The 47821-nt window shown below is 63.9% G+C and carries 35 protein-coding genes and 1 pseudogene (1 of these 36 only partly in view); 22 read left to right on the forward strand and 14 right to left on the reverse strand.

Features of this window, described 5'->3' with window-relative positions; translation table 11 throughout:
• From shc to AC5IJH_RS06325, 4 genes are all read right to left on the reverse strand, one after another.
• Positions 1–1832: the 5' portion of a squalene--hopene cyclase gene (shc, locus tag AC5IJH_RS06310; protein ID WP_491901960.1), read on the reverse strand. 313 nt of this gene lie to the left of the window's left edge; the window shows 1832 of its 2145 coding nt (coding positions 1–1832); the start codon lies at positions 1830–1832; its stop codon lies off the left edge, out of view.
• Positions 1833–1847: 15 nt separating this feature from the next.
• Complete coding sequence (locus AC5IJH_RS06315; RefSeq protein ID WP_491901961.1) at positions 1848–2864, reverse strand: 4-hydroxy-3-methylbut-2-enyl diphosphate reductase; 1017 nt, start codon at positions 2862–2864, stop codon at positions 1848–1850.
• A gap of 164 nt (positions 2865–3028) precedes the next feature.
• Positions 3029–5512 carry a lytic transglycosylase domain-containing protein gene (locus tag AC5IJH_RS06320; RefSeq protein ID WP_491901962.1) on the reverse strand — a complete coding sequence of 828 codons (2484 nt, stop codon included), beginning with the start codon at positions 5510–5512 and terminating at the stop codon, positions 3029–3031.
• 161 nt (positions 5513–5673) lie between these two features.
• On the reverse strand, positions 5674–6687 hold the full coding sequence (locus AC5IJH_RS06325; RefSeq protein WP_491901963.1) for a hypothetical protein: 1014 nt from the start codon (positions 6685–6687) through the stop codon (positions 5674–5676).
• A 534-nt stretch (positions 6688–7221) separates the two neighbouring features.
• Between AC5IJH_RS06325 and AC5IJH_RS06330 the strand changes: the two genes are divergently transcribed.
• From AC5IJH_RS06330 to AC5IJH_RS06340, 3 genes are read left to right on the forward strand one after another with little or no spacing between them, the layout of a single operon-like run.
• On the forward strand, positions 7222–7833 hold the full coding sequence (locus AC5IJH_RS06330; protein WP_491901964.1) for a sigma-70 family RNA polymerase sigma factor: 612 nt from the start codon (positions 7222–7224) through the stop codon (positions 7831–7833).
• Positions 7830–8066 carry an anti-sigma factor family protein gene (locus AC5IJH_RS06335; protein WP_491901965.1) on the forward strand — a complete coding sequence of 79 codons (237 nt, stop codon included), beginning with the start codon at positions 7830–7832 and terminating at the stop codon, positions 8064–8066. Before AC5IJH_RS06330 ends, AC5IJH_RS06335 begins: the two co-directional genes overlap by 4 nt.
• Positions 8067–8099: 33 nt before the next feature.
• Entirely contained in the window at positions 8100–9368 is a 1269-nt protein-coding gene (locus AC5IJH_RS06340; protein WP_491901966.1) for a glycosyltransferase family 4 protein, read from the forward strand.
• On the opposite strand, the gene AC5IJH_RS06345 is transcribed toward AC5IJH_RS06340, so the two are convergent.
• On the reverse strand, positions 9314–9868 hold the full coding sequence (locus AC5IJH_RS06345) for a dihydrofolate reductase family protein (RefSeq protein ID WP_491901967.1): 555 nt from the start codon (positions 9866–9868) through the stop codon (positions 9314–9316). The genes AC5IJH_RS06340 and AC5IJH_RS06345 overlap by 55 nt on opposite strands.
• 184 nt (positions 9869–10052) lie before the next feature.
• Here AC5IJH_RS06345 and AC5IJH_RS06350 point away from each other — a divergent pair, with 184 nt between their 5' ends.
• Positions 10053–10907, forward strand: coding sequence for an SDR family oxidoreductase (locus tag AC5IJH_RS06350; RefSeq protein WP_491901968.1), 855 nt, complete (start codon positions 10053–10055; stop codon positions 10905–10907).
• Positions 10908–10990: 83 nt separating this feature from the next.
• Here the strand turns inward: AC5IJH_RS06350 and AC5IJH_RS06355 are convergent, their stop codons facing one another.
• Positions 10991–12025, reverse strand: coding sequence for a 6-phosphofructokinase (locus AC5IJH_RS06355; RefSeq protein ID WP_491901969.1), 1035 nt, complete (start codon positions 12023–12025; stop codon positions 10991–10993).
• Positions 12026–12096: 71 nt separating this feature from the next.
• Positions 12097–12417, reverse strand: a complete 321-nt coding sequence (locus tag AC5IJH_RS06360; RefSeq protein WP_491901970.1) for a hypothetical protein — start codon at positions 12415–12417, stop codon at positions 12097–12099.
• 315 nt (positions 12418–12732) lie between these two features.
• On the opposite strand from AC5IJH_RS06360, the gene AC5IJH_RS06365 reads away from it, so the two are divergent.
• The 11 genes from AC5IJH_RS06365 to AC5IJH_RS06415 all read left to right on the forward strand — a co-directional run bounded on the left by AC5IJH_RS06365 (position 12733) and on the right by AC5IJH_RS06415 (position 24542).
• Positions 12733–13185: an arginine repressor gene (locus AC5IJH_RS06365; RefSeq protein WP_491901971.1), complete on the forward strand. Its 453-nt coding sequence runs from the start codon at positions 12733–12735 to the stop codon at positions 13183–13185.
• A complete protein-coding gene (gene argC / locus AC5IJH_RS06370; RefSeq protein ID WP_491901972.1) occupies positions 13185–14246 on the forward strand; it encodes an N-acetyl-gamma-glutamyl-phosphate reductase in 1062 nt (353 codons plus the stop codon). The genes AC5IJH_RS06365 and argC overlap by 1 nt, the downstream gene beginning before the upstream one ends.
• The gene (gene argB, locus AC5IJH_RS06375; RefSeq protein WP_491901973.1) at positions 14243–15025 is read left to right on the forward strand and encodes an acetylglutamate kinase; all 783 of its coding nucleotides are present in this window, start codon (positions 14243–14245) and stop codon (positions 15023–15025) included. The genes argC and argB overlap by 4 nt, the downstream gene beginning before the upstream one ends.
• Positions 15022–16311 carry an aspartate aminotransferase family protein gene (locus AC5IJH_RS06380; RefSeq protein WP_491901974.1) on the forward strand — a complete coding sequence of 430 codons (1290 nt, stop codon included), beginning with the start codon at positions 15022–15024 and terminating at the stop codon, positions 16309–16311. The genes argB and AC5IJH_RS06380 overlap by 4 nt, the downstream gene beginning before the upstream one ends.
• Positions 16301–17368, forward strand: coding sequence for an ornithine carbamoyltransferase (argF, locus tag AC5IJH_RS06385; protein WP_491901975.1), 1068 nt, complete (start codon positions 16301–16303; stop codon positions 17366–17368). Before AC5IJH_RS06380 ends, argF begins: the two co-directional genes overlap by 11 nt.
• Positions 17369–17421: 53 nt before the next feature.
• Positions 17422–18636 (forward strand): argininosuccinate synthase, encoded by a 1215-nt coding sequence (locus AC5IJH_RS06390; protein ID WP_491901976.1) that lies wholly within the window; start codon positions 17422–17424, stop codon positions 18634–18636.
• Positions 18633–20057: an argininosuccinate lyase gene (argH, locus tag AC5IJH_RS06395; RefSeq protein ID WP_491901977.1), complete on the forward strand. Its 1425-nt coding sequence runs from the start codon at positions 18633–18635 to the stop codon at positions 20055–20057. Before AC5IJH_RS06390 ends, argH begins: the two co-directional genes overlap by 4 nt.
• Entirely contained in the window at positions 20044–20574 is a 531-nt protein-coding gene (locus tag AC5IJH_RS06400) for a GNAT family N-acetyltransferase (RefSeq protein ID WP_491901978.1), read from the forward strand. Before argH ends, AC5IJH_RS06400 begins: the two co-directional genes overlap by 14 nt.
• Before the next feature lie 74 nt (positions 20575–20648).
• A complete protein-coding gene (locus AC5IJH_RS06405) occupies positions 20649–20927 on the forward strand; it encodes a FeoA family protein (protein WP_491901979.1) in 279 nt (92 codons plus the stop codon).
• The gene (gene feoB, locus AC5IJH_RS06410) at positions 20924–22852 is read left to right on the forward strand and encodes a ferrous iron transport protein B (RefSeq protein ID WP_491901980.1); all 1929 of its coding nucleotides are present in this window, start codon (positions 20924–20926) and stop codon (positions 22850–22852) included. Before AC5IJH_RS06405 ends, feoB begins: the two co-directional genes overlap by 4 nt.
• A 79-nt stretch (positions 22853–22931) precedes the next feature.
• A complete protein-coding gene (locus AC5IJH_RS06415; protein ID WP_491901981.1) occupies positions 22932–24542 on the forward strand; it encodes an ABC-F family ATP-binding cassette domain-containing protein in 1611 nt (536 codons plus the stop codon).
• Between the two features lie 49 nt (positions 24543–24591).
• Here the strand turns inward: AC5IJH_RS06415 and AC5IJH_RS06420 are convergent, their stop codons facing one another.
• A complete protein-coding gene (locus AC5IJH_RS06420) occupies positions 24592–25707 on the reverse strand; it encodes a carboxypeptidase-like regulatory domain-containing protein (protein WP_491901982.1) in 1116 nt (371 codons plus the stop codon).
• A gap of 214 nt (positions 25708–25921) precedes the next feature.
• Here AC5IJH_RS06420 and AC5IJH_RS06425 point away from each other — a divergent pair, with 214 nt between their 5' ends.
• Entirely contained in the window at positions 25922–27733 is a 1812-nt protein-coding gene (locus AC5IJH_RS06425; protein WP_491901983.1) for an ABC-F family ATP-binding cassette domain-containing protein, read from the forward strand.
• A gap of 6 nt (positions 27734–27739) precedes the next feature.
• Here the strand turns inward: AC5IJH_RS06425 and AC5IJH_RS06430 are convergent, their stop codons facing one another.
• Positions 27740–28975, reverse strand: coding sequence for a c-type cytochrome (locus AC5IJH_RS06430; protein WP_491901984.1), 1236 nt, complete (start codon positions 28973–28975; stop codon positions 27740–27742).
• 171 nt (positions 28976–29146) lie between these two features.
• Between AC5IJH_RS06430 and AC5IJH_RS06435 the strand changes: the two genes are divergently transcribed.
• On the forward strand, positions 29147–30007 hold the full coding sequence (locus AC5IJH_RS06435; protein WP_491901985.1) for a GGDEF domain-containing protein: 861 nt from the start codon (positions 29147–29149) through the stop codon (positions 30005–30007).
• 64 nt (positions 30008–30071) lie between these two features.
• Complete coding sequence (locus tag AC5IJH_RS06440) at positions 30072–30737, forward strand: class I SAM-dependent methyltransferase (protein ID WP_491901986.1); 666 nt, start codon at positions 30072–30074, stop codon at positions 30735–30737.
• Positions 30738–30746: 9 nt separating this feature from the next.
• On the opposite strand, the gene AC5IJH_RS06445 is transcribed toward AC5IJH_RS06440, so the two are convergent.
• Entirely contained in the window at positions 30747–33539 is a 2793-nt protein-coding gene (locus AC5IJH_RS06445; protein ID WP_491901987.1) for a phosphoenolpyruvate carboxylase, read from the reverse strand.
• A gap of 134 nt (positions 33540–33673) precedes the next feature.
• On the opposite strand from AC5IJH_RS06445, the gene gltB reads away from it, so the two are divergent.
• On the forward strand, positions 33674–38086 hold the full coding sequence (gltB, locus tag AC5IJH_RS06450; RefSeq protein ID WP_491901988.1) for a glutamate synthase large subunit: 4413 nt from the start codon (positions 33674–33676) through the stop codon (positions 38084–38086).
• 23 nt (positions 38087–38109) lie between these two features.
• On the opposite strand, the gene glnD is transcribed toward gltB, so the two are convergent.
• Genes glnD through AC5IJH_RS06465 form a run of 3 tightly spaced genes read right to left on the reverse strand, consistent with a single transcriptional unit; the run spans position 38110 to position 42499 of the window.
• Positions 38110–40707 carry a [protein-PII] uridylyltransferase gene (gene glnD, locus AC5IJH_RS06455; RefSeq protein WP_491901989.1) on the reverse strand — a complete coding sequence of 866 codons (2598 nt, stop codon included), beginning with the start codon at positions 40705–40707 and terminating at the stop codon, positions 38110–38112.
• A gap of 36 nt (positions 40708–40743) precedes the next feature.
• Complete coding sequence (locus AC5IJH_RS06460) at positions 40744–41082, reverse strand: P-II family nitrogen regulator (protein WP_491901990.1); 339 nt, start codon at positions 41080–41082, stop codon at positions 40744–40746.
• Positions 41083–41107: 25 nt separating this feature from the next.
• Positions 41108–42499 (reverse strand): ammonium transporter, encoded by a 1392-nt coding sequence (locus AC5IJH_RS06465; protein ID WP_491901991.1) that lies wholly within the window; start codon positions 42497–42499, stop codon positions 41108–41110.
• Positions 42500–42739: 240 nt separating this feature from the next.
• Between AC5IJH_RS06465 and AC5IJH_RS06470 the strand changes: the two are divergent.
• The 3 genes and pseudogenes from AC5IJH_RS06470 to AC5IJH_RS06480 form a co-directional block, all read left to right on the forward strand.
• Positions 42740–43015: pseudogene (locus AC5IJH_RS06470) on the forward strand (IS1 family transposase); the annotation flags it as partial.
• 273 nt (positions 43016–43288) lie between these two features.
• Entirely contained in the window at positions 43289–44572 is a 1284-nt protein-coding gene (locus AC5IJH_RS06475; RefSeq protein ID WP_491901992.1) for an MFS transporter, read from the forward strand.
• A 284-nt stretch (positions 44573–44856) separates the two neighbouring features.
• The gene (locus tag AC5IJH_RS06480) at positions 44857–46056 is read left to right on the forward strand and encodes a trans-sulfuration enzyme family protein (RefSeq protein ID WP_491901993.1); all 1200 of its coding nucleotides are present in this window, start codon (positions 44857–44859) and stop codon (positions 46054–46056) included.
• Here the strand turns inward: AC5IJH_RS06480 and AC5IJH_RS06485 are convergent.
• On the reverse strand, positions 46038–47603 hold the full coding sequence (locus tag AC5IJH_RS06485; protein WP_491901994.1) for a GGDEF domain-containing protein: 1566 nt from the start codon (positions 47601–47603) through the stop codon (positions 46038–46040). The two genes, AC5IJH_RS06480 and AC5IJH_RS06485, sit on opposite strands and share 19 nt — an antisense overlap.
• Positions 47604–47821: the final 218 nt, after the last annotated feature.

Genomic DNA, 47821 nt, shown 5'->3' on the forward strand with positions numbered 1-47821 from the left:
CTGTGGCAGCTTTCACCCCAGCCTCCGTCGGCGTTCTGGACCGAGCGGATCCACTCGGCTGCCTGCTGAATCTCCGGCTCGTGGTTCCACATGCCGATCGCTTCAAGGCCGCGCAGCACCAGGAAGGTGCCGTAGATGTAATTCACACCCCAGCGGCCAAACCAGCTTCCGTCCGGCTCCTGCTCCTTGAGGATGAACTGCACCGCCCGCTCGACGCGCTTGTCACTGCGCGTATAGCCATAGGTGGCCAGCATCTCGAGGATGCGCCCCGTGATGTCGACCGTTGGCGGATCGAGCATCGCGTTGTGATCCGCGAACGGAATGTGCTGGAAGATCATCTTCGTATTGTCTTTGTCGAAGCTGGCCCAGCCACCGTTGCGGCACTGCATGGCGAAGATCCAGTCGATGGCCCTACGCGCGACCTCATACTGGTAGCGCTCGCGCGGGTTGTCGACCTTGTTCAACGCCAGCAGCACCTGCGCCGAGTCGTCCGTGTCCGGATAAAACTCGTTGTTGTACTCGAAGTACCAGCCACCGGGCGCGGCGTTGCGCACCTTCACGGCCCAGTCGCCCTTGTGGCGCACTTCCTTCGAGAGCAGCCAGTCAGCCGCCTTGAGCATGCGCGGATCGGTCCGCGAGACACCCGCCTCCCCCAGTGCATAGACCATCTGCGCGGTATCCCACACGGGCGAGACACAGGGCTGCATGCGGAAGGTCGGCTCCGGACAATCCGGCGTGCCCTCCGGCTCATCGATGCCCAGCTTCTCGAACTCGTCCATCGCGCGGATGAAGTGCGGGTCGTCCTCGGAGTAGCCGAGCACGCGCAGCGCGATAATCGCGTTCATCATGGCTGGATAGATCGCGCCCAGGCCGTCGGACATCTCGAAGCGCTCGAGCAGCCACTTCTCTGCCTTGCGGAGCGCGATCTTGCGCAGCGGACGGATGTGGACACGCTCAGCCCAGTGCACCATGCGGTCGAGCAGCAGGAAGAAGTTGCGCCAGCTGGCGACCGAATCACGGTTCCAGCGCAGCTTGAGGTTGGCCTGCTCGCGTCCGCCGACAAACAACTCGTCGATGCCGCGCTCTGGCGGAATCTTCTTGAATGGCTTCTTCGCGTAAGCGATCGAAAGCGGCACCAGGATGGCGCGCGACCACGAGGAGATCTCGTAGATATTGAAATAGAACCAGCGCGGCGCAAGCACAATCTCCGGCGGGATCGCGGGCACGGCGTTGTACTCGTATTGGCCCAGCGCGCAGAGGTAAATCTTGGTGAAGGTATTGCACTCGACGACGCCACCGCGGGCCAGAATCCACTCCCGCGCCTTGGTCATCCACGGCTCATCGGCCGTGTGGCCCATCAGCTTACCCGCAAAGTAGCACTTCACGGCGAGGCTGACACTCCCAGGACCGCCCGGATAGATGCTCCAGCTGCCGTCTTCATTCTGGAAGCGGCGCATCTCGGTCAGCGCGCGCTGCATGCGTCCGCGTGTCCGCTCGTCCTGCGTCTCGAGCAGCGTGTGCAGGAAGATATAGTCGGCTTCGAGCATGGCGTCGGCCTCGAGCTCGCCAACCCAGTGCCCGTCCTCCTGCTGCATGCGGAAGATGTGATCCTTCGAGCTTTCGACTGCCTCGGCTACCTGATCGAGACCAGCGTCGATGCGTCCGAAGCGCGGGCCGGGCTGGCCGCCGCTGCGCCACTTACCGTTCTGCGTGGCGGCGTTGCTCTTCACCTGCGTTGCGGAGGCTGTTGCAGCCGGGGCGGTGCCCCTGGGAGCAGACACGGAGCCTTCCGCTCCTGACGGATCGTCGTCCAACGATGGAAATCGGCTCATCGAATCCTTCCGCCCTTAGCGGGCCGCGACCGCTGCCGGTCCAATGGCCTGTACGATCTCGGCCGGCAGGCCGAAGCGCACATTCTCGGGGACCACTTCTACTTCTTCCACCGAGCCAAAGCCCCGCTCCCGCAGATACGCCACCACCTCGGAGACGAGAATCTCGGGCGCGGAGGCGCCCGCCGTCACAGCCACCGTCGCCACATCGGCGAGCCAGTCAGGACGGATAGCCTCGGAGTTGTCGATCAGGTGTGCCACCGTGTTCAGGTTGCGCGACACCTCGACAAGGCGGTTCGAGTTGGAGCTGTTGTTCGAACCAACCACCAGGACCAGGTCCGCCGTGTGCGCCACATTCTTGACGGCCACCTGGCGATTCTCGGTCGCGTAGCAGATGTCCTGCGAATGCGGACCGACGATCTTGGGGAACTTTTCCTTGAGCGCCTGAATGATGTCGCGCGCCTCGTCGAGGCTCAACGTGGTCTGGGTCAGGTAGGCGACCCGGTTCGGATCGGGCACCGTCAGGGTGGCGACTTCCTCAACCGATGACACGACCTGCGTGACATCCGGCGCTTCGCCGAGCGTGCCCTCGATCTCATCGTGATCGCGATGCCCGATCAGCACGAGAGAGTAACCCTGCTTGGCAAACTTTACTGCCTCGACATGAACCTTTGTGACAAGCGGGCAGGTCGCGTCAATCACCTTCAGCCGCCGTTCCTTGGACCGTGCGCGAACCGCGGGCGAGACGCCGTGCGCAGAGTAGATCACGCGCATGCCCTCGGGCACATCGTCGATGTCTTCGACAAAAATGGCGCCCTTTTCCGCCAACTCGTTCACGACGAAGCTGTTGTGCACGATCTCCTTACGGACGTAGATGGGCGCGCCGAAGGTCTCAAGCGCGATCCGTACGATGTCTACCGCGCGCACCACACCAGCGCAGAAGCCGCGCGGCTTCAGCAGCAGCACACGCTTCTCGGTTGTGGAGAGGGGAGCGCCAGGGTCGGACGCGGAGGGCTCAATCGTGTAGGAAGTCACTGTCCCAGTATACCGGGTGGGTTCCGGCTTGTCAGTGAATAGTCGCACCTTCGATGGTGCATTTCACGCCCTGCACAGCCACGAAGTGCTGCCCGTGCAGGGTTATTCCTTGGTTACTGGCAGAGCGGAAGCGACTCTCGGTGTTTCAGTCGGCTCCCCTCCGCTCAGTTGTCGGCTCCTACACTGGCCCGCTGCGGCGCACCCTTTGCCGGTTCGGAGGCGGCAGCTGCCTTGACCGGACCCGTCGACGCGCGGTGTGCGGCCAGGTCGCGATAGATCATCTGGTTGCGCACGATGCCTTGTACGTACTCGCGTGTCTCGGTGAACGGGATCGACTCAACGAACTCGTCCATGCCGTGAAACGGAGCGCCCGACTGCCAGTCCTGGACGCGGTCGTCGCCCGCGTTGTAGGCGGCGAAGGCAAACTCGGGCTTGTCGCCGAACTTGTCCAGCGTCTGGCGCAGGTAGCGTGTGCCCAGCTTGATGTTCACCGAAGGGTTCAGCAGCTCGTTGTGATCGAAGTGCCGGATGCCTTCCTTGTGCGCCATCTCGGACCCGACGCTGGGCAGCAATTGCATCAGCCCCCAGGCATTCGCGTGCGAGACGACCGTCGGGTTGAACTCCGATTCCTGCCGGATGAGCGCAGCCACCATGTACGGGTCAAGGCTGTGATGTGAGGCTTCGCTCTCGATCGTGCTCCAGTAGGGCTCCGGAAACAGGATCTTCCAGTAGGCCAGCGGAATGGCGTCGATCGGGGCCGAGGTATAGAACGGCAGCGCACGTTTCATTACGCGCATCGCCTTCGCGTCCTCGCCGTACGAGTGATAGATCTCCGCCTCGGCGAAGGCGCCCCATTCTTCGCTGCCTTCCGCGGCCTGGATCTCCGGGGTGATGTACTCGTTCAGGCCGGCATTGGCCAGCAGCTTTGCGCGGACGACGTGCGGGTCGTCTTCCGGCACATCATCGGTCAATGCCGGTATGGTCGGTGGCTGGATGGAGGCGAGCTCCGGCACGGCGGCTGACGTGACGGCACCGAGTTCCTTCAGCCGTTCCGCTGCCTCCTGCGCGTAGAAATAGTGCAGGTAGGTGTCGCGCACGACCTCGTAATACGCGGCTGCCTTCGCTGGCTGGTGCTCCTGATCCTGGTAGATGCGGGCGCGCCAGTAGATCGCGCTGGGGATCTCCTTACCGCCCGGATAGTGCGCGATCTGCTCGTCGAAGAGCTTTGCTGCGTCGGAGTACCGGCCCAGCCTGTAGTTCAACCACGCGGCACGCCAGTGCGCGCTGGGGGCATAGTCGGAGCAGGGGCCCTTGGCATCCTTGCAGATCATCGGGAAGCGCTGCGCCAGGTCGGCGTAGTAGCTGACTGCGGTTGGCAGATCCTTGCGCAACAGGTACATGTTGCCAGAGGAGTAGAGCGCCTCGGCCAGCCACTGGCTGGCCGGAAAGCGCTGCTGGAGTTGCGTGACATCGGCCTGCTGCTCGCCCACGTCGCCGCGGTCCCGGGCCAACTCGGTCAACAGGTAGAGGCGGCGCGCTCCGGCTTCGCCGTTGGTATCGGGCAGGCTGGCGACCATCTCGCGGTTGGCCTGCTTGAGCTTGTAAGTGCACGCCATAGCGGCGACACGCAGCCGGTCCCGCGTCTCTTCGTCCTGCACGCTCGGGTCGGTCGCAAGCGCGCGGTAGTCATCGGCTGCCTCGTTGTAGCGGCCGGCCGTGTAGAGCGCGTCTGCATGGTGCTGCCGCTCGGCAACGGTGAGCGGAGCGTTGGCCCCCATCGCCTGGAGCTGCGTCTTGGCCTGCGAAGCCTCGGGGCTGAGAGGCCAGCCGAGGTACACGCGGCGGAAGGTCTTCGCCGCCTGGTCCGTATTGCCGGCGACCTGCTGGGCACGTGCCAGCGCCAGCAGGTAGTCGGGCTTCTCCGCCAGGTGCTCTGTGCTGTGCTCGTTGAGCGTGCGCAAGGCCGTCTGCGGATCGCCTTCGAGGATGGCGAGGTTCGCGATCAGCACCGGCATCTGCGGGACGAAGACGCTGTCCGGGAATTTGGTGGCGAAGCTGGTGAGCAGCTTTTCTGCCTGCGGCGACTGACCAGACTGGATGTCAGCCTGTGCAGTCAGATACGTGGCGTAGTCGTCAAGTGCGTCGCCCGCTCCCCCGGCATGGGTCAGCGCAGTGACTGCCTCGGGCAAGCGATGGTCGAGCAGGTACGCGTGGCCAAGCGCCAGGTAGGCTGCTGCCGCCGCATCACCCTTGTGCGTCTCGGCGTAGCGGCTCACGCCGGCGTAAGCCGCAGGGGTGCGATTCTGCGCGAGTTGTTGCGCCATGGGGCGCAGTTGCGAAGACGCCACGAAGGCGCGCTGCAGGCGCCGGCTGCGGGCGATGGATTTGGCGGTCCGCTTCGCGTGCCGTGCATGGACATGGCGGACATGCGCCGTGGTCCGGCGACGGCTGCGGCTGGTCGCGGGACTTGTGGCTTTATGCGCGGCGTGGTGAGACACCGGGTGCTTCGTCTGGGCCGTGGCGCCAAATACGGGGACCGAGAGAACCGACAGGAGCGCCAGACCAGCCCCGGCACGCCGACAGATATGCAGGAATGACACTTCCAGTACCTCAATGAGCAACGGCTCTGGTCCAAAGACTAAGCGCATTCACTGTGGCTGGCTATCCGACGAACGTGGGGGTAGCCATGTCAACAATGGTGTGCTGATGTTCCGGGCGGAGCATGCCGACAGTACCTTGACGCAGCACGGGAGAGAGGAGTCCAGCCACCCGGGACGGACTCCCTCACCTTTCCCAGACGCGCGCGGCGCTACCAAGCATAGACGGTGGTGCTCGAGAGCTCGACTGTCTGCGATCCGCTCGCGCCCTTGCCATCCAGTTGCAGATTCATCAACAGCACCGGACCCCAGTTCAGCGCGAACAGGGAGGGGCCGGTCGCCCCGGAGAAGGCCTGCTCCACGCCGTCGAGGCTGACCGTCTCATAGGTCACGTTGCCACCGTTATCGCGCGAATAGGTGAGCTGCACATGGTGCCAGGCATTGCGCGTCCACGTGCGCGGGTCGCACTGCAGGTTGGAGTGGATCCACGTGGAATGCGACTGAGCGACCGTACCGTCGTTTACCGTGTAGTCCCACGTGCCGGTCCAGCCGTCGCACTGCACACCATAGATCACCACGTTGCGATTCGCGAGCACCTGGTTCATGTCCATCTCAAGGTTCATGATCGTGCCGCATGCGCTGCCGCAGTTCGCGTTGAGCATCACGTAGGTGTCGTAGACGAAGTGGGTCGCTGTCGTGTTCCCCGCGAACGACGAGTGAAAGCGGTGCCCGCCATCGTTGCTGTAGCTGAAGCTGAACTGACGCGTGGCGCCGTTGAGCGCGGGACTCGCGACCAGGCTCGTCGAGCCGTTCGAGCTGCCACTGGTCGCGGCGTCGTGCTCGCCGACCCAATTGGTGAACCCCTGAATGTTCGCGATCGTCGCGACGTTTGCCGGGATGCTGGGGAGCTTCGTCAACACATCGACGGCGACATCGGCCGTGCACTCGGCACCCTTGTTGCCCCATGACTTTACGTGCACGATGTGGGCTCCGGCGGTGGCAGTCGTGGACGTGTTCAGCGCAGCGGCCTGAATCACGGTATCGACGCCGCTATCGATCGAGTAGGCCATGGCGACGATCGGCTGGGTCTGGCATGGTGTGCCAGTGGCCTGAACCGTGAATGGCGACAGGACCTGGGCACCGGCATGCGGGTAAGCCACGGTGACGCTGGCGTGTGCAAAGCAGGACAGAGAAGCAATCGAAAGAGCCGCAAAAAACGTTTTCAAAGGCACACCTCGGGGGAGAGGGCACAGGGACCCATGGTTGTGTCGCGTGAACAGGAAGGCCGTGCTCCCGGAACCCGGTGAGCAGAACCTCACGTGTGATTTGTGCTTGTTGGTGTGACAACCTTCGCAGCAACGCGCTGTCCGCGAAATGACCCGAAATGGGAACAAGGAGTGGTGCCGTGTGGAAAACGTACCTTCGCCAGGCACGCATGGCAGTGCCTCACCAGGAGAAAACCCTGCGCGCCCTGGCAGATGGCGGTCGAGCCGCTTCCCTGTTCCGGGCGCGCGCCACAGCCTCACGTCGCCTCGGGAGGCTCCCTATGGCACCGGTTCACCCAGACTGGCTAGCCCACCCGTTCCCAGACCGGCCGCTCCGGTTTGTGCGCCCTTTCAGCCGACTACTTTGCCCTTTGCCTGCTTCCCAAACCGGCGCTTGATAGAATCACCCGTGCCTGATTGGTGCAGAATCCCGTCAGCGAGAGGCGAACTCTGAAACCTTCCGAGAGCCAGACCATCGAAGCTAAAGACACACCGGTGACAGCACCCGAGGAGGTGCATCCGGACGTGGCGCTGGTCGAGCGTGCCCGGAACGGTGACGTCCAGGCATTTGAAACGCTCGTCCGGCAATACGACCGGCAGGTCTTTCGTATCGCGCAGCACATCACGCAGAACCGCGAAGATGCGCAGGACGTTGTCCAGGACGCCTTTCTAAAGGCGTACGAGAAGCTCGATCAGTTCCAGGGCAACTCGAAGTTCTACACCTGGCTGGTCCGCATTGCAGTCAACGAAGCACTGATGCGGCTGCGCAAGCGGCGCACCGGCAAGATGGTGTCGATTGACGAGGACGTGCAGACCGATGAAGGGTCGGTGCCGCGTGACCTGGCCGAGTGGCGACCGAATCCGGAGCAGGAGTACGGACAGTCGGAACTGGCCGACATCCTGCGGAAGACCATCAACGGGCTGCCGCCCGGGTTCCGCGTGGTCTTTGTATTGCGGGACGTGGAGGGTCTGTCCACGGAGGAGACAGCCAGTGCGCTGGGGCTAAGTGTGCCGGCGGTGAAATCGCGGCTGTTGCGGGCGCGGTTGCAATTGCGGGAGCGGCTGAGCCGCTATTTCCGCAAGAAGAATGAGGATGGTGTTCAGTGACCTGCTCGGAATTTCTCGCCGAACTCGATGACTTGATCGACGATGCCGTGACGCCCACGCTGCGCACGGACCTCGAACTGCATTTGCGCGAGTGCGAGCATTGCGTCATCACGCTGAACACCACACGCAAGACCATCGAGGTCTACCGCCAGAACGAGCTGTACGAGCTGCCCACCTCACTCCGCGAGCGCCTGCAGGCGGCCATCCTGGCCAAGTGCAAGCGCGGCTGCTGACCTTCGCTCGCTGGCCGCTCCGGCCATTTGCTTATGCGCGTCTGCATCCTGGCCGATAACGCCTCCGCCCGCTTTGGCGGCGAGGCAATTCTTCCCCTCCACTACTTTCGTCTGCTACGCCGGCGCGGCATTGACGCATGGCTGATTGCGCACGACCGCGTTCGCGGCGAGCTCCAGGAGCTGCTGCCCGGCGAACGCGACCGGATGTATTTCGTGCCGGACACGCGCTTTCACAAGCTGGCTTTCCGTATGTCGAAGCTGCTACCGCGGCGCATCGCTGAGTCGGCGATTGGCGTCCCCATGCTGCTGAGCACGCAATGGGCACAACGGCCGATCATCAAGCGGCTGATCCGCGAGCACGGCGTCGATGTGCTGCACCAGCCCGCGCCTGTGTCTCCGTCGTTTCCCTCACTTTACTTCGGCCTCGGCGCTCCGCTGATCGTCGGGCCGATGAATGGCGGCATGGATTATCCGCCCGCCTTCCGCAGCAGCGATTCGCTCGCGAGCCGCATTTGGGTCGCGCTGGTAAGGCCGCTGACTGCTCTGGTCAACCGCCTGCTCCCTGGCAAGCGCAATGCAGCCGTGCTGCTGGTCGCGAATCAGCGCACCGCACGCGCACTGCCGCGTGGGGCACGCGGCCGCGTGATGGAGCTGGTCGAGAACGGCGTCGATCTCACGGAGTGGACGAAGCCACCCGCCTCCTCGCCAAAGCCCGGGCGCTTCGTGTTTCTAGGGCGGCTGGTGGACTGGAAGGCGCTGCCGATCGTGCTTGAGGCGCTGGCCCGGGTGCCCGGTGCGACGCTGGACGTGATCGGCGATGGCAACATGCGCGAGCCATGGCAGGGAGAGGCCGCTCGGCTCCGAGTGAATGACCGAGTCGCGTTTCGCGGCTGGCGCACGCAACCAGAGTGCGCAGTGGCGCTTGCTGCGGCGACCGCCCTGGTCCTGCCCAGCCTCTATGAATGCGGCGGAGCAGTCGTCCTTGAGGCGATGGCAATGGGACGTCCCGTGATTGCAACGGCGTGGGGTGGTCCCGCGGACTACCTGGATGCAGAGACAGGCTTCCTCATCGCGCCCGCAAGCTACGAGGCAATGGTGGCCGGCTTCGCCGCGGCCATGCAGCGCCTGATCGAGGTGCCAGGGTTATCCGAGCGCATGGGCGCAGCCGGGCGCGAGCGGCTGCTGGCTCACTTTACCTGGGACAGCAAGATGGACTGCATGCTTGAGATCTATCGCAGTGTGCTCGATCAAAGGGCGGGTGTCTCCGGGGCGGCATCGCCGGTCGAGTACACCACGTCATAGTCCGTCATTACGATCCCCGAGGCATAAACGCGGTGCTTGCACAGCCGAAGTGACGTTCGCAATGGCGGCGCGGGAAGCAGCGAGACGCCACCACCCAGCAAAACCGGGACGATGCCGAGAGAGATGCGGTCGACCGCCTGCATCGCGAGCAAGTGGCGAAACAGCAGGCCTCCACCCATCAACCAGATGTCTCCTCCCTTGCGCGCCTTGAGCTCCCGGATCGCTGCCGGATCGAGCTCAGCGACGACCCGCGCACCGGCCGTGGGCTTCAAGGTCCGCGAAGCCACGACTACATCCTTGCCGGCAAACGCCTTGGCGCCCATCCGCTCGACCGCCACGCGCCAGGTCACGCGGCCCATCAGGAGTGTGTCACAGCGATCCCACGTCTCCGCCAGTGCAACGTCCACCTCAGGATCGTTCATGATCCAGTCGTATTCGCCGTTCGGGCCGGCGATGTAGCCATCGAGGCTCATCGCGACGCCGTATTCTATTGCGCGCATTGCATCCCTCCACGGGCGACCATGGGCGCTGCCCCCCTCGGTACATTCGATGTTGCGGGACGCCTCAGATCAGCTTTCATAGTAAGGAGCTCTGAAGTACGTACTTAGGAACAGTAGCTATTGGTCTACTGTGGACACATCGGCGGCAAGGGTTGGTGCCCGCCAGAACTCCCGAGGAGAAGCGATGATCATCGTTACTGGAGCAAGCGGCAAACTCGGTCACCACGTGGTGCGCGGCCTGGTGAAGAAGGTCAACGCGTCACAGGTCGTTGGTACGGTCCGCGACCCCGAGAAGGCACAGGAACTGAAGTCGCTCGGAGTCACGGTACGCCGGGCCGACTACTCGCGGCCGGAGACACTCGCAGCCGCATTTGCCGGAGCAGAAAAGCTTCTGCTCATTTCTTCGAACGAGCTGGAGCACCGCATGCCGCAACATCATGCAGTAATCAATGCGGCGAAAAAGGCCAGGGTCCAATTGCTGGCCTACACGAGCATTCTGCGCGCGGACACCAGCACCATCGGGCTCGCGGCCGATCACAAGGCAACAGAGAGCGCCATACGCGCCGCAGGGCTGCCGTATGTCTTCCTGCGCAACGGCTGGTATTTCGAGAACTACACCGAAGCACTGGCGCCGGCTCTGCAACACGGTGCCATCCTGGGCTCCGCGAATGGCGGTCGCATTGCAGCCGCAACCCGTGCCGATTATGCCGGGGCGGCTATCGCAGCGTTGACGCAGCCGGGAATGGCGAACCGCATCTTCGAACTCGCCGGGGACAGTGGGTTCACCATGGATGAGTTCGCAGCCGAGGTCTCCAGGCAATCCGGAAAGACTGTCGCGTACAAAAATCTTCCGCCACAGGAGTACGCCAAGGCGTTGCTCGGCTTCGGACTACCCGGACCGGTCGCGGACATGCTGGCCGATGCCGAAGCTGCTGTGGCTCGAGGCGAGCTCGACAGCACAAGTCGTGACCTGCATGACCTGCTCGGCCGGCCGACCACGACGCTCGCTGCTGCTGTCGCTCAGGCGCTTCAAGGCTGAGTCCGCAGCGGCAACTCTGACCGACACAAAGCGAAACGCCGGAGCACCAGGCTCCGGCGTTTCGCTTTTGCTGATATTTGCAGCTAGACCTCAGGCTGTAAGCCGTTCGCGAGTGCAATCAGATCGTCACCGATGGTGCGAGTCTTCGCGATCGCGTCCTTGAGCGGGATGCTGGTGATCTCGGTGCCGCGCAGAACGACGAGCTGGCCGAAGTTGCCTTGGTGCACCAAATCGATCGCCGCAGTACCGTAGCGTGTCGCCAACATGCGGTCATACGCAGTCGGTGTGCCGCCGCGCTGCGTGTGGCCCAGGTTGACGCTGCGCGTCTCGTAGCCAGTCTTCTCTTCGATCTGCTCGGCGACCGCCTGCCCGATGCCGCTCAGACGTGCGTGTCCAAAGGCATCGACCTTCGTGCCCTGCGTCGCCTGCCCGCCGGTCGGCATCTTGGCGCCCTCGGCAACAACGACAATCGAAAACTTCTTGCCGTTCTCGTGCCGGTGCTTGATCACGCGGCAGATGTGGTCGATGTCGAGCGGCTTCTCCGGCACGCCGATTGCGTCCGCGCCGCCGGCGATGCCGCTGGTGATCGCGATCCAGCCCGCGTCGCGACCCATGACCTCGCATACGATCACGCGATTGTGCGCCTCGGCGGTCGAGTGCAGCCGATCGATCGCCTCCGTCGCGATGCTGACGGCAGTGTCGAAGCCGAAGCATGCATCCGTGCCGCTCAGGTCGTTGTCGATGGTCTTCGGCACGCCAACGATCTTGACGCCCTTCTCAATCAGCGCGTTTGCCACGCCCTGCGTGTCATCGCCGCCGATGGTGATCAGCGCGCCGAGGTTGTTCGCCTTGATCGAAGCGAGGCACTTGTCGATGCCGCCTTCCATCTTGCGCGGGTTCGTGCGCGAGGTGCGCAGGATGGTGCCGCCCAGGTGCAGGATGCCCGAGACGGCATCCGCATTGAGCGGACGGGTCTGGTTCTCCACCACGCCGCGCCAGCCCTCCAGGAACCCGACGAACTCATCCTTGTAGTGGAAGATGCCCTTGCGTACCGCTGCGCGGATCACAGCATTCAGTCCTGGGCAATCGCCCCCACCTGTCAATAAACCCACTCGCATCAGTCGTCAGAGCTCCTCTCGAAAGCGCATCTTGCAAACGAGACGAATCATACGTGCGCCCGCGGTGCGGATCAAACGCGCTTCTTTGCCAATCGAGCGGCGTAGCCAAGCCATCTGGAAATCCACGTGAAGATGGTTGGCGGATATGCCATGTGCCACAGAACCAAAAGGTAGTGATCACCAGATTCGAGTTCTGCAATCGCGTTGTTCCAGACGCGGCCCGAGTTGGGGTCTTCCAATATCAGCCGGTCATGAGCGCGGCGAAGGAGTGTCGATAGCTTTTTCTCGTACTCGTCAGTGTCGCAGCAAGATTCGAATTCCTGATGGAGTCGAACGGGGTCGGCGCAAGAAGCAGAATCGCTTTCCGAGAAGTACATCATGCGCTGCTCCAAGGAACTGAGCGAAATGTGATCAAGAGTCGCTTGGTGAGCGACGTGTCTCGCCAAATAGATCTTCGCATCGCTGCTCGTCAAAACGGCTTGATCATACGTGCGCACGACTGCCGAATCAACGATGAAGCGCGAACGGCAGCGTCGACCATCTTCGTTCGCAGGAGAGCACGCCGGTGCGAAATTTGCGCCCTTTCACTTGACAGAGAGTGGCTGCATATTTATACATAGTGATGCATAGTTATGCAATTGGCCGCCCGGCGCCTCCCCTTTCCCGGTGCGGCCTTTTGCTTTGCAAAAGCAAAGGACCTCTGCGCCATGACGAAACAGGACCGGCACACCGCCATTCGCCAGCTCGTGACGAACCGCTCGATCACGAGCCAGGATGAGCTGCGCCGCCTGCTGGTCAAGCGCGGACACGATGTGACGCAGGCGACGCTGTCACGCGACCTGCATGCGCTGCGTCTGTACAAGGGGCCGGGCGGGTACCAGTTGCCGAATACAGCTGTCGCGGTGGCAGAGGAAGATGAGGACCTGCCGGACGTGGGCGACCTGCTGCGCAACTTCGGCCTGCGCGTGCGCCAGGCGATGAACCAACTTGTCGTGATCACGACCCAAGGCGGCGCGCAGCCAGTGGCCGCCGGTATCGACGATGAAGAGTGGCCGGAGGTCATCGGCACCATCGCGGGCGACAATACGGTGCTCGTGATCTGCCCGGATACGCGCAGCGCCTCTGCCCTGCGGACGCGTGTCGAGGAGCTGATCGGCTGATGGCCCTCACCCCTAAGAACGCGACACAGGCTGCAGTGCTCGGTGTCACCGGCTATGCGGGCGCAGAGCTCGGGCGTCTGCTGCTCGCGCACCCGCGACTTGGCGCGACGCCGCTCTTCCTGGGACGCGAGGGCTCGGCACGTGAGTCGCTGACCGCAGTGCACCCGCAGCTTGCGGGGCTCTCGCGTGAGCAGCTCTGCATCGAGCCGTTCTCGTGGGATCTGCTGCAGACGCAGAAGACTGATGTCCTGTTCCTCGCGACACCGCACGAGCAGTCGCGGCATCTTGCGCCAATTGCGCTCGAGCGCGGACTCACAGTCATCGACCTGAGTGGCGCATGGCGGCTGGATGAGCCTGCCAACCGCGCAGTCTACAAATTCAGTGACGAGGGCACACCAGCTGCCGCATCGACGCAGCAGCACGCCATTTATGGACTGCCTGAGTTGCACCGTGCGGATATCTCACGAGCCAAGCTGATTGCGAATCCCGGCTGCTATGCGACTGCGGTCACCCTCGCGCTGAAACCGTTGCTCGCCGCCGATTGGGTTGATGTCGAGCGCGGCATCGTGGCGGATGCGAAGTCCGGCGTCTCGGGTGCAGGCAAGGAGCCCACGGCAAAGACGCACTTCATGTACGCAGCCGACAATCTTTCGGCCTATGCGCCATACCAGCATCGCCACACGGGTGAATTGCTCGAGCAGCTGGGGCTCGCTGCTGACGCGATCACCTTTACGCCACACCTGCTGCCGATCCCGCGCGGCATACTTGCGAGCTGCTACGTCGCGTTCGAGGAGCCGCACACGGCGGCCGAGATCGAGGCGTGCTTTCGCGCGTTCTATGCCGACAGCCCCATGGTGCGGGTGCGTGCTGCCGGCGATCTGCCGCAGATCCAGCACGTGGTGCGCACCAGCTTCTGCGATATCGGCTTCGCGCTCGCACCCAACAGACGACGATGCACCGTCATCAGTTGCCTCGACAACCTGCTGAAGGGTGCTGCCAGCCAGGCAGTGCAGAACCTGAACGTAGTCCGCGGATGGCCAGAGACGGAAGGACTGCTATGAGATATGTGATCAAGCTGGGCGGTGCCACGCTCGAGAATGCAGCGACACTTGCAGGCTGCGCGCGCGCGATCGTCGAGATGGTGCGAGACGGTCACCAGGTCGCTGTCGTTCACGGAGGCGGAGTCGCGCTGACCCGCACCCTGAAGGCACTGGGCAAGCAGAGCGAATTTATCGCCGGCCTGCGCATCACCGACGCGGAGACGCGTGACACCGCGCTGATGGTGCTCGCTGGCCGTGTGAATAAGGCGCTCGTCGCCGCACTCGGCTCGCTCGGGCAGCCGGCAGTCGGCCTGTCCGGCGGAGACGGCCTGATCTTTCGTGCGCGCAAGAAGCGCACGGCACCGGACCTCGGCTTTGTCGGCGAGATCGTCTCCTCCGATCCACGCTGGCTTGAAGCAATCTGGGCGATGGGCGCGGTGCCCGTGCTCTCGTCGCTTGCGCTCGGCTTCGACGGTGAGTACTACAACATCAACGCCGATGAGATGGCCGCTGCCTGCGCGGTTGCCGCACATGCGGATGCGCTGGTCTTCCTCACCGATGTGCCGGGCGTGCGCGGCGCAGACGGCGAAGTGATGCGCTGGCTCTCTGTCGATCAGATTGCGCCGCTCACACGCGACGCTGTCATCACCGGCGGCATGCTGCCGAAACTGGGCGCGTGCCGCGAGGCACTGCTGCATGGCGTGAAGCGCGTGCGCATTCTTCCCGCCGATGCTGCTTCGTCCATGCCCGATCTGCTGCAAACCCGCGTTACTCACGGCACGGAGGTGCTGGTCGCATGACAACCCTCACCACTCCCGAGACAGCACTGGGCACCAGCGAACTCGCATCGTTGCAGGCCGCTGAGGCGCGCCTGCTGCTGCCCACGTATGAGCGCAATCCCCTGCTCTTCGTCCGCGGCGAAGGCGTGTCCCTGATCGACGAGCACGGCCGCCGCTATCTCGATCTGCTAAGCGGGATCGGCGTCAACGCGCTCGGTTACGGGCACCGGGCGATCGAGCAGGCGATCGTTGCGCAGAGCACGAAGCTTCTGCATATCTCGAACCTCTATTTCCACCCGGGGCAGGCTGCGCTCGCGGCGCGGCTGACTAAGATGACCGAGCTCGATCGCGTGTTCTTCACCAACAGCGGCACCGAAGCGTGGGAGGCAGCGCTGAAGCTGGCCCGGCTCTATGCCGGGCACGAACGCGAGCACGGCCGCACCTTGGGCACGAAGTTTCTCTGCTTCGATCACAGCTTTCATGGCCGCACCATGGGCTCGGTTGCAACGACGGAGAAGGAGCGCTACCGCACTCCGTTCATGCCTGTCATGCCCGGTGTCGATTTCGTCCCATTCAACGATGTCGCAGCGCTGCGTGCCGCCTTCAACAACGACTACTGTGCAATCTGCGTCGAAGCGATTCAGGGCGAGGGCGGCATTCGCCCCGTCTCGCAGGACTTCATCGACACAGCACGTGAGCTCACTCGCTCCACTGGCGCATTGCTGATCGTCGATGAGATTCAGTCCGGCCTTGGGCGCACCGGACGCTGGTGCGCGTATCAGCACCATGGCGTCAAGCCGGACATCACCACCCTGGCCAAGCCGCTGGCGGGCGGGCTGCCACTCGGCGCGATGCTCTGCACCGAGGCGGTCGCCGCCGCAATGCAGCCGGGCCTGCACGGCACCACATTTGGCGGCGGTCCACTGGCGTGCGCTGTCGCGCTCGCCGTCATCGATACCATCGAGCAGGACAACCTGCTCGATCATGTCACCGCTGTTGGCACGTACTTCCATGAAGCGCTCACCACGCTCGCCGGCAAGTATCCGCAGCTTGTGGTCGAAGCGCGCGGGATTGGCTTGATGCTGGCTCTCGAGTTGCGGTCGGCTGACACAGCGAAATCGGTTGCGGCGGCCATGCTCGAACGACGCATCCTGCTGAACCGCACCAGTGATACGGTGCTGCGCTTTCTGCCCCCATACATTCTCTCCGCTGGCGACGTTGACCTCGCCGTGGCTGCACTCGACGACATTCTTCACCAGCACGTACACGAACCACACCTCACTGGAGGTAGCTCCCTTGGCCGCTAATCCTTACCTACTAAAGCCTGCTGTCTCCCGCCGCAGTGGCGCCTCCGGGCCGTTCGCCCTCGCGGCTCGCTCGCTTGCCGGCGCCGACCTCTGCTCGATCGCCGATCTCTCATCTGGCGAGATCGCTGCGCTGCTCAAGCTGGCACACGCGGTTAAGGCGCGACCGCGTGACTACCGCCATGCGCTTGATGCCAAGCAGCTCATCATGTTCTTCGAGAAGGCTTCGCTACGCACCCGGCTCACCTTTGAAGCAGCGATGAACACGCTGGGCGGTAACGCCATCTTCGTCGACCAGACACAGTCGCCGCTCGGCGAGCGCGAATCATTGAGCGATATCTCACGCAATGTGGAGCGCTGGTCCGACGGCATCGTGCTGCGCACCTACGCGCACGAGACGATCACCGAAATGGCGCAGCATGCACGCGTGCCCGTCATCAACGCGCTCAGCGACCTCGAGCACCCTTGCCAGGCGCTCGCCGACTTCATGACCCTCGAAGAAAAGTTCGGCACGGTCCGCGGGCTGAAGTTCGTCTACGTCGGCGACGGCAACAATGTCTGCCACTCGCTGATGCTCACAGCCGCGCTGCTCGGCGCCAACTGCGTCGTCGCTACCCCGAAGAACTACGGGCCAAAGACGGAGATTGTCGCCAGGGCCAATGCGATCCTCAGTGAGGTCGGCGGCTCGCTCACGCTGATGGAGGACGCGCAGGCTGCGGTCACTGGAGCAGACGCGATCTACACCGATGTCTGCACCAGCATGGGCTTCGAACATGAAGCGACCAAGCGCGCTCCTATCTTCAAGCCCTACCAGGTGAACGAGACGCTGATGGCGCGGGCGGCCCAGCACGCCGTCTTTCTGCACTGCCTGCCGGCGCACCGCAATGCCGAGGTCACCGACCAGGTGCTTGATGGACCGCAGTCCATCGTCTTCGACCAGGCGGAAAATCGCATGCACGCGCAGAAGGCCGTCCTGCTGATGCTGCTCGGCGCCTCCGTCACACCCGAGCAGCGCAAGCCGCCCAAGGCCGCACGCCGCCGCGCGCTCGCCATTAAGTAACCAAAGCAGACACACACTATGCGCGTGAATCGCGCAAGAGGAGACAGCATTCCATGGCAGACAAGGTTGTGCTTGCATACTCGGGTGGACTCGATACATCGATCATCATTCCGTGGCTGAATGAAAACTACGGGATGGACGTTATCGCCATGGTTGCCGACGTCGGCCAGGGCGAAGACATCGACGCGGTCGTTGAGAAGGCGAAGAAGACCGGCGCGAAGAAGGTCGTGGTACGCGATCTACGCGAAGAGTTCGTGCGCGAGTACGTCTTCCCCACCGTCCAGGCCGGCGCCGTGTACGAAAACAAGTACCTGCTTGGCACCTCGATTGCCCGTCCCGTGATCGCCAAGCACCAAGTCGAGGTCGCGCTCGCAGAAGGCGCCCGTGCCGTCGCGCATGGCTGCACTGGCAAGGGCAATGACCAGGTGCGCTTTGAGCACGCCTACCAGGCGCTCGCCCCGGAGCTGAAGGTGATCGCACCGTGGCGCGAGTGGACACTGAAGAGCCGCGAAGACTGCCTCGACTACGCCGAGGCGCACGGTATCTCGGTGACGGCCAGCCGCGAGAAGATCCATTCGCGTGACCGCAACCTGTGGCACGTGAGCCATGAGGGCGGCGAACTCGAAGACGCCGGCAACGCGCCGCTGTCGACGACGTGGACGATGACGCGCTCGCCCCAGGAAGCCCCCGACCGCGAAGAGCAGGTCACTATCGGCTTTCAGCGCGGAGTACCAGTCTCCGTGGACGGTATGGCGCTTCCGCCGGTGCAGTTGATCGAGCTGCTGAACGAGATCGGCGCGCGCAATGCGATCGGCCGCATTGACCTGGTGGAGAATCGCTTCGTCGGCATGAAGAGCCGCGGCTGCTACGAGACGCCTGGCGGGACGCTGGTCGTTGCTGCGCATCGCGAGCTCGAGGCACTCACGCTCGATCGCGATCTGTCGCACTATAAGCAGCATGTCGCGTTGCGGTACGCTGACCTGGTCTACAACGGCCTCTGGTTCACGCCGCTGCGCGAAGCCTTTGACGCGTTCGTCACCAACACGCAACAGAACGTCACTGGAACGGTCACACTCTCCCTTTACAAGGGCAACCTGAATATCGTCAGCCGGCAGTCGCCGCTCTCGCTCTACTCAACCGATCTCTCCTCCTTCACCATGGGCGAGAGCTACGACCAGAAGGATGCGAAGGGCTTTATCCAGATCCTTGGCCTGCCTGCGCGCACGCGGGCCCGGCTGCTCGAAAAGCAGAAAGAGGTTGTGAAGTGAAGATGTGGTCAGGCCGTTTCCGCGAGCCACTGGATCCACGGTTCGAGGAGTGGCAGCGCTCCTTTCCCTTTGACTGGCAGCTCCTCCCGCACGAGGTCGCTGCCAGCAAAGCGCATGCCAGCATGCTGGGTGCAGCGGGGCTGCTAACGGTTTCAGAGGTTTCATCACTACGCGATGCGCTCGACGCGATCCTCGCTGAGCACTGGCACGATGCCGCTCGCGCAGCACTTGCCTCCGACAAGCGCGCTGAAGACGTGCACCACTTTGTCGAGCTCGAGCTTACGGCGCGTGTCGGCGACCTTGGACTCAAGCTGCACACCGGTCGCAGCCGCAACGAGCAGATCGCGACCGACCTCCGTCTCTACGTCCGCGAGCAGGGGGCGGCGGCGAGCGACCACCTGCACCAATGGGCAGTTGCGCTGCTCGATCAGGCTGACGCAGCGGGCGATGCCGCGATGCCCGCCTACACGCACCTGCAGCGTGCGGAGCCAGTGCTCGTCGCGCACTGGCTGCTCGCCTACGTTGCCATGATCGAGCGCGACATCAGCCGACTCGCCGATCTATCCGCACGCCTCAACCTCTGCCCGCTCGGGTCTGGTGCCGTCGCCGGTGCGACACTTGCGCTCGACCGAACCATCGCCGCCGGCGAGCTTGGCTTCACCGCGCCGACCACCAACTCGATGGACGCGACCAGCGATCGTGACTTCGTCATTGAATTTCTGCAGGCGCTCTCGATCGTGGCCCTGCACCTCAGCCGGTTCGCCGAGGAGGTCACGCTGTTCGCCACCGCAGAGTTTGGCTTCGTGATCTTGCCGGAGCGCTTCTCCACCGGCTCGAGCGCGATGCCGCAGAAGCTCAATCCAGACTTCACGGAGTTGCTGCGCGGCCGCGCAGGTCGCGTCCTCGGTGCCGCGTACGCGGCCGAGGTGCAGATGAAGGGACTGCCGCTTGCCTACAACAAAGATCTTCAGGACCTGCAGCCTTCACTCTTCGGCGCCGTTGCGGGCTTGCTGCCCGCTCTTGAGCTGGTTCCTGACTTCACCCGCAGCTTGAGCTTTCACCTGGAAGTCTTGCGCGCAAAGGCAACTCGTGGCTACCTGAACGCCATGGCGGCAGCAACCTATCTCGCACACCGCGGTATACCCTTTCGCACGGCGCACCACATTGTCGGGCAGGCGGTCCGCGTCGCTCTCGATCGCAGCTGTGAGCTTGAAGAGTTGCCGCTGCCGGAGTTGCAGCAGCTATCCCCGGCGTTTGAGGCAGATGTGTACGCGGCGCTCACGCTCGAGGCGACGATCGACTGCCACGATGTGATCGGCGGCACGGCGCGGGCCCGCGTGCAGGAGGCGCTCTCTGCCGCACGCAAGCGGTTCGGCGCCTCCGTTGCTTCGGACTTGGAGGCAGTTCGTGCCGGTTCGTAAAGCTCGCCTGCAGGACGCCGAAAAGATCCACGCCCTGGTCAACAGCCTCTCCGGCGACGGCACGCTGCTCAGTCGCTCTTATGCGGAGATCTGCGAGAACATCCGCGACTTCACGGTGGCCGAGTCACCGTCGGGGGAGTTCCAGGGTTGCGGTGCTCTGCACCTCTATGGCCCACATCTCGCCGAGGTGCGCTCCATCGTCGTCCGTCCGGAGTGGAAGGGCTGCGGCCGCGGCCAGCACCTGATCCAGGCGCTGCTGGACGAGGCCGAGCAGCACGGCGTGGGCTGCGTCTGCCTGTTCACGCGTATCCCGCAGTTCTTCGCCAACTCTGGTTTCTTCGCAGTCGAGGATCGTGCCGCGCTGCCAGACAAGATTTACAAGGATTGCCAGGCCTGTCCGCGCATTCACGCCTGCGATGAAGTCGCGATGGCGCATGGTGTTTTGCCCGACGTTTCGATCCTGGGACCTCGCGAACCGGTCGAACAACTTGTTCAGCTGGCACGCAGCGCACCCTAGCTGAACTTTGCGTTCCGTGTACCGAAGGTTGTACTGTGTAGATATGCGACTGCATCGGTCGCCTTTGGAGCGTAATGTCTGCCGAAGTGGAGCCTGCGGTGGCCCTGAGTGAGATCGCGGTGGGTGATTCTGTCGTGATCGCAACGGTCGATCTGCCCGACCAGGTGGGTGACCACCTGATGCACCTTGGCTTTCTGCCGGAAGCAATCATTGAAGTGCTGCGACGCGCTCCAGCGGGTGATCCCACGGTTTATCGCGTGCTGGGCGCGGAGATCGCGCTTCGCCGCGAGACGGCCCGCCACATCCGTGTGCATCGCGCCTCGACGCCGGCCGGATCGACGGTGTACCCATGAGTTGCCACACCCCGACTCCATCCGCTGCCGTTCTCGAAGAGACCCCTGCCAAGCCCGGGCAGAGGGGCCGCTTCCGCAATATCGCGCTGATCGGGCCGCCGAACAGCGGCAAATCGACGCTCTTCAATCGTCTGACCGGATTGCGGCAGAAGGTCGCAAACTACCCCGGCGTCACGGTCGAGCAGCGCTCCGGCCGGATGAGCGGCATCAAGCGCAATGACCTCACATTGATCGACCTGCCGGGCATCTACAGCCTGGCCGGCTACTCGGAAGATGCGCGCGTTGCCGTCGATGTGCTGAAAGGCGAGATGCCCGGCACGCCGCGGCCCGATGCCGTGCTGCTCGTGCTCGATGCTCTCAACCTGAATCGTCAGCTGATGCTGGCCGGTCCGATTCTCGCGCTTGGGCTGCCGACCATGGTGCTGCTGAACATGGCAGACCTGATGGAGGCGCGTGGGGGCGCTGTCGATCCGCTGGCACTGGCCCAAGAGCTGGGGCGGCCCGTCGCGCTGATCAGTGCCGCCCGCGGCACGGGTATCGAGGCTATCGAGCGTTTTCTGCTCCAGCACGGCACGCAACATCCAGAGACAGCTAGAACGTTGCCTGTGCTGCCGATCGAGCTGCCGGTTCTGCAAAATCCCGGCGAATGCCGCCGCTGGGCTGCGCAGGTCAGCACACGCACCAAATACAAGGCGCCCGCGTCCCCGTTGTGGACACGCCGGCTGGACTCAGTGCTGCTACACCGTGTCTGGGGCCCGCTGATCTTCCTCGCGGTCGTGGTCACGGTTTTCCAGGTGGTCTTCACCATCGGCCAGCCGCTCAGCGACTGGATGGGCGACGGGCTGACCGATCTCGGCGCTCGGCTCACCAGCCTCATCCCAATCCCCTGGCTGCAGGCCATGCTGCGCGACGGCATCTGGCATGGCGTGCAGGCGGTGCTCGTCTTCCTGCCGCAGATTCTGCTGTTGTTCCTCTTCATTGGCGTCCTCGAAGACTCAGGCTATTTGGCGCGCGCGGCCCTGATCGCCGATCGCCTCATGCGCTCTATCGGGCTGAATGGCAAGGCCTTCATTCCCCTGCTCTCGGCCTACGCGTGCGCCGTGCCGGCCATCATGGCGACGCGCACGATCGAGAACAAGCGCGATCGCCTGGCCACCATCCTGGTCGCCCCGTTCATGACCTGCTCCGCGCGCCTGCCCATCTACACGCTCATCATCGCCGCCTTCGTGCCGAACCGGCCCGTGATCGGCCACCTGATCGGCATGCGTGCCTGCGTCATGCTCTCGCTCTATGTGCTCGGGTTCCTGGCAGCGCTGCTCACGGCGAAGTTGCTGAAGTCTTCGGTCCTCAAGGCGTCGTCATCACCTTTTGTTCTCGAATTGCCACAGTACCGCTGGCCCACGGTGCGGTCGTTGGGGCTGCGCCTCTACGACCGCAGCGCGCTCTTCCTCAAAAAGGCCGGGACGATCATCCTTGCGGTCAGCTTCGTGCTCTGGGTCCTGAGCGTGCTGCCACTGCACGGCGGCAGCATGGCGGATCTGTCCGCGAGCGTCATCGGCCGCATCGGTCATTTTGTGGAGCCAGTTCTGCGGCCGCTCGGCTTCAACTGGAAGATCGGCATCGGTCTGCTCAGCTCGATCATCGCGCGTGAAGTGATCGTAGGCACGCTGGGCACGCTCTACGGCGTCGACCCCAACACGCAGGCGCTGAGCCTGCAGGCAGCCCTCCGACATGACATGACGATCGGCGGCGCCATCGCACTCGTCGTCTTCTTCGCCTTCGCGATGCAGTGCACGTCAACCCTTGCCGTGGTCCGGCGCGAGACCAATAGCCTGCGCTGGCCCATCATCCAGTTCTGCTACATGAGCACGCTCGCGTACGTCGCGGCCCTGATCACGAATCAGGTGCTCTCGCGGCTGCTGTAACGCGCTGCTCTGGGGCGCATCACCGGCAGATAAGCTCGTACCCGCGCCTATCTGCGACAATAGAGACTGAGTCCGCACGATGATTTCTGTAAACAATGTGAGCATGCGCTACGGCGCAAAGGTCCTGTTCGACGACGTCACCATCAACTTCATCCCTGGTCGCCGCTACGGCCTGACCGGGCCCAATGGCTCCGGCAAATCCACCTTCATGAAGGTCCTCGCTGGAGACATCGACGCGCAGAAGGGCACGGTGGTGCGCCCGAAGAAGATCTCGGTGCTGCGCCAGGATCAGTACGCATTCGACGCGTACCGCGTGATCGACACGGTCATCATGGGCAATAAGGGCCTATGGGCGGCGCTCGAGGAGCGCGAGGCTATCTACTCGAAGCCCGAGATGACCGATGAAGACGGCATGCGGCTGGGCGAGCTCGAAGGCACGGTCGGGGAAGAGGATGGCTACACCGCTGAAAGCGATGCGGCAATCCTGCTGCAGGGTCTCGACATCCCCGACGAACTGCACGAGCGCCGGATGGGCGAGTTGCAGGGCGGGCAGAAGGTGCGTGTGCTGCTGGCGCAGGCACTGTTCGGCAAGCCGCAGGCACTGCTGCTGGACGAGCCAACGAACTACCTCGATCTCGATTCGATCCACTGGCTGCAGGACTTCCTTCTGCATTTCGAAGGCACGCTGATCACCATCTCGCACGATCGGCACTTCCTGAACAGTGTCTGCACCCACATCGCCGACATCGACTACGAGACGATCATCACCTACACCGGCGGCTACGATGACATGGTCGTGGCGAAGACGCAGATCCGCTCGCGGCTTGAATCGCAGAATGAGCAGCGCGAGAAGAAGATCTCGCAGCTGAACGAATTCATCGCGCGCTTTTCCGCCGGTACGCGGTCGAGCCAGGTCACGTCGCGCAAGAAGGAAGTCGAGCGGCTGCAGACCACGGAACTCGCGCGCTCGAACATCGCGCGCCCTTTCATCCGGTTCGACATGCTGCGCCCGTCGGGTAAGCATGTGCTCGAATTCGACTCAGTGAAGAAGAGCTACGGCGACGAGGCAGTGATCCGCGGCTTCAGCGGCTCGGCGATGCGCGGCGAGAAGATCTGCCTCATGGGTCGTAACGGTCTCGGCAAGACCACGCTGCTCAAGTCACTGCTCTCCGGCCTGCCCGATCTGGTCGAAAAGGATTTTCGCCCGGACGGCGGCACCGTGAAGTGGGGCCACGAGGCGCAGGTCGGCTACTTCCCGCAGGATGTCTCCGGCATGATCGATAAGGGCACCACGGTAGCGGAGTGGCTGCATAACTTCGATCCGCAGGCGAGCAAGGAAGACATACGCGGCATCCTCGGCCAGATGCTCTTCCGCGGTGAAGAGGGCCTGAAACCCACCGATGCGCTCTCCGGCGGCGAGGCAGCACGCCTTCTCTTCTGTCGCATGATGATGCAGAAGCCGAACATTCTCGCACTCGACGAACCGACCAATCACCTCGACCTGGAATCGATCAACGCGCTGAACATCGCACTCCAGCGTTACGAGGGCACGGTCCTGCTGATTACGCACGACCACGACCTCATCGACGAAGTCGCGACGCGCATCTGGCACTTCGATGGCTCAGGGATCGAAGACTTCAAGGGCCCGTACGAGGAATACCAGGCCGCCACGGCAGCGGTGAGCAAGTAACGCATCTCTGCAATGAGAAGCCACTGAGGCCCGGCTTACCAGCCGGGCCTCAGTGTTTTGGAGCGGATGCAGGTACCGTCGTGGGAGCCGAGGCCTCGCCGTTCTCACCGGCAGGCACATTCTTTGTCAGCTTGCGCCAGAGGAACTCACGAAACAGGTTGTCGATCGCGCTGCCGCCGATCGCGATCGCGGAGTTGCTCAGCGTCAGCCCGACTCCGCGGTCGTTCGACGGATGGTAGGCGTTCGAGATCGCGCCCGCGCCGAAGTACCCGAGAACGCGCGAGTAGCCGAAGTGGTCATGTCTGTGATCGTCGCGTGTGATCACACTTCTCTCAACCGCATAGAGGGTGCGCTGCCGGATCGTACCTGCCCCTTTGTAGAAATAGCGCGGGTCCTCATGAAAGAGCGATGGCAGAATCGCGCTTGAAAGCATGCGGCTGATCGTGAGATCCGCGTAGTCAGCGCCATAGCGCTTCGCATAGCCCTGAAAGCCGCTGCCGTACTGACCGTAGGCATTTACGTACTGCTGCCCTGCGGCAGCGAGGCCTGTGGTCAGGAAGGTCACAGGGTCCAGCACGGAGTGGGCGGCGAGTCTGAACTTCTGAGAGCGGTCGAGTGGCGCCGCGTCCCAGATATAGCTGGTGTAAAAGTTCGGGATCACACCAAGCAGGCGCTGGTGCACCTGTTCATCGATCTGCGCGTCTGCCACCTCGGTTGGGGTCGCGGTTACGTGCACGACGGAGCTGGTGCCGGTCACCGCGAGCGGAATCGGGTGCAGAGTCAGCGCCTGATTTGCCCCGAGCACCACATTCGCGTTCTGGTAGCTCTGCAGGCCCGTGAGGCTGACTACAAGGGAGTAGGTTCCGGGGACAAGATAGCGAAACGTGAAGTACCCCTGCTCGTCCGAGACGAGCGTGCGCTCAGGCATGACTGCCGATGTCAGCTTTACCGACGCGCCCTCGAGCGGCGCTCCGCTCATATCCGTGACGCGACCGGAGATTGTTGCCGTTCCGGCCGCATCACCGCCCGCCTGTGCTGGCTCGGGAGCGTCCGGCAGCGTGAGCGATGCCCTGACGGATGGCCCCGCGGGCTGGGCATGCGCGAGTCCAAGACCGAACACCAGCGCTGCCGAGACGCAGAACGAAAGGCTTCGGTTGCCTGTCATCGCCGGTCCATGTTTCTCAGCATGTGTCAGTAGGGGCTCCATCGAGTCACCATCTAGATGCGGTTCAGACGCCCACTCGATGCAAAAGGTCACGATTCGCCAGGCAGGTCAAGCGGGATGTGAATACCGCGAGAATGCGTGCAAGATGTCGCTGACGGGGAGCGGTTGCGATAGGGATTCCCTCTCAACCTGCCGTAATCTGGTGTTTCTATCTATGCCACCGTTGCTCAATGCTCAATCCATTCAGAAGGCCTTCGGCGCCCGGCCGCTGTTCCGCTCACTGTCGTTCACGGTCGAGGAGGGCGCGCGCATTGGCCTTATTGGACCAAACGGCGCAGGCAAATCGACACTGCTGCGCATCCTCGCGGGCGAGGTAGACCCGGACGAGGGCGAGGTCGTTTCGCGCAAACGTACTCGAATCAGCTACGTGGAGCAGGTCTCCGCGTACCGCTCTGGGCAGACCGTGTGGTCGATCGTCGAGGACGCGGTGCGCGCCGCGGCTGTACCGGCGGCAGAGCGGGAGCGCCTGATTCGCGAGACGCTGGGCCGCGCCGGGTTTACCGACTTCACGGCTGAGGCTGTCTTGCTCTCGGGTGGCTGGCGCAAGCGGCTCGCCATCGTCAGCGCTCTCGCAACCGCGCCGGATGTCCTGCTGCTCGATGAGCCGACGAATCATCTGGATCTCGAAGGCATCGAGTGGCTGGAGGGCCTGCTCGCCGATGCGAGCTTCGCCTCGGTCACGATTAGCCACGATCGGTACTTCCTCGAGTCGGTTGCGTCGGACATTGTTGAGATCAATCCCGCGTACCCGAACGGCCTCCTGCGGGCCGAGGGCAACTACAGCCACTTCCTCGAAGAGAAGGAGGCCTTCCTCGAAGCTCAGCAGCGACGGCAGGAGGCGCTTGAAGGCCGCGTGCGTACCGAGATCGCCTGGCTGCGCCGTGGGCCCAAGGCACGCGCGACCAAGGCAAAGGCGCGCATCGATTCAGCGCACGCCATGATCGCTGAACTGAACGAAGTCAGCGCGCGCAATCGCACGGCCACCACCGATATCGAGTTCACCGCGAGCGGCCGCGAATCGAAGCGGTTGGTGACGCTCGATCGCGTCAGTTACAGCGTCGGCGAGCGCACGCTGTTTCGCGATCTGACGTTTCCGCTCACAGCCGGCACACGCGTCGGCCTCGTGGGTCCGAATGGCAGCGGCAAGACCACGCTGCTGCGGCTGCTTCGCGGTGAGATCGAAGCCACGAGTGGCAGCCTGCAGCGAGCGAACGCACTGCGCATCGTCTACTTCGACCAGAACCGGGTGCTCGAGCCCAACCTGACGCTGCGCCGCGCTCTTGCGCCGGATAGCGACTCGGTCGTCTACCAGGATCGCGTCATCCACGTCGCATCGTGGGCCTCGCGTTTCCTCTTCACGGGTGAACAGTTGCATCAGCCGGTCAGTGCACTCTCTGGCGGCGAGCGCGCACGCGTGCTCATGGCGCGTCTCATGCTCGAACCCGCCGACCTGCTGCTGCTCGACGAGCCGACCAACGATCTCGACATCCCAACCCTCGAGATTCTCGAGGAGAGCCTGCTCGAGTTCCGCGGCGCGCTGGTGCTAGTCACACACGATCGCTACCTGCTCGACCGCGTATCAACGGTTGTGCTGGGGCTGGACGGGCTCGGCAATGCCGGACAGTTCGCGGACTACCGGCAGTGGGAGGAGTGGCGCGACGAACAGGAGCGCTCTCGCGGATCGCAGGGCAAGTCGGCCACAGGCCTATCGACGCAGCCAGGGTCCGCCGCCCCCGCGCGCAAGAAGCTCTCGTACATCGAAGGGCGTGATTACGAGACGATCGAAGCGCGCATTGCCGAAGCGGATGCAGCGCTGAGTCAGGCTGAGATCGAGGTAAACGATCCAACCAACGCGAGCGATGCGGTTGCGCTGCAACGCGCGTTGGAGCGGCTGGCCAATGCCCAGGCGAATCACGACGCACTGCTGGAACGCTGGATGGAACTCGAAGCCAAGCTCAACGGCTAAGTCTCGCTAACGCGTGCTGCCCCGAGTTTCGAGCAGCACCGCGTCCGCCTCGTCTTTTGCGCCAGGGCCGCCATGAACGGTCTCAGGCGGATCGCTCGGGTTGTGCGGATTCTCCGACGAGTTGTCGTACACGACGCGCCAGTGCAGTGTTGCGCCTTTCGGCAACTGCACTGGTTGCTTATAGCGATAGACCTCCACCCAGTCTGGATCCCAGCGTGGAATCGAAAGCAGCCAGATCTGCCGCCCCGCAGACGTGGTGGCGTAGACATCGAAGCTGCGTGCCAGGAAGTGCGCACGCGGGTAGATTGCGGTCACCTGCATGGCCGCAGTCAGCGGCACGCTGTCCTCGAGCGTGGTCGTCGCCGCACCGGTCGGCAAATTGATCGCGCCCTTGTGCTCGTAGCGGACCACGTGCGCTGTTGCCGGTGGGCGGGTCGCGCCGCGCTCATAGTAGAGCCCCACTTGGAACTTCAGATCGACGGTGCGCCCCGTCGTCTTCAGGTGAGCCTGCAGGAGCAGGTTCGTCTTCGCCGTAACCGGCCACTGTTCGCCCGCATGCAGCTCGACAGGTGCTGTTCCGGGCTGCCAGAAGATCAAGCCGGCATTTCCTGACATGTTCGCAACCGGCGGCTCAAGACTGCCGGGGTCCTGCACTGCCGTGCCGGTCGGATCGAATGTCAGCAGGACGCCGCGGACCGCTTGCGGCTCACTGGGCCGGATTGCAATCGCGCGCAGACGGTGCCCCTGCGCAGCGCCGGCCGGCAGGGAGACGGTCATAAAGATATCCGTGCCGCTGCCCGGAACGCTGACGGGAGCCGCGCTGGTCAGAATGGTGTCCGGCGACCCGAGCGTCCATTCGCTAGCCGGAGCTGCGGCGGGAGAACTCGGCGCGGCCGCGCCACCCGGAGCGCCTGCGCTGACCCAGGCGCGGATGGCCGCGAGCTCCTGATCGCTGAGCCGCCGCTCACCAACAAACTCACCCTTGCCTGGGGCGGGAAGCCATGGCGGCATGTAGCGGCTCTGCGTCACTTCCAGGATCTGCCCGCTCCACTGCTTGGCATCGTCGTAGCTCTGCAGATCGAAGGGAGCGCCGCCCTGCGGACTGTGGCAGCTTGCGCATTGATGCTGCAGGATCGGGGCGACCGAAGCATATGTTCCTGCTGCCTGCCCGGTGGCCACCATGCTCCCAGCGCAGCCCATTGACATCAGAGCGGCCAGGACGCCCAGGACTCGATTCTTCACACCTGTGAGGATACAGTCGGTGCGCATGGGGTTGTGCCGCAGTGTGCCGACGGTCCATTCAGGAACTTCGTAGCGCCGAAGTTGTACGGGCCAGTACGGACGCCCCATGCCCGCAACAGCGGCCCGGAGCTATGCTTGGCACAGCCCGCGCTCCTGGGGCAAAACCTTCGCATGTCTCGCACGCCACTCACTCGTACGCTCCTCGCCACCCTTCCGGTCTGCGGCGCCCTGCTGTCCGGGATAGCGGGCATGCGTGGCTGGCCGATTCCCTTGAGCGTGCTCGCCATGGCCACTGTTGCTGCGGCCTGCTCGGCGATCTACTGGCCCGTTCCGGCAAAGGCGGCAGACGACGACGCTTCCGTCGAGACCGTGACCGCTCCGTCCTTAGCTAGCGAATCACTTCCGATTGCCGCTGCCGCCGAACCAGCCGTCTCGCTGGCCCTCCAGTCGATGCCCCCTGAGCAGGGCAGTGTCGGCACGCGCGCCGACACCCTCGTGACCGGACAGGAACCCGAGACGGATCTGCTGACCGGGTTGCTGGCCCCGCAGGCCTTCTTCGCCCGCGTCACCAGCGAGTTGGATCGCTGTCGCGCTGCCGGCCAAACCGCAACGCTGATGATCTGCGACCTGGACCAGTTCCAGCGCGTGAACCAGCACCTTGGACTGATCGATGCCAACCAACTTCTGCGCCACATCGCGGACCGCTTTCGGGCGACAGTACGCGATCGCGATGTCCTTTCCAGGCTGGGCGGCGACGAGTTTGGCATCTTCTTCCCCGGCCTGACGCCGGAGACGGCAGAAAACCGTGTCCGCGATCTGCGCGCGGCTCTGCGCGATGCGGGTCTCGAGGCACTGCCAGCGGAGACGCCACAACTGACGGCTTCCCTGGGAATGAGCCACTTCCCGGCAGAAGGTCAGAGCATCGAGTCCCTGATGGCAATCGCCGACCGCGGGTTAGCGGACGCGAAGCGCGAACGCGCGGAGACAGCCAACCGCCCTACCGCAGCCGCCCTCTTGCTGACTCGCTCCTGATCCCGTCCAAGCCAATTGCAGACGGTGCTTGCATCCTCCTCGCAGGGGCATCAGGCTTAAGGCAATGCGCCGCTCTCTCCTGCTCTGCTCTGCCCTGCTCTTCATCTCCGCGCTCTGCCCGGCAACTACTCCCGCTCAGCAAGCCGCCACTTCGCCAGCGCGGGCGACCAGTACGCCTTACAGTGGCGACCTGTCCATCTTTGAAACGCCGGGACGCGACCAGCGACTGCAGATCGGCCGCGTGATGGATCTCCTTGGCTTGAAGCCCGGCCGTTCGGTCGCGGATATCGGAGCCGGTTCCGGCTGGTTCACCGTGCGGGCCGCGCGTCGGGTCGCCCCCGGCGGAACCGTCTATGCGGAGGACATCAACCCGGCGGCAGTGAGCCACATTCGCGAGCGGGCGGAACAGGAGCACCTCGCTAATGTTCAGGTGGTCGAAGGTACGTCGGACGACCCGAAGCTGCCGCCCGCGAGCGTTGACGCCGTCATGCTGCTGAAGGTCTACCACGAGATCGCACAGCCAGAGTCGCTTCTCGCCCACCTGCGCCCGGCGCTACGGCCCGGCGCGAAGATCGGGATCATCGACCGGAACGGCAATGGAGCAGATCACGGCCTCGACGAGAAGGTGGTCACCCGTGAGCTGGAACAGGCAGGCTTCCTTGTCAGCGGCCGATACACTTTCACGAAGGCCGACGGCCAGGACTACTTCCTCATCTTCACCGCGAAGTAGTCGGGCGCGTCAGCCAGTGTTGCGTAGCCCTGCGGAGATGCCATTGATCGTCGCTCCAAGTGCGCGCTTCAATGCGTCCGAGTCGTCACCGCTCCGCTTGCGCCGCAGCAGCTCCACCTGCAGCAGGCTCATCGGGTCCACGTACGGATTGCGCAATCGAATCGACCGCGCCAGCACCGGATTCGATTCGAGCAGCACGCGCTGACCAGTTATCTGGAGAATGGCGCGTTCCGTTCGTTCGAACTCGTCTTCGAGAGTGCGGAAGACCCGTTCGCGAAGCTCGCGGTCATCGACCAGCTCACTGTAAAGGCGGGCGATGCCGAAGTCCGACTTGGCGAGCGCCATCTCGACGTTGCGGATCAGGTCGATGAACAGCGGAAAGCTGGCCATCATCGAGCGCAGCAAGCCCAGGTCGCGTTCGGCAAATTGGCTTAACGCATGCCCCACACCGAACCACGCCGGCAGTTGGTGCCGGCTCTGCGTCCAGCCGAAGACCCACGGGATGGCGCGCAGATCCCCCAGACTTCGTTTGCCACTTCGCCGCGAGGGCCGCGACCCGATCCGCACATTTTCGAGTTCCGCGACGGGCGTCGCCTGCTCGAAGTACTCGAGCAACTCGGGATCGTCGACGACGTGCTTGCGGTAGAAGGTGAAGCTCTCGTTCGAGAGCGTATTCATGGCCTCCTCCCAGGCCGGCTGCATGCGCCCGCTCAGCGGTGCACCCGGCAGCCGATCGTTCGGTCGCGCCAGCGCATCGAGTGCGGCTGCCAGCATCAGCTCCAGGTTGCGTTCGGCCAGCACAACATCGCCGTACTTGAAGCTGAGCACCTCGCCCTGTTCCGTGATTCGCAACTCTCCATCGAACGCATCGAACGGTTGCGCGTAGATCGAGCGATGCGTCGGACCGCCGCCACGGCCGACCGTACCGCCGCGGCCATGGAAGAGTCGCAGCCGCACCTCGCACTCGCGCGCCACCTCATGCAGGGCACGATGCGCGCGGTAGATCTCCCACGTGCTCGTCAGCATGCCGCCGTCCTTGTTCGAATCGGAGTAGCCCAGCATGATCTCCTGCGTGTTGTTCCAGGAGGCCAGCAGCTCGCGATACTCCGGCGCGCTCCATAACGCACGGCATATCTCAGGCGCGCGCTGCAGATCTTCGATGGATTCGAACAGTGGGACTGGCATTAATCCGTGAAGCCCCTTGCCTCCCTCGACCTGCACACCGGCGATGCGCGCCAGACCCACGACACGCAGCACATCCTCGCTCGACGCTGCCCCGCTGATCACGTAGTGGCGAATCGCCTCTCGATAGGGCCCCTGCTGCAGCCGCGCAACCGCGCGAAACGTGTTCAGCACGTCCTCGCTCTCCGGGGCCAGGCTCTCCGCGGCCTTGCCCTCGACGGCTGCGCAACCCACCGCCGCGCTCACCTGCTCCACGGCCTGGCGGTGCAGCTTCGCGTGCTGGCGAACATCCAGCGTGTGCAGGTGCAGTCCGAAGGTCCGCAGTTCGATCAGCAGCGGGTCCACCAGCTCGGCCGCAATCCGTTCACCGCGATTTTCGGCTAGGCTCTGGCGCAGGAGCAGCAGATCTTCGCGAAACTCGGCCGCATCCCGGTACGGAGCGAGCGACGTCGACTCTCCTGCATGCCCGTCCAGCCGCTGCTGAACGGAGCGCAGGAACTGGCGATACCTCTCCAGTCCATAACGCTCTGCGCTCGTTTGCATCGACGCCGGAACCTGGGCCAGGTAGCGTTCAAGCTGCTGGTTGAGAGCGCTGCTGATATCCACCTGCTGAACCGAGTTCGTCAGCAGATCGAACAAGGACTGCACCTCGTCCCGGTAAAAGCCAAGGATGTGCTCGCGCGCATCGCGGAGCGCCTCTTCCGTCACCTCTGGTGTGACAAATGGATTGCCGTCGCGGTCACCGCCGATCCACGAGCCGAAGCTCAGCATTAGCGGCATGTCTGCAGGCGGAAGTACCCGTCCGTACTCGGCGGCAAACGCGGCCGCCAGTTCAGCGTAGAGCGCCGGCACGGTCGCAAAGATGGAGGCGCGGTAGAGGTCCAACCCCATCTTGACCTCGTCGCTCACCAGCGGGCGGCGCGCACGCACTTCATCTGTTTGCCAAAGCGCCGTGATCTCGGCAGCGATGGCCGTCTGCAGGCGGTCAAGCTCCACGTCCGGCAGCGGGATGCGGTCCAGTTCCTCGAGCAGAGCGCCCAGCCGACGCCGCTTGTAGAGCACGGACCGCCGTGCAACCTCCGTCGGGTGCGCCGTGAACACCGGCGTGATGTGCAGCCGCTGCATGTACCCGAGCGCGGCATCGGCGTCGATGCCGGCAAGCCGCATCGCGCGCAGCGTTCCGCGAAACGAGCCGCGCTGCACTGCGGTTTGCGCCGCGCCATCGTCGGACTCAAGCTGCAGGGAGACGCGGCGGCGCTTGCGGTGGTTCGTCTCCGCCAGGTTGATCAGTTCGAAGTAGTAGGCGAACGCACGCGTGATCTGGTAGGCATCCGGCAGGTCAAGGCCGTCCACCACGGCCATCTGCTGCTGCAGCAGATCCTCGGCCCGTTGCGCTTCGCCATTCGCTGCGGCTTCTCGCCTCTCGATCGAGAGCTGGCGCAGGTGCTCTTCCAGACCGAAGAGGCGCTCGCCGGCCTGCTCGCGCAGCACATCGCCCAGCAGCATGCCGAGCGACCGCACATCACGGCGGAGCGGCACTTCCTTCAGGTCACCCGTGCGCGCTTCCAGCTCCTCAAGTCGCGACGCCCAGCTCTCTGGCTTCCACAGCAGGGGGCTCATTGTGCCTCCAGTATGCGGCATTTGGCAGTCGCGGTTCCTTGGCCGTGAGAGCCAGGGCTGCCCGATGCGGAAAAGCTCCCAAAAAGCCCACGAATCATAGGTGCTATGGACAACGAATCGGCTTATATTGAACCATGTCAAGCCGCAGGCATTCCGCGACTGCCACTTCTGCAAGCCTCGGTGTCCCTCCTGCCGAGCAGCGCGCTTCCCTGCTTGATGCCCGCTACCACCATGATTCCTGTGGCGTCGGCTTCATTGCGCGCATCTCCAACGAGCCATCGCACGACGTGCTTCTTCGCGCCCTAACTGCGCTCGGCCGGCTCGCCCATCGCGGCGCAGTCGCTGCCGACGGCAAGAGCAGCGACGGTGTCGGCATCCTGACGCAGATTCCCCGCGCCTTCCTGCTCAACGCGGCTGGGATCACAATCCCGGAAAATCGCGCACTCGCCGTGGCCATGTGCTTCTTCCCTGCGGATATCGATCCGGCACCTGCACAGCGCGAACTCGATGCGGCGCTGGCCGCGCGGCGCTGCCGCCTGCTCGCTTGGCGTGAGGTGCCCACCCGCCCGGAGCACCTGGGCAAGCAGGCGCTGGCGTCCGCGCCACGAGTGCTGCAAGCGCTCATCTCCGCGCACCCCGCCGAACTCGACGATCGCCTCTACCTCGCGCGCAAACAATTCGAGCGGCAGAAGACGGCCGTCCACATCTGCTCTCTGTCTGCTTCGACGATCGTCTACAAGGCACTCTGTGCTGGTCGCGTGCTGTCGGAGTTCTACCCCGACTTGGCCAACCCTGCATTCGAGACTGCATACGCGATCTTCCACCAGCGCTATGCCACGAACTCCGAGCCGGCGTGGAGCCGTGCACAGCCGCTGCGCATGCTCGCGCACAACGGAGAGATCAACACCGTCTGGGGCAATCGCGCGCGCATGGACGCCCGTGCTGGCACGATCCCGGCCGAGTATCACCCGCTCTACTCTGAAGACGGCTCCGATTCGACCAGTCTCGACGAAGCAGTGGAACTGCTCGCTCGCAACGGGCGCAGCGTTAGCCAGGCAGTGCGCATGCTGGTGCCGCCGGCACGGCTCGAAAAGGTCTCCGAATTTATGCATTACCACGCCGACTGTGTGGAGCCTTGGGACGGACCGGCAGCGCTCACGTTTGCTGACGGGCACCTGATCGGCGCGGCGCTCGATCGCAACGGCCTGCGGCCCTGCCGCTACTTCATCACGCGTGATGGCATGGTCGTCGCCGGCTCGGAGGCAGGGCTCTTCGATCTCGACCCGGACGCGATCCTTGAGAGTGGCCGGCTCGGCCCTGGCGAGATGATCGTCGTCGACCTGAAGAGCTATGAAGTGCTCGACACGCGCGAGATCCTGGCGCGCTTCGATCGCGAAGTCGAATACGAGACCCTCGTCTCCGACGTGGCGTTGATCGATGCACAGGATTGGAAGAGCGGTCTGGCAGCCGAACGCCTGCTCGAACTGCAGCGCCTCTTTGGCTACACGCGCGAGGACGTCCGCATGGTGCTCCAGCCGATGGCAGCCGATGGCAAGGACGCCATCTGGTCCATGGGTGATGACACGCCCATCGCTGCGCTGGCCCGCTCACCACGGCCCGTCTACAACTACCTGCGCCAGCGTTTCGCTCAGGTGACGAATCCGCCTATTGATGCGTTGCGCGAGGCCTGCGTCGTGCAACTGCACACGCGCCTTGGGCCCTGGCCACACCTGCTCGATCCGCACGCGCGCATCCCTGGGTTATCGCTCGCATCGCCATTTCTCTCGTTGGGACAGGCGCAGGCGTTGCGCGAGCGCAGTCACCCGCTCGCCGCCGAGCTGCCCACCGCGCTGCTCGACTGTGTCTTCGGGACCGGCGAAACGCTGGCGGTCGCGCTCGATCGAGTGCGCACTGAGGCGATCGCTTTGGTCACCGGCGGCGCGCAGTTGCTGCTCTTGTCCGATGCAGCGGCCGGCGCGGACAAGCTGCCCATTCCGATGGCGCTGGCCACCGGCGCCGTCCATCACGCGCTGATCGACGCCGGCATTCGTACGCGCGTCGGTCTCGCCGTCGAGGCGGGAGACTGCCGCGACCTGCACCACGCCGCAGTGCTGCTCGCCGTGGGCGCGGGCGCAGTGTGCCCGTGGCTCGCGCTGCAAACCGCAGCCGTCGCCGCGCCTGACAACGGCGAGACGAACATGCTGAAGTGCTTCGACCAGGGACTGGCGAAGATCATGTCGAAGATGGGCATCTCGGTCGTCGACAGCTATCGCGGATCGCAGCTCTTCGACGCCATCGGGCTGAACGATGAAGTGGTCCGCCGCTGCTTCGTGGGCATGCCTGCGCCGCTCGGCGGCATTGGCTTTGCAGAGATTGAAGCGCAGGTGCGCCAGGCATGGGGCGGCATCTACACTGCGGAGCCCTCTCCAGCAGGCGGCGATCTGCCCGACTACGGCTGGGTCCGCTTCCGCAAGGCGGATACGGCAGAGCCCCACGCCTGGCAACCGCAGCGAGTGAAATTGCTGCAGAGCAGCGTCGGCTCTGTGCGCGGAGCAGCTGCCGTCGCCGAAGTGCAACCGCTTCACGTCATCACCGGTGCGACAGAAGCCGCGCCCCAGGTGCTGCGTGATCTGCTCACGATGTGCGCGGCCGGTCCTGTACTGGCGGAGACAGCCGTCGAGCCCGCAACCTCCATCACGCCCCGCTTCATCGCATCCGCCATGTCCCTCGGTTCACTCAGCCCGGAGGCGCACTCGACCATCACCGAGGCGATGAACCTGCTCGGTGCGCGTTCGAATACCGGCGAGGGCGGCGAGGACCCCGGTGTCTATGCGCCCGATCCGCTCACGGGTGGCCGCTCCCTACGCAACAACAAGATCAAGCAGCTCGCGTCGGGGCGCTTCGGCGTCACGGCTGAATACCTGGCCAACGCAGAAGAGATCGAGATCAAGGTCGCGCAGGGTTCGAAGCCTGGAGAAGGCGGCCAGCTGCCCGGCCACAAGGTAACAGAGCTGATCGCGCGTCTACGGCATGCACAGCCCGGCGTCATGCTGATCAGTCCACCACCGCATCACGACATCTACTCGATCGAGGATCTGGCACAGCTCATCTACGATCTGAAACGCGTTAACCCGCGCGCAGCGATCGGTGTCAAGCTGGTCTCGTCCTTCGGCGTCGGCACCATTGCAGCCGGCGTCGCCAAGGCGTTCGCTGATTACATCGTCATCGCCGGACACAACGGCGGCACCGGTGCTTCCCCGCTCTCGAGCATCAAGCACGCCGGCAATCCGTGGGAGCTTGGACTGGCCGAGGCACAGCAGTCGCTGCTCGCCGAGGGGCTGCGTGGTCGCGTGCGGTTGCGCTGCGACGGCGGCTTGCAGACAGCGCGTGACGTGTTGATCGCAGCCATGCTGGGCGCCGATGAGTATGCCTTCGGCACCGCTGTCCTCGTGGCACTGGGCTGCGACATGGCGCGTCAATGCCATCTCAATACGTGCCCCACCGGCATCGCGACACAGCGTCCGGAGCTCCGCGCAAAATTTCGCGGCAAGCCCGAGCACATCATCCGCTTCTTCGATGGCCTTGCGGGCGACCTCCGCTCCATGCTCGCGAATCTCGGCCTTGCGACGCTGGGCGATGCAGTCGGACGGACTGACCTGCTCGAGCAGACACGGCACCTTGGCGGCCTCGACCTCGCGGCCATGCTGGCTGCGCCGGTCGATGGCGTGCGTGCCTGGGCGGGACAGCGCAATGCGCGTCCCCATCAGGAACAGCCACTCGATGATGAGTGGATTGAGCCGGCGCTCCAGGCCACCCGTCGCGGAGAGTCGTTCACCGCGATCGCAGAGATATGCAACAGCCACCGTGCCGTGGGCGCCCGCCTCGCAGGCGAGCTCGCGCTCGAGCGCCTGGACCATGCGGGCGCGCAGCCTCCGGCCATCGACATCCAATTGCAGGGCGTGGCTGGCCAATCTTTTGGCGCCTTCGCCGTGCGCGGCATGCGGCTCGTGCTCGAAGGCATGGCGAATGACTTCGTCGGCAAGGGCCTCTCGGGTGGCGAACTCGTGCTGCGTGCCGAGGGTGAGGCAGCGCGCGACAGCGCCCGGCATGTCCTGCTCGGCAACGTCGCCCTCTATGGCGCGACCGCCGGACGTCTGCTGGCAGCCGGGCGCGCGGGTGAGCGCTTCGCCGTACGTAATTCCGGCGCGACCGCTGTCATTGAAGGCGTCGGCGATCACGGCTGCGAGTACATGACCGGCGGTGTCGTCCTGGTGCTGGGCCGCGCGGGACAGAACTTTGGAGCTGGCATGACGGGCGGCGTGGCCTGGGTGCTCGACGACGATGGCAGCTTTGTCACCGAGCAGCGCTACCACCCGGACTTCCTGCTGGCTTCAACGCTTGCCGATCAGCCCGAAGCCGCCGCACAGGTGCGTGAACTGCTGGCCCTGCATGCGGAGAGCGCGCACAGCCGCAAGGCCGCAGACCTGCTCGCCGATTGGGAAGGCACCGCGCGCAAGCTCGTGATGCTCACGCCGCGTCCACAGTAAAGATTGCGCTGTGTCCGTGCCGCTTATCGTGAAAGCGCCGGCGCGGGCCGCAGCGCCTGGATGGCGGCGCTGAGATCCTCGGCAAGCTGCGCTTTGCGGGTGTCCTCGAGCGGCTTCCCCGCCTCCGTGAGATAGAAGACGTCCACTGCCAACTCGCCCTCAGTGTCGATGAGAGCGACGCGGATATCGCAACCGTGCATCGCGATGCCTGATGCAATGGCCCGCAGCAGCCCCGGCCCGTCCTGCGCCACTACCTGCATCACTGTGCTCGCGGCGGACGCCGTGTCATCGAACGAAATGCGCGTCTCCACCTGCATCTTCACCGGCGCGGTCGCCAGATGACGACGTGCACGCATCATGCCGTCCACCGACGCACGCCTCGTCACTGCGTCCATTACTTTCTGCGTGAAGCGGCTGAACTCGGATGGGTTCAGCTCTAGCGTGCCAAATGAGTCGGCGAAGAGAAAGCTGTCGACGACCACACCAGCCTCGTTTGCAAACGCCTCTGCCTTCACGATGTTCATGCCCAAGGCAGAGAGCGCACCCGCCAGATCGGCGAACAGCATCGGGCGATCCTTCGCAATCAGCACAAGCTCGAACAGGTGCCGCGCCTTCCGCAGGGAGAGCTGCGCTGGCTGGCGCTCAAGCTGTGCCGACATGTCCAGGTGCGCACGAATCTGCTCCGGCAGGCGTGTCTGCACATACCGCTGAGGCAAGCCTTCAAGGAAGCGCTTCATCTGGTCGACACGATCCGGAACAGTGGAGGTGATGCGTCGCAGCAGCGCCGGATCGAGCGATGCGTGATAGCGCTCCTCGTCCACGCTGCGGTCCATCCAGTTCGATGTGGCGATGAAGAGCTGCCACAGATTCTCCGCCTTCCATGGTGTCAGCGCTTCGGGATTTACAGCCCGCACATCCGCGTACGTCATCAGGCAGAGCATACGCAGCCGCGTCGGAGTCGCTACCTTCTCGGCGAGCGCGCGCAGTGTCTCAGGATCGAAGATGTCGCGGCGCAATGCGGCCGACATCACCAGGTGGTCGCGGATGAGAGCGAGAATCGTCTCTCGTTCTTCAGGCTCGAACTCCATTCGATCGAGCACGGCTTCGGCCAGCTCCACACTCTGGGTCGTGTGCTCGCCGGAACGGCTGGCCTTTCCCGTGTCGTGCAGCAGAAGCGCGAAGAGCAGCAGCTCCAGCCGGTCGATCTCCAGCAGCAACCCCGCAAATCGTCGCTCCCAGTCCTGTTCCACCTGTTCGAGCGCGTGTACGTTCTCGATGGTCAGGAAGGTGTGCTCATCGACGGTGTAGCGATGGTACGAGTCGCGAATGACCAGTGCGTCGATGCCGTGGAACTCCGGAATCAGCATCTCGAGCACGCCGAGTGTGTGCATCGCGCGCAGAGCGGCTGCTCCGTGGCGGCCCAGCAGAATGCGCTGCAATGCAGTGCGAAGGAACGGTCCCTCGGGCAAATGCAGGTTCAGTTCCGGCAAGGCATCGCTCAGCGCGCTCTCGGCACGCGAGCTAAGCCGATGCCCCTGCTCAGCAATCTCGGCAAAGACACGTAGCATCGCTTCGGGATCGATGCCGCCGGCCTCGCTTTCATACTCGATTCGCCCATCGCTGATGGTGAACGGCGTGCCTTCGAGCGGTAGCGATCGGCGTCGCCGGGGGAAGAAACTGCGCGCTGGTGCTGGTGGCTCGAGTAGTGCTCCAACACTGCGTGAAATAGTGCGCGCATGGCGGTAGTAGGTGCGCATCCAGTACGCAGCGTCCGCTGGACTTGTGTCCGCGACCCCGACATGCGCCGCGCTTGCCTCATCCTGCGCGTGCCAGCTCAGGATGTTGTCGTCGCGCCGCGTGCGGAGATGCAGAAAGCAGCGCGTCGCGCTCAGGAAGGTAATGGCAGACTGCGCGTCCGGCTCCAGCCGCAACTGATCCTGTGCGGGCCAGCCACGCGCGGAACGCATGTGGCTCAGCGCGCGAATCCAGCACACAGTATGGTGATCCCGCATACCACCTGGCGCCTCTTTTACGTTTGGCTCCAGGTGAAAGATGGTGCCGCCGAACCGTGCATGCCGCTCTGCCAGCCCGCGCCGCAACAGCCTCTGGATGCTCTCGCTCTCACGTGACAGCACGGCGGGAACGATCTTGTCATGGAGCAGTGCGAATGACGCGGCGTCGCCAGTGACGAGTCGCTGATCCAGCAGAGACAGCGTGAATTCGTAGTTCTCCGGCGCGAAACGCTCGCACTCGCGAACCGTGCGTGTCGATGTGCTGGCCCGTAGCCCTGCATCCCACAGCGCCTGGCTCACACTGCGGATCAGCTCACGTGCATTGCTCTCGATGCGCGGCTCGGCACAGACGAAGAGCAGGTCGATGTCCGAGTAGGGGAACAACTCCCGGCGCCCGTAGCCCCCTGTGGCGACAACAGCAATCCCGCGGGAGGCAGCATGACCGCTTGCCTCAGACCACAGGGAGGTGACCAGCGCGTCCACGGCCGCAGTGCGCGCATGCAGGCAGGAGAGGCCGTCGCCGGTGCGAGAGAATGCCGCGCTTGACTCAGCAAAGGCGGCACGGTATCGATCTGTGGCGGTAGTGACGAAGGATGGGGAGTGCGCCATGTGCAGGAGTCTCCTTCGCGAAAGCCTGGGTCGAACTTAGAGAGCGGTGTCTCCGCGCTCGTCATTACGGATGCGGATAGCTTCATCGATCCGCGAGATGAAGATCTTTCCATCGCCAATGTGACCAGTGCGCGCGGTATTGGCAATCGTGCTGATTACTTTTTCTGCTGCGTCGTCGTGCACCACGAGCTCGATCTTGATCTTCGGCAGAAGGTCGACCGTGTACTCGCGGCCGCGATAGAACTCAGTATGACCCTTCTGGCGTCCGTGACCGCGCGCCTCCAGAATGGTCATTCCTTCGACGCCGATCTCGATCAGCGCCTCCTTCACAGCGTCCAGCCGCGACGGCTGGATGATTGCCTCAATCTTCTGCATGCATCTCCTCGTCGTGGACTGCGCCTCAGGCCCAGTCGTATCCCTCTTCGCCGTGCTGCGTCACGTCCATGCCTTCCTGCTCGTCTTCGACAGACATACGCAGCCCGACGACCAGGTCGACCACCTTCAGCAGCACGAGCGTGCCGATCACAGATAGCACAATCGCGATCAGGATCCCCACACTCTGGTTTAACAGCTGGCGTCCGTGCCCTTCAAACACGCCGACTGGCAGCGTGTTTCCTGCCGCGTCTTTGAAGACGGGGTTGACGGCGCTGCTTGCGAAGAAGGCGGTCAGAATCGCGCCAAGAGTGCCGCCGACTCCATGCACGCCGAAGGCATCGAGCGAGTCGTCATAACCGAGCCTCTGCTTCACGATGGCGACCATGGTGTAGCAAACCACGCCGGCAAGGGCACCAATCACAAGCGAGGACATCGGCTGCACGAAACCCGCTGCCGGCGTAATCGCGACCAGTCCAGCCACCGCGCCAGAGATGCCGCCAAGAGCGCTCGGCTTGCCCTGGCGCACCCACTCCGCCACCATCCAGCCGATGGCCGCGGCGGCCGCACCGAGATGCGTGTTGACAAAGGCGCTGGTGGCAAGCGGACCCGACGAAAGCGCTGATCCGGCATTGAAGCCGAACCAGCCCACCCACAGCAGGCAGGCGCCAATAAAGCTCAGAACGACAGAGTGCGGTGCCATCTTCACTGCGGGGTAGCCCACACGCTTGCCCAGGTAAAGTGCACATATCAGCGCCGAGACGCCCGACGTGACGTGCACGACGGTCCCGCCCGCGAAGTCGAGACACGGGAATCTGCCGCCAGCAACATTCAGCAGTCCACCCTGCCCCCATACCATGTGCGCCATCGGGTCATACACAAACAGCGACCACAGCACCGTGAAGAGCGCCATCGCACTGAACTTCATCCGCTCAGCGAAGGCGCCGGTGATCAGTGCGGGCGTGATGATGGCGAACATCATCTGGTAAATCATGTAGGTCTGCGCCGGGAAGGTAGACGCATACGCGGGATCGGGCGAGGCTCCGACACCTTTCAGAAGCACATGGTGCAGTCCGCCGATAAAGCTCGTGCCTGCGTCGAATGCAAGGCTGTAGCTGATGAGCGCCCACGTGATCGTGATCATCGCCATCATTGCGAAGCTCTGCATCATCGTGCCGAGCACATTCTTTTTACGCACAAGCCCGCTATAAAAAAGCGCGAGCCCGGGGCCCGTCATCATCAGGACCAGCGCCGCGCTGACCAGCATCCAGGTATTGTCCGCACCCATCTGCGCGTTAGCCACGGCCTGCCTTAGCGCGGCAACATCCGCTGCGCTGGCCGCACCGCCCTGCGCCTGCGCCCACACTGGCAGGCACAGCAGGCCCGCCCACACACCACACAACTTGACCAAAGAACGCATCCGGCTCCCTTTGAGCAGAGATCAAACTGGAAGGCGCCGACCTGCACGCGGAGTGCGGCGTAGATTTCTGATGAATCTGAACATCACGGGGACCCGGGGCAGACACACCGGATGCGACAAGGATCACGGTGCAGCCATTGGCGCGGGGTCCCCTTCGAGTCTGTCATAGTTCTGGCCGCGCGCAAAGCTCTGTCTTCCCCGGCTAGTGGGTCACTCTGAAATTTGGTGTGTTGAAACCGTAGCGGTGTGCCCGACCCAAAGCATGTGTCCACGTCCTACGGTGAACGCCAAAACCTCACTGTGCGGATGTCGATGCGCCGCTTTACCCGGCTCACAAACGGCTTCTCGAAAAGGTGGATAACCACGGCCACGCCGTGTACTCTACTCGCCTCCTACAATCTCTGCTGAGTACATCAAACGCTCCGCGTCACCCCAGCCATGGAAAGCCGGACTCACCGATCACGTTTGGAGTGTCGAGGAATGGTGAATCTGTTGCCGCAACCGCAAGCGAAGTAGCGCGGCCATTACAAGAAAGCAACGGCATGAGAATTCCAGATGACCCAGAAATTCGAGCGGTTGGATGGGTAATGGCCCTCGGCTTCTGGGGGCTTTTCGGATATGTGATGTTTGTTGCGCCTGGATTGAGGAAGTGGCGAGTTAAGAGAATGCGCACGAAGCGCAAAAAGACCAGAGTGACCCACTAGCCTTCCCGCCAAAACGGATTGCGCCTGACCTGCGTCCTAAGGCTCTCTTCCTCGTCCATGGTCTTGGAAGGTTCTCCCGAACGTCATGTCCCCCAGGCCCCCTGCAGAGCCCGACAATCCCCAACCGAGCAGCCGCAGCCTTCGCGCGCTGGAGTGGGGCAACTTCTTCCTCGCCGATGTGCAGACTGGGCTCGGTCCGTACCTCGCAGCGTACCTCGTCACCGCGCACTGGAATCCCTCGGCCGCGCTCTACGTGCTGACCTTCGGTGGCTTGGTGACCGTGCTGCTGCAGACTCCTGCTGGCGCCGTGGTCGACCAGTTCCATCGCAAGCGCATGCTCGTGGTGGTGGCGGCGCTCGTCCTCGGGTCGGGTGCAGTCCTGCTGGCACTCAGCACGACGAAGACCGCGGTCTACTCCGCGCAGGTACTGATCGGTTCCATGGTGCCGTTCCTCGTGCCTGCGCTCGCCGCCATCACGATGGGACTGGTGGGGCAGCGCGGCTTCGATCGGCAGTTCGGGCGCAACCAGTCGTTCAACTCGGCAGGCAATGTCATGGCTGCACTGCTCACGCTCGCGGTCAGCCGGGTCTGGGGCAATCGTGCGATCTTCTTCGCTGGCGCCGTCCTCATCCTGCCAACGATCCTCTCAGTGCTGCTCATTCGACCTGAAGAGATCGACTACGACCGCGCCCGTGGTGGCCGCAGTCGCGCGGAGGAGTCGCAGGGCCTGCGCCCTGTCCTGCGCCTTCTCGCGCACGACCGCGTGCTGCTGCTCTTTCTTCCCTGCTGCTTTCTCTTTCACTTCGCCAATGCAGCCATGCTGCCAGAACTCGGCGAGTTGCTGAGCGGCAAGCAGCCAAAGACCGCAGTCGCCTTCATGACTGGCTGCATCCTGGTGACGCAGGTCATGATCTCGTTGACGGCGGCGTGGATCGGCGGCCTGGCCGGCCGGTACGGCAGACGGCCCCTCTTGCTGATTGGCTTCGGCGTGTTGCCCGTGCGCGCCGTGCTCTACACGCTCACACACGTCCCGGCACTCCTGATCGGCATCCAGGCGCTGGACGGCGTGGCAAATGCCATCTTCGGCGTGGTCTCGATTCTCGTCATCTCGGACCGCACGCATGGCACGGGTCGCTTCAACCTTGCATCGGGCGCGCTGGCCACTGCGGTAGGCGCGGGTGCAGCCCTCAGTAACAGTTACGGTGGCTTTCTCATCTATGCCGTCGGCTTTCGAGGCTCGTTCCTGGGCCTGGGCGGCGTCGCACTCGTAGCATTCGCACTTCTCTACCTCCTGCTGCCAGAGACGGCCCGCTCCGAGGCCAAGAAAGAAGCAGCGCTTCAGCCAGAGCCGTCGGAGAGCCCAGCGTAAGCGCGGCACGACGCCTCGCTTACGCTCCCTACCAAGACCTTGAACGATGCGGCCGTGCTCCTGGTGACGCATCTGGGGGCCCGGCTTGACTTTGCCACGCCCTTTTTCGATCATTCGTGCATGCAACGCGTTCTGAGGCAGCGAATGCCTATGGCCATGCGAACCCTGGGCGGTCCGCTGTCCACGCCTGGAGCCTGAGCGCTCCCCTCCGTGCACACAGCCGCCCAGGGTCTCACCGCGATCCCTGTTGATGGCTCATCATTCCCTGTGCTCAGGAGGACTCCATGCCCTTTGATCTCGACTCTCATCTGACCGGCGCTGTCCGCGGCGGTCTTCGCGCCGACCCCGCTACCGGCGCTCTGCTCACGCCGATCTATCAGTCGACGACTTATCGCCAGGACGCCGTCGGCGTCCACAAGGGCCACACCTACTCGCGCGCGTCGAACCCGACGGTCTCCGCGCTCGAAGAGGCTCTCGGCGTGCTAGAAGACACGCCGCCTGCGATCTGTTTCGCCACCGGCATGGCCGCGATCTCGGCCATCTTCCTCGGACTGCTCAAGGCAGGCGATCACGTCGTGCTGTCGGACGTGGTCTACGGCGGTACCGTGCGTCTCTTCCACCAGGTCCTGGCGCCCTTCCAACTCACGGCAAGCTTCGTCGACACCGCCAATCCAGCCGCGGTGAAGGCAGCCATCACGCCCGCGACCCGTATGGTGTTCATCGAAACGCCGGCGAACCCGACGCTCAAGCTCACCGACGTGGCGGCCATCGCCGAGGTCACCCGCCCCGCCGGCCTGCTGCTCGTGGTCGACAACACCTTCATGACACCAGTGCTGCTGCGCCCGCTTGACCTCGGCGCGGATATCTCGTTGCTCTCGACCACCAAGTACATCGAGGGCCACAACTCGACCGTCGGTGGATCGATCGCCTCGCGCGACGAGCGCATCCTTGATCGCCTGCGGCTGGTGCGCAAGACACTCGGCTCCATCCAGTCGCCGCACGAGGCATGGCTGACGTCGCGCGGTATCAAGACGCTGCCGCTGCGCCTGCAGCAGCACTCGCGCGGTGCCCAAGCTGTTGCGGAGTGGCTGGAACAGCAACCGGACGTCGCCCACGTCTACTACCCGGGGCTGGCAAGCTTTCCCCAGCGCGACTTGGCGGAACGGCAGCACGCCTTGCACGGCGGCATGCTTGCTTTCGAGCTGAAGCAAGGTGCAGAGGCGGGTGTCGCGCTGATGAATGCGGTGCAGCTCTGCGTATTAGCAGAGAACCTCGGCGCGGCAGAGACACTGATCACGCACCCCGTCAGCATGACGCACGGCGATGTACCGCGGGAGCAGCGGGAGCGGGTGGGGATTACGGATGGGCTGGTGCGGCTCTCGGTCGGACTCGAGGACCCGCGCGACATCATCGCGGACCTCAGCCAGGCGCTCGAAGCGGCACGCCGTTCTGTTCCGGCGGTGAGCTACTCCGGCAGCAGGTGAGCACCGAGGTCGGTCAGCACGCGCTCCTCAGGCGCATTGGCCTGAGTCAAACAACCGAGCTCGACCTTATTGCGCCCGGCAGCCTTGGCACGGTAAAGCGCTGAGTCGGCGGCGTCCACCAGGGCGCCGCGCGTCAACGCCGGGGCCGGGATCACCGAGCAGACACCGATGCTGACCGTGAGCCGACCCAGTGGCGAGCCGTAATTCTCCAGGCCAAGCTGCTGCACGCGTGCACGCATCGCCTCGGCGGTCATCATCGCGCCATCGGCATTCACGTTGGGCAGCACGGCGACGAACTCCTCGCCACCATAACGGGCCAGCACCTCGCCACCACGCTTCAAATCGCGACGCAGCATCTGGGCGACCGCGGTCAGGCATTCATCCCCTCGCAGATGGCCATAGCGGTCGTTCAGCGCCTTGAAGTGATCGATGTCGAGCATGATGAGCGAGATCGGCCAGCCGGAGCGCATAGCGCGATTCCACTCCACTTCGAGCACCTGCTCGAAACGCCGGCGATTCGCCACACTGGTGAGCGGATCGACCAGGCTCTGCTCATGCAGCTGGCTGTTCAGCAGGCGTAGCGAGCGCTCGGTGTCATTTAGATTCTCCTGCACCTGGCGCAGACGAGTCTGCAGGATCGAGGCCCGGAAGGTATAGATCAGCAGCGCGGCCAGCACCGCCGCGAAGCCGAGAATGGGCCGATGCTGCGCGATGCGCGCGCCCAGCAGCAGCACGCAAATGGTGAAGAAGACCGGGCTGGCGTTGTAGACCATCATGGCGCCCCAACTGCGGGCCCGGTGTGGACCGGCCAGTTTCATGGCTCGGGTCGGAACGGTCGCCATGATCGTCACCAGCGCGAACGGCATCATCCAGAAGACCTCGAGTGCCTTGCCGTTGGTTCCCGCGACAAACGCATCGAGATAATTCAGTGGAGTCGAGACACACAGCATTGCCCAGGCGAAGGTGCAGGCGGTGCGATGAAAGTAACGATCTTCCCCGTCGGGCATCGCCAGCAGACGCACCGTCGTCGTCACCGTCAGGGCCAGGTTCTCGCCCAGATACAGGGAGGTCAGCTGCGCCGCCGGCAACGCGTTCTGCCGGAAATGGCTGTTCATGTAGAGCGTGACGTACAGCAGGACGATAGCAAGCGCCGCCTGTGCACTGTCCGATACCAGAATGGCGGTTGAGTCCTGGTCCTCCCCCACCGAGCAGACAGCCAGCAAAACGAAGATGCCGTAGACCAGGAACCAGAAGTCAGACGGCAGGGCGGCCGTCTGCAGGTTGTGGCGCAACACCGTGCCGTACGTGTAAAAGCCCTGGCCGACGCCCCAGATCCACATACCCACGCCCAGCAGGCGCCACTTGTCCGCCAACGTGGTGGCTAGCCCCTGGCCGCGCCACAGGCAGGCCAGGCCACCGAGGGCCGGAACCACTGTGAGCAGCACGTTCGTGGTGAGCAGCGAATGGAACACCGCTGCCGCCAGCACATGCAGCATCATCAACCACAGGATGAGGAGCAGCGCCGGTTTGGAGATTCGCTGAATCAAGAGTTTTAAGGACGTTATCGGTCCTAGCGAGAGTACCCATCAAGTAGACGGCGCGGAATGATACTCAGGCGGGATTACCGGAGGGAACAGCCAGTCCAGGCGAGGAAACAGGCGAACCACCACGTATTTCAGCCGTCCGGCCTGGCAGGTACCCCGTTGAGTTGCCTTACTTTACAGCAGTCCCCGCAGCCCGAACAGCGAAATATCGGAGTACTATT

This window comes from Candidatus Dedyshia acidiphila, assembly GCF_051025295.1.
Taxonomy (GTDB): domain Bacteria; phylum Acidobacteriota; class Terriglobia; order Terriglobales; family Acidobacteriaceae; genus KBS-83.

What these genes read in the sequence shown, in the direction of transcription:
- AC5IJH_RS06465 (WP_491901991.1), bottom strand. Translation starts at nt 42,499, where the DNA reads ATGCGTTCTTTGGTCAAGTTGTGTGGTGTGTGGGCGGGCCTGCTGTGC.
- AC5IJH_RS06480 (WP_491901993.1), top strand. Translation starts at nt 44,857, where the DNA reads ATGCCCTTTGATCTCGACTCTCATCTGACCGGCGCTGTCCGCGGCGGT.
- gltB (WP_491901988.1), top strand. Translation starts at nt 33,674, where the DNA reads ATGTCAAGCCGCAGGCATTCCGCGACTGCCACTTCTGCAAGCCTCGGT.
- AC5IJH_RS06405 (WP_491901979.1), top strand. Translation starts at nt 20,649, where the DNA reads ATGTCTGCCGAAGTGGAGCCTGCGGTGGCCCTGAGTGAGATCGCGGTG.
- AC5IJH_RS06475 (WP_491901992.1), top strand. Translation starts at nt 43,289, where the DNA reads ATGTCCCCCAGGCCCCCTGCAGAGCCCGACAATCCCCAACCGAGCAGC.
- argB (WP_491901973.1), top strand. Translation starts at nt 14,243, where the DNA reads ATGAGATATGTGATCAAGCTGGGCGGTGCCACGCTCGAGAATGCAGCG.
- AC5IJH_RS06350 (WP_491901968.1), top strand. Translation starts at nt 10,053, where the DNA reads ATGATCATCGTTACTGGAGCAAGCGGCAAACTCGGTCACCACGTGGTG.
- glnD (WP_491901989.1), bottom strand. Translation starts at nt 40,707, where the DNA reads ATGGCGCACTCCCCATCCTTCGTCACTACCGCCACAGATCGATACCGT.
- argC (WP_491901972.1), top strand. Translation starts at nt 13,185, where the DNA reads ATGGCCCTCACCCCTAAGAACGCGACACAGGCTGCAGTGCTCGGTGTC.
- AC5IJH_RS06440 (WP_491901986.1), top strand. Translation starts at nt 30,072, where the DNA reads ATGCGCCGCTCTCTCCTGCTCTGCTCTGCCCTGCTCTTCATCTCCGCG.
- AC5IJH_RS06340 (WP_491901966.1), top strand. Translation starts at nt 8,100, where the DNA reads ATGCGCGTCTGCATCCTGGCCGATAACGCCTCCGCCCGCTTTGGCGGC.
- AC5IJH_RS06445 (WP_491901987.1), bottom strand. Translation starts at nt 33,539, where the DNA reads ATGAGCCCCCTGCTGTGGAAGCCAGAGAGCTGGGCGTCGCGACTTGAG.
- AC5IJH_RS06355 (WP_491901969.1), bottom strand. Translation starts at nt 12,025, where the DNA reads ATGCGAGTGGGTTTATTGACAGGTGGGGGCGATTGCCCAGGACTGAAT.
- AC5IJH_RS06435 (WP_491901985.1), top strand. Translation starts at nt 29,147, where the DNA reads ATGTCTCGCACGCCACTCACTCGTACGCTCCTCGCCACCCTTCCGGTC.
- AC5IJH_RS06320 (WP_491901962.1), bottom strand. Translation starts at nt 5,512, where the DNA reads ATGCGCTTAGTCTTTGGACCAGAGCCGTTGCTCATTGAGGTACTGGAA.
- AC5IJH_RS06345 (WP_491901967.1), bottom strand. Translation starts at nt 9,868, where the DNA reads ATGCGCGCAATAGAATACGGCGTCGCGATGAGCCTCGATGGCTACATC.
- AC5IJH_RS06420 (WP_491901982.1), bottom strand. Translation starts at nt 25,707, where the DNA reads ATGACAGGCAACCGAAGCCTTTCGTTCTGCGTCTCGGCAGCGCTGGTG.
- AC5IJH_RS06365 (WP_491901971.1), top strand. Translation starts at nt 12,733, where the DNA reads ATGACGAAACAGGACCGGCACACCGCCATTCGCCAGCTCGTGACGAAC.
- AC5IJH_RS06425 (WP_491901983.1), top strand. Translation starts at nt 25,922, where the DNA reads ATGCCACCGTTGCTCAATGCTCAATCCATTCAGAAGGCCTTCGGCGCC.
- AC5IJH_RS06390 (WP_491901976.1), top strand. Translation starts at nt 17,422, where the DNA reads ATGGCAGACAAGGTTGTGCTTGCATACTCGGGTGGACTCGATACATCG.
- AC5IJH_RS06460 (WP_491901990.1), bottom strand. Translation starts at nt 41,082, where the DNA reads ATGCAGAAGATTGAGGCAATCATCCAGCCGTCGCGGCTGGACGCTGTG.
- AC5IJH_RS06415 (WP_491901981.1), top strand. Translation starts at nt 22,932, where the DNA reads ATGATTTCTGTAAACAATGTGAGCATGCGCTACGGCGCAAAGGTCCTG.
- feoB (WP_491901980.1), top strand. Translation starts at nt 20,924, where the DNA reads ATGAGTTGCCACACCCCGACTCCATCCGCTGCCGTTCTCGAAGAGACC.
- AC5IJH_RS06380 (WP_491901974.1), top strand. Translation starts at nt 15,022, where the DNA reads ATGACAACCCTCACCACTCCCGAGACAGCACTGGGCACCAGCGAACTC.